51 protein-coding genes and 2 pseudogenes (2 of these 53 running past the window's edge) are annotated in these 56,536 nt (G+C 62.3%); 32 read left to right on the top strand and 21 right to left on the bottom strand.

What is annotated here, in order from left to right:
• Together ACF8GB_RS02090 and ACF8GB_RS02085 are read left to right on the top strand one after the other, a co-directional pair.
• Positions 1-1,817: the 3' portion of an EAL domain-containing protein gene (locus ACF8GB_RS02090; RefSeq protein ID WP_182139674.1), read on the top strand. It extends 640 nt beyond the left edge of the window; 1,817 of the gene's 2,457 nt are visible here — the last part of the coding sequence; the start codon falls outside the window, past its left edge; it ends in the stop codon at positions 1,815-1,817.
• Positions 1,818-1,851: 34 nt separating this feature from the next.
• Positions 1,852-2,637, top strand: coding sequence for a TenA family transcriptional regulator (locus ACF8GB_RS02085; protein ID WP_196185820.1), 786 nt, complete (start codon positions 1,852-1,854; stop codon positions 2,635-2,637).
• Between the two features lie 103 nt (positions 2,638-2,740).
• Here ACF8GB_RS02085 and ACF8GB_RS02080 read toward each other — a convergent pair whose 3' ends face one another.
• The 3 genes from ACF8GB_RS02080 to ubiG are packed head-to-tail and all read right to left on the bottom strand — an operon-like array spanning position 2,741 to position 4,880.
• The gene (locus ACF8GB_RS02080; protein WP_078478915.1) at positions 2,741-3,481 is read right to left on the bottom strand and encodes a YciK family oxidoreductase; all 741 of its coding nucleotides are present in this window, start codon (positions 3,479-3,481) and stop codon (positions 2,741-2,743) included.
• Between the two features lie 26 nt (positions 3,482-3,507).
• On the bottom strand, positions 3,508-4,179 hold the full coding sequence (gene mupP / locus ACF8GB_RS02075) for an N-acetylmuramic acid 6-phosphate phosphatase MupP (RefSeq protein WP_196136248.1): 672 nt from the start codon (positions 4,177-4,179) through the stop codon (positions 3,508-3,510).
• 2 nt (positions 4,180-4,181) lie between these two features.
• The gene (gene ubiG, locus ACF8GB_RS02070) at positions 4,182-4,880 is read right to left on the bottom strand and encodes a bifunctional 2-polyprenyl-6-hydroxyphenol methylase/3-demethylubiquinol 3-O-methyltransferase UbiG (protein WP_058605610.1); all 699 of its coding nucleotides are present in this window, start codon (positions 4,878-4,880) and stop codon (positions 4,182-4,184) included.
• Between the two features lie 357 nt (positions 4,881-5,237).
• Here ubiG and mtnA point away from each other — a divergent pair, with 357 nt between their 5' ends.
• From mtnA to ACF8GB_RS02025, 9 genes are all read left to right on the top strand, one after another.
• Complete coding sequence (gene mtnA / locus ACF8GB_RS02065; protein ID WP_392526483.1) at positions 5,238-6,314, top strand: S-methyl-5-thioribose-1-phosphate isomerase; 1,077 nt, start codon at positions 5,238-5,240, stop codon at positions 6,312-6,314.
• A 387-nt stretch (positions 6,315-6,701) separates the two neighbouring features.
• A complete protein-coding gene (gene gyrA / locus ACF8GB_RS02060; RefSeq protein ID WP_196125985.1) occupies positions 6,702-9,467 on the top strand; it encodes a DNA gyrase subunit A in 2,766 nt (921 codons plus the stop codon).
• A 136-nt stretch (positions 9,468-9,603) separates the two neighbouring features.
• Positions 9,604-10,689: a 3-phosphoserine/phosphohydroxythreonine transaminase gene (serC, locus tag ACF8GB_RS02055; protein ID WP_058637580.1), complete on the top strand. Its 1,086-nt coding sequence runs from the start codon at positions 9,604-9,606 to the stop codon at positions 10,687-10,689.
• Positions 10,689-11,783 carry a prephenate dehydratase gene (gene pheA / locus ACF8GB_RS02050; RefSeq protein ID WP_058605607.1) on the top strand — a complete coding sequence of 365 codons (1,095 nt, stop codon included), beginning with the start codon at positions 10,689-10,691 and terminating at the stop codon, positions 11,781-11,783. Before serC ends, pheA begins: the two co-directional genes overlap by 1 nt.
• Positions 11,784-11,860: 77 nt before the next feature.
• Positions 11,861-14,101 (top strand): bifunctional prephenate dehydrogenase/3-phosphoshikimate 1-carboxyvinyltransferase, encoded by a 2,241-nt coding sequence (locus ACF8GB_RS02045; protein WP_392526482.1) that lies wholly within the window; start codon positions 11,861-11,863, stop codon positions 14,099-14,101.
• A complete protein-coding gene (cmk, locus tag ACF8GB_RS02040; protein ID WP_023533778.1) occupies positions 14,098-14,784 on the top strand; it encodes a (d)CMP kinase in 687 nt (228 codons plus the stop codon). The genes ACF8GB_RS02045 and cmk overlap by 4 nt, the downstream gene beginning before the upstream one ends.
• Positions 14,785-14,908: 124 nt before the next feature.
• Positions 14,909-16,585: a 30S ribosomal protein S1 gene (gene rpsA / locus ACF8GB_RS02035; protein WP_392526481.1), complete on the top strand. Its 1,677-nt coding sequence runs from the start codon at positions 14,909-14,911 to the stop codon at positions 16,583-16,585.
• A gap of 153 nt (positions 16,586-16,738) precedes the next feature.
• Entirely contained in the window at positions 16,739-17,614 is an 876-nt protein-coding gene (locus ACF8GB_RS02030; RefSeq protein ID WP_058637583.1) for a carboxylate/amino acid/amine transporter, read from the top strand.
• A gap of 1 nt (position 17,615) precedes the next feature.
• Positions 17,616-18,551, top strand: a complete 936-nt coding sequence (locus ACF8GB_RS02025; RefSeq protein ID WP_196121850.1) for an AEC family transporter — start codon at positions 17,616-17,618, stop codon at positions 18,549-18,551.
• 128 nt (positions 18,552-18,679) lie between these two features.
• Here the strand turns inward: ACF8GB_RS02025 and ACF8GB_RS02020 are convergent, their stop codons facing one another.
• A complete protein-coding gene (locus ACF8GB_RS02020) occupies positions 18,680-19,678 on the bottom strand; it encodes a DUF2314 domain-containing protein (RefSeq protein WP_392526480.1) in 999 nt (332 codons plus the stop codon).
• Positions 19,679-19,789: 111 nt separating this feature from the next.
• A complete protein-coding gene (locus ACF8GB_RS02015) occupies positions 19,790-21,097 on the bottom strand; it encodes a mechanosensitive ion channel family protein (protein WP_392515604.1) in 1,308 nt (435 codons plus the stop codon).
• A gap of 140 nt (positions 21,098-21,237) precedes the next feature.
• Here ACF8GB_RS02015 and ACF8GB_RS02010 point away from each other — a divergent pair, with 140 nt between their 5' ends.
• A complete protein-coding gene (locus ACF8GB_RS02010) occupies positions 21,238-22,560 on the top strand; it encodes a DEAD/DEAH box helicase (protein ID WP_058605602.1) in 1,323 nt (440 codons plus the stop codon).
• 59 nt (positions 22,561-22,619) lie between these two features.
• On the opposite strand, the gene ACF8GB_RS02005 is transcribed toward ACF8GB_RS02010, so the two are convergent.
• Positions 22,620-22,892, bottom strand: a complete 273-nt coding sequence (locus ACF8GB_RS02005; RefSeq protein ID WP_058637590.1) for a hypothetical protein — start codon at positions 22,890-22,892, stop codon at positions 22,620-22,622.
• Between the two features lie 200 nt (positions 22,893-23,092).
• Here ACF8GB_RS02005 and ACF8GB_RS02000 point away from each other — a divergent pair, with 200 nt between their 5' ends.
• The 6 genes and pseudogenes from ACF8GB_RS02000 (at position 23,093) to ACF8GB_RS01975 (ending at position 27,457) form a co-directional block, all read left to right on the top strand.
• Entirely contained in the window at positions 23,093-23,500 is a 408-nt protein-coding gene (locus ACF8GB_RS02000; protein WP_392526479.1) for a transcriptional regulator, read from the top strand.
• Between the two features lie 95 nt (positions 23,501-23,595).
• On the top strand, positions 23,596-24,522 hold the full coding sequence (locus ACF8GB_RS01995) for a DMT family transporter (RefSeq protein ID WP_196185812.1): 927 nt from the start codon (positions 23,596-23,598) through the stop codon (positions 24,520-24,522).
• Positions 24,523-24,712: 190 nt separating this feature from the next.
• Positions 24,713-24,841 (top strand): PA1414 family protein, encoded by a 129-nt coding sequence (locus ACF8GB_RS01990; protein ID WP_023533827.1) that lies wholly within the window; start codon positions 24,713-24,715, stop codon positions 24,839-24,841.
• Positions 24,842-25,189: 348 nt separating this feature from the next.
• Positions 25,190-25,471 (top strand): annotated as a pseudogene (locus tag ACF8GB_RS01985) (PAS domain-containing protein); the annotation flags it as partial.
• Positions 25,472-25,780: 309 nt separating this feature from the next.
• Positions 25,781-26,755 (top strand): annotated as a pseudogene (locus tag ACF8GB_RS01980) (methyl-accepting chemotaxis protein); the annotation flags it as partial.
• A gap of 90 nt (positions 26,756-26,845) precedes the next feature.
• Entirely contained in the window at positions 26,846-27,457 is a 612-nt protein-coding gene (locus ACF8GB_RS01975) for a tRNA-uridine aminocarboxypropyltransferase (RefSeq protein ID WP_196125992.1), read from the top strand.
• Between the two features lie 17 nt (positions 27,458-27,474).
• Here the strand turns inward: ACF8GB_RS01975 and ACF8GB_RS01970 are convergent, their stop codons facing one another.
• From ACF8GB_RS01970 to ACF8GB_RS01960, 3 genes are all read right to left on the bottom strand, one after another.
• On the bottom strand, positions 27,475-28,836 hold the full coding sequence (locus tag ACF8GB_RS01970; RefSeq protein WP_058637595.1) for a TolC family outer membrane protein: 1,362 nt from the start codon (positions 28,834-28,836) through the stop codon (positions 27,475-27,477).
• Between the two features lie 310 nt (positions 28,837-29,146).
• Positions 29,147-29,512: a YbaN family protein gene (locus ACF8GB_RS01965; RefSeq protein ID WP_153010320.1), complete on the bottom strand. Its 366-nt coding sequence runs from the start codon at positions 29,510-29,512 to the stop codon at positions 29,147-29,149.
• 7 nt (positions 29,513-29,519) lie between these two features.
• Positions 29,520-30,107: a UPF0149 family protein gene (locus ACF8GB_RS01960; protein ID WP_027915890.1), complete on the bottom strand. Its 588-nt coding sequence runs from the start codon at positions 30,105-30,107 to the stop codon at positions 29,520-29,522.
• Positions 30,108-30,348: 241 nt separating this feature from the next.
• On the opposite strand from ACF8GB_RS01960, the gene recQ reads away from it, so the two are divergent.
• The 3 genes from recQ (at position 30,349) to ACF8GB_RS01945 (ending at position 33,389) form a co-directional block, all read left to right on the top strand.
• The gene (gene recQ / locus ACF8GB_RS01955; RefSeq protein ID WP_392526478.1) at positions 30,349-32,493 is read left to right on the top strand and encodes a DNA helicase RecQ; all 2,145 of its coding nucleotides are present in this window, start codon (positions 30,349-30,351) and stop codon (positions 32,491-32,493) included.
• A 151-nt stretch (positions 32,494-32,644) separates the two neighbouring features.
• The gene (locus ACF8GB_RS01950) at positions 32,645-33,082 is read left to right on the top strand and encodes a MarR family transcriptional regulator (RefSeq protein WP_058605594.1); all 438 of its coding nucleotides are present in this window, start codon (positions 32,645-32,647) and stop codon (positions 33,080-33,082) included.
• A 25-nt stretch (positions 33,083-33,107) separates the two neighbouring features.
• Positions 33,108-33,389 (top strand): SelT/SelW/SelH family protein, encoded by a 282-nt coding sequence (locus ACF8GB_RS01945; RefSeq protein WP_058637598.1) that lies wholly within the window; start codon positions 33,108-33,110, stop codon positions 33,387-33,389.
• 41 nt (positions 33,390-33,430) lie between these two features.
• Here ACF8GB_RS01945 and ACF8GB_RS01940 read toward each other — a convergent pair whose 3' ends face one another.
• Entirely contained in the window at positions 33,431-33,742 is a 312-nt protein-coding gene (locus ACF8GB_RS01940) for a DUF962 domain-containing protein (RefSeq protein ID WP_196121845.1), read from the bottom strand.
• A gap of 152 nt (positions 33,743-33,894) precedes the next feature.
• On the opposite strand from ACF8GB_RS01940, the gene ACF8GB_RS01935 reads away from it, so the two are divergent.
• Positions 33,895-34,956, top strand: a complete 1,062-nt coding sequence (locus ACF8GB_RS01935) for an AraC family transcriptional regulator (RefSeq protein ID WP_196121844.1) — start codon at positions 33,895-33,897, stop codon at positions 34,954-34,956.
• On the opposite strand, the gene ACF8GB_RS01930 is transcribed toward ACF8GB_RS01935, so the two are convergent.
• Positions 34,913-36,367: a TrkH family potassium uptake protein gene (locus tag ACF8GB_RS01930; protein WP_058605590.1), complete on the bottom strand. Its 1,455-nt coding sequence runs from the start codon at positions 36,365-36,367 to the stop codon at positions 34,913-34,915. The genes ACF8GB_RS01935 and ACF8GB_RS01930 overlap by 44 nt on opposite strands.
• A gap of 167 nt (positions 36,368-36,534) precedes the next feature.
• Between ACF8GB_RS01930 and ACF8GB_RS01925 the strand changes: the two genes are divergently transcribed.
• Positions 36,535-37,095, top strand: a complete 561-nt coding sequence (locus ACF8GB_RS01925) for a nitroreductase family protein (protein ID WP_058637600.1) — start codon at positions 36,535-36,537, stop codon at positions 37,093-37,095.
• 59 nt (positions 37,096-37,154) lie between these two features.
• Here ACF8GB_RS01925 and ACF8GB_RS01920 read toward each other — a convergent pair whose 3' ends face one another.
• From ACF8GB_RS01920 to ACF8GB_RS01900, 5 genes are all read right to left on the bottom strand, one after another.
• Positions 37,155-38,489, bottom strand: a complete 1,335-nt coding sequence (locus ACF8GB_RS01920; RefSeq protein ID WP_058637601.1) for a HAMP domain-containing sensor histidine kinase — start codon at positions 38,487-38,489, stop codon at positions 37,155-37,157.
• A 75-nt stretch (positions 38,490-38,564) separates the two neighbouring features.
• The gene (locus ACF8GB_RS01915) at positions 38,565-38,981 is read right to left on the bottom strand and encodes a Spy/CpxP family protein refolding chaperone (RefSeq protein WP_058637602.1); all 417 of its coding nucleotides are present in this window, start codon (positions 38,979-38,981) and stop codon (positions 38,565-38,567) included.
• A 135-nt stretch (positions 38,982-39,116) separates the two neighbouring features.
• Positions 39,117-39,794: a response regulator transcription factor gene (locus ACF8GB_RS01910; RefSeq protein WP_078478907.1), complete on the bottom strand. Its 678-nt coding sequence runs from the start codon at positions 39,792-39,794 to the stop codon at positions 39,117-39,119.
• A gap of 117 nt (positions 39,795-39,911) precedes the next feature.
• A complete protein-coding gene (locus ACF8GB_RS01905; protein ID WP_058605586.1) occupies positions 39,912-40,211 on the bottom strand; it encodes a YciI family protein in 300 nt (99 codons plus the stop codon).
• Between the two features lies 1 nt (position 40,212).
• On the bottom strand, positions 40,213-40,806 hold the full coding sequence (locus ACF8GB_RS01900; RefSeq protein ID WP_027915901.1) for a septation protein A: 594 nt from the start codon (positions 40,804-40,806) through the stop codon (positions 40,213-40,215).
• A 67-nt stretch (positions 40,807-40,873) separates the two neighbouring features.
• Between ACF8GB_RS01900 and ACF8GB_RS01895 the strand changes: the two genes are divergently transcribed.
• The 6 genes from ACF8GB_RS01895 (at position 40,874) to ACF8GB_RS01870 (ending at position 47,473) form a co-directional block, all read left to right on the top strand.
• A complete protein-coding gene (locus tag ACF8GB_RS01895) occupies positions 40,874-41,734 on the top strand; it encodes a PHP domain-containing protein (protein ID WP_392526477.1) in 861 nt (286 codons plus the stop codon).
• A gap of 13 nt (positions 41,735-41,747) precedes the next feature.
• The gene (locus tag ACF8GB_RS01890) at positions 41,748-42,377 is read left to right on the top strand and encodes an L-threonylcarbamoyladenylate synthase (protein ID WP_058605642.1); all 630 of its coding nucleotides are present in this window, start codon (positions 41,748-41,750) and stop codon (positions 42,375-42,377) included.
• Between the two features lie 116 nt (positions 42,378-42,493).
• Positions 42,494-43,219: a ScpA family protein gene (locus ACF8GB_RS01885; protein ID WP_181405494.1), complete on the top strand. Its 726-nt coding sequence runs from the start codon at positions 42,494-42,496 to the stop codon at positions 43,217-43,219.
• Positions 43,206-43,982: an SMC-Scp complex subunit ScpB gene (scpB, locus tag ACF8GB_RS01880; RefSeq protein ID WP_392526476.1), complete on the top strand. Its 777-nt coding sequence runs from the start codon at positions 43,206-43,208 to the stop codon at positions 43,980-43,982. The genes ACF8GB_RS01885 and scpB overlap by 14 nt, the downstream gene beginning before the upstream one ends.
• Before the next feature lie 193 nt (positions 43,983-44,175).
• Complete coding sequence (gene rluB, locus ACF8GB_RS01875) at positions 44,176-45,243, top strand: 23S rRNA pseudouridine(2605) synthase RluB (protein ID WP_392526475.1); 1,068 nt, start codon at positions 44,176-44,178, stop codon at positions 45,241-45,243.
• A gap of 811 nt (positions 45,244-46,054) precedes the next feature.
• Complete coding sequence (locus tag ACF8GB_RS01870) at positions 46,055-47,473, top strand: amino acid permease (RefSeq protein ID WP_058605640.1); 1,419 nt, start codon at positions 46,055-46,057, stop codon at positions 47,471-47,473.
• Between the two features lie 64 nt (positions 47,474-47,537).
• Here the strand turns inward: ACF8GB_RS01870 and ACF8GB_RS01865 are convergent, their stop codons facing one another.
• Positions 47,538-48,422: a LysR substrate-binding domain-containing protein gene (locus ACF8GB_RS01865; protein ID WP_058605582.1), complete on the bottom strand. Its 885-nt coding sequence runs from the start codon at positions 48,420-48,422 to the stop codon at positions 47,538-47,540.
• Positions 48,423-48,572: 150 nt separating this feature from the next.
• Between ACF8GB_RS01865 and ACF8GB_RS01860 the strand changes: the two genes are divergently transcribed.
• Entirely contained in the window at positions 48,573-51,593 is a 3,021-nt protein-coding gene (locus tag ACF8GB_RS01860) for an FAD-binding and (Fe-S)-binding domain-containing protein (protein ID WP_197844200.1), read from the top strand.
• Positions 51,594-51,681: 88 nt separating this feature from the next.
• Here the strand turns inward: ACF8GB_RS01860 and ACF8GB_RS01855 are convergent, their stop codons facing one another.
• The 3 genes from ACF8GB_RS01855 to phhA form a co-directional block, all read right to left on the bottom strand.
• Positions 51,682-51,810 (bottom strand): hypothetical protein, encoded by a 129-nt coding sequence (locus tag ACF8GB_RS01855; protein ID WP_256675167.1) that lies wholly within the window; start codon positions 51,808-51,810, stop codon positions 51,682-51,684.
• Positions 51,811-52,047: 237 nt separating this feature from the next.
• Positions 52,048-52,404 (bottom strand): 4a-hydroxytetrahydrobiopterin dehydratase, encoded by a 357-nt coding sequence (locus tag ACF8GB_RS01850; protein WP_023533765.1) that lies wholly within the window; start codon positions 52,402-52,404, stop codon positions 52,048-52,050.
• Between the two features lie 40 nt (positions 52,405-52,444).
• Complete coding sequence (phhA, locus tag ACF8GB_RS01845) at positions 52,445-53,233, bottom strand: phenylalanine 4-monooxygenase (RefSeq protein WP_326383833.1); 789 nt, start codon at positions 53,231-53,233, stop codon at positions 52,445-52,447.
• Positions 53,234-53,483: 250 nt separating this feature from the next.
• Between phhA and ACF8GB_RS01840 the strand changes: the two genes are divergently transcribed.
• Entirely contained in the window at positions 53,484-55,046 is a 1,563-nt protein-coding gene (locus ACF8GB_RS01840; RefSeq protein WP_392526474.1) for a sigma-54-dependent transcriptional regulator, read from the top strand.
• 104 nt (positions 55,047-55,150) lie between these two features.
• Here ACF8GB_RS01840 and ACF8GB_RS01835 read toward each other — a convergent pair whose 3' ends face one another.
• Entirely contained in the window at positions 55,151-55,405 is a 255-nt protein-coding gene (locus ACF8GB_RS01835; RefSeq protein ID WP_027915912.1) for a DUF2790 domain-containing protein, read from the bottom strand.
• Positions 55,406-55,788: 383 nt separating this feature from the next.
• Here ACF8GB_RS01835 and acs point away from each other — a divergent pair, with 383 nt between their 5' ends.
• Positions 55,789-56,536: the 5' end (the start) of an acetate--CoA ligase gene (gene acs / locus ACF8GB_RS01830; RefSeq protein ID WP_392526473.1), read on the top strand. The gene runs 1,214 nt beyond the window's last position; only the first 748 of its 1,962 coding nucleotides appear in the window; the start codon lies at positions 55,789-55,791; the stop codon falls past the right edge of the window.

Genomic DNA, 56,536 nt, shown 5'->3' with positions numbered 1-56,536 from the left:
CCGCGATGATCCTGATCACCATCGCCTGGCGGCGCTCCAGCAAACTGCTGGCCCAGCGCCAGGCGTTTGCCAACGCGCTGCAGGAGGAAAAAGAGCGGGCGCAGATCACCCTGCAGGCTATTGGTGATGCGGTGATCACCACGGATGTGGAGGGCTTGATCGGCTACATGAACCCGGCGGCCGAGCAACTGACCCACTGGCAGGCCGCCCAGGCGCTGGGCCTGCCGTTGTCTGCACTGTTCACCCTGGTGGACGAGCACGATGTGGACGAGGGCCGCAGCCTGGTGGAACAGGTGCTCAGTGGCAGTTTGAAAGGCGGTGCCGAACATGCGCGGCTGATTCAGCGCCTGGACGGCAGTACGGTGTCGATCAATCTGGTGGGCTCGTCCATCGTCAACGACGGGCAGGTCAATGGCATCGTGCTGGTGCTGCACGACATGACTCAGGAGCGCCAGTACATCGCCAACCTCTCCTGGCAGGCCACGCACGATGCACTGACCGGCCTGGCCAACCGTCGCGAGTTCGAATACCGACTGGAGCAGGCGCTCAATGCGCTGGCGCGCCAGCCTGGGCGGCATTCGCTGATGTTCCTGGACCTGGACCAGTTCAAGCTGGTCAACGATACCTGTGGGCATGCCGCCGGGGACGAGCTGCTTCGGCACATCTGCGCCGTGCTGCAATCGGGCCTGCGTGAAGGCGACACCCTGGCGCGGCTAGGGGGCGATGAGTTTGGCGTGCTGCTTGAGAACTGCCCGTCCGAGCAGGCGGAGCGGATTGCCGAGCAGCTACGCCAGACGGTCCAAAGCCTGCATTTCGTGTGGAAAGGGCGGCCGTTCGTGACCACCGTCAGCATCGGCCTGGTGCATATCGCCCAGGCCCCCGGCACCCTCGAGGCGTCGCTGCGGGCAGCAGACATGGCCTGCTACATGGCCAAGGAAAAGGGGCGCAACCGGGTGCAGGTGTACCACGCCGATGACAGCGAGCTGTCCATTCGTTTTGGCGAGATGGCCTGGATTCAGCGCTTGCACGTGGCCCTGGAAGAGAACAGGTTCTGTCTGTACGCCCAGGAAATCGCGCCGTTGAAGGCCTTCGAGGGGCCTGGCCACATCGAAATCCTGTTGCGCCTGCACGATGAAAGCGGGCGCACCATACTGCCCAATAGCTTCATCCCGGCCGCCGAGCGCTATGGGTTGATTACCGCGCTTGATCGCTGGGTAGTGCGCAACGTCTTCATCATCATCCGCCAATGCCTAGATGCCGGCCACCAGGGGCCGCTATCGACCTGCGCCATCAACTTGTCCGGTGCCAGCATCGGCGATGACAAGTTCCTCGAGTACCTGCAGCGCCTGTTCGCCGAATATGCTATTCCTCCGCGCATGATCTGCTTCGAGATCACCGAAACCAGCGCCATTGCCAACCTGGGCAGCGCCATCCGCTTCATCAATGAGCTAAAAGGCCTGGGTTGTCGTTTTTCACTGGATGATTTCTGTGCTGGCATGTCATCGTTCGCCTACCTCAAGCATCTGCCCGTCGACTTTCTCAAGATCGACGGCAGCTTCGTCAAGGACATGCTGGACGACCCGGTCAATCGGGCCATGGTCGAAGTCATCAACCATATCGGCCATGTCATGGGCAAGCGCACGATTGCAGAATTCGTGGAAACACCCATGATCGAGCAAGCGTTACAGGAAATTGGTGTCGATTATGCCCAGGGCTATCTGATCGAGCGGCCCCAGGTATTTACCTGTGACAGTCTGCATCGCCAACGGATTGCCGCCCGGCCTCTGTTGCAGCGGGCACCTGGCACGTTTCGTTAGTTAGCTGGAAATCACAAGGAACAAGGAGTAGACAGTGATTGATGCATTCGTTCGTATCGGGCCATTGATGGACCCGGCCAGTTACCCCAAGTGGGCCCAGCAACTGCTTGCCGATTGCCATGAGAGCAAGCAGCGGGTGGTTGACCATGAGGTGTATCGACGTCTGCGTGACGGCAAGTTGAAGCAAGCGACCATTCGCCAGTACCTGATCGGTGGCTGGCCGGTGGTGGAGCAGTTCTCGTTGTACATGGCCCATAACCTCACCAAAACCCGGTATGGCCGGCACCCAGGCGAGGACATGGCGCGGCGCTGGTTGATGCGCAATATCCGCGTGGAGCTCAACCATGCCGACTACTGGGTGAACTGGGCCCACGCCCACGGCATTCACCTGCACGACCTGCAGGCCCAGGATGTGCCGCCCGAGCTCAATGGCCTCAACGATTGGTGCTGGCGTGTATGTGCCACGGAAAACCTGGCCATTGCCATGGCCGCCACCAACTACGCCATCGAAGGGGCCACCGGGGAGTGGTCGGCGGTGGTGTGTTCCACCGACACCTACGCGATGGGCTTTCCGGAAGAGCAGCGCAAGCGGGCCATGAAGTGGCTGAAGATGCACGCGCAGTATGACGACACCCACCCGTGGGAGGCGCTGGAGATCATCTGTACGCTGGTAGGCGAGAACCCGAGCATGGCCTTGCGCACTGAGTTGCGCCGAGCCATCTGCAAGAGCTATGACTGCATGTACCTGTTCCTGGAGCGGTGCATGCAGCTTGAAGTCACCCAGCACGAGCGGGCGAGCCTGGCGTTGGCGGCGGGGTGATTGCGCGGCTGTCGTGATGCAGGCCCCGCCCATCGCTGGCACCTCGGCGATGGGCGGGGAGACGAGTGCACATGCACAACGCTGTGTCAGGTAGGCCAGCCCATCACTGGGCGTTGAATGCCTGCCCGTTCACATCCTTGCTGTCAGGCCCCATCAGGTAGAGGTAGACCGGCATGATTTCCTCAGGCAGCGGGTTGTCCTGAGGGTTCTCGCTCGGGTAGGCCTGCGCGCGCATGGCCGTACGCGTCGCGCCCGGGTTGATGCTGTTGGAGCGCACCGGCGCCACCCCTTCGAGCTCGTCTGCCAGGGTCTGCATCATGCCTTCGGTGGCGAACTTGGAGATGCCGTAGGCGCCCCAATAAGCGCGACCCTTGCGCCCGACACTGCTGCTGGTAAACACCACCGAAGCATCTTCGGACTGCTTGAGCAGCGGCAGCAGGGTGCTGGTGAGCATGAAGGTGGCATTGACGTTGATGTGCATGACGCGCATGAAGTTGTCGCCCGACAACTGCTCCATGGGCGTGCGTGGGCCGATGATCGAGGCGTTGTTGAGCAACCCGTCCAGGCGCCCGAACTGTTCCTCGATCATGACCGCCAGCTCGTCGTACTGATGGGCGAGGGCGGTTTCCAGGTTGAACGGGATCACCACAGGCTGGGGGTGCCCGGCCGCTTCGATCTCGTCATAAAGCGCATTGAGGTTCGCTTCGGTCTTGCCGAGCAGCAGCACCGTGGCGCCCAGGGCAGCGTAGGCCTTGGCCGCGGCGGCGCCGATGCCGCGCCCGGCACCGGTGACCAGGATGACCCGGCCTTTTAGCAGGTCGGGGCGGGCAGTGTATTCGAACATGTCAGATCCTTTGGCGTTAGCGGTGATCAGCAACCACAGAGGGCGCTGTCGATGACTTTACGCAGGTCCTGCGGGCTGTCCACCACCACATCGGCACCCCAGTTGTTGGGGTTGTCCTCGGGATGGATGTAGCCGAAGCGTACCGCTGCGGTGCGGGTGCCGGCATCGCGGCCGGATTCGATATCGCGCAGATCGTCACCGACGAACAGCACGCTGGCAGGGTCCAGCGCCAAGGTTTTGCAGGCCAGGATGAGCGGCTCGGGGTCGGGCTTGCTGTTCTTTACATGATCCGGGCAGATCAGCAAGGCCGACCGTTCAGCCAGCCCCAGGCGCTGCATGATCGGCTCGGCGAAGCGCACAGGCTTGTTGGTGACCACGCCCCACAACAGCTTGCCTCGCTCGATGTCCTCCAGCAGCTCGGCCATGCCGTCGAACAGGCGGGTATGCACGGCGCAGTCGCGCTGGTAGCGCTCCAGGAACTCCAGGCGCAAGGCTTCGAAACCTTCGGCCTGCGGGTCCATGGCGAAGGTGGCGGCCACCATGGCGCGCGCACCCCCGGAGATCACGCCCCGAATCAGCGCGTCGTCGACGGCCGGCAGGCCTCGATCGGTGAGCATGGCCTGGCAGATGGCGATGAAGTCGGGCGCCGTGTCCAGCAAGGTGCCGTCCATGTCGAAGAGTACCGCTCGCAGGCGCATGCTTATTCCTCGCGCAGGGTCTGGATCATGTAGTTGACGTCCACATCGCTGCTGAGCTTGTAGTGCTTGGTCAGCGGGTTGTAGGTCAGGCCGATGATGTCCTTGACCTCAAGGCCGGCGACGCGGCTCCAGGCACCCAGCTCGGAAGGGCGGATGAATTTCTTGAAGTCGTGGGTGCCGCGCGGGAGCATCTTGAGGATGTACTCGGCGCCGACGATGGCCAGCAGGTAGGCCTTGGGGTTGCGGTTGATGGTGGAGAAGAACACCTGGCCGCCTGGCTTGACCATGCGGTAGCAGGCGCGGATCACCGATGAGGGGTCAGGCACATGCTCGAGCATCTCAAGGCAGGTGACCACGTCGAAGGCACCTGGCATTTCTTCGGCCAGGGCCTCGGCCGTGACCTGACGGTATTCGACCTCCACACCCGATTCCAGCTGATGCAGGCGGGCGACGGCCAGGGGCGCCTCGCCCATGTCGATGCCGGTCACCGAAGCGCCGCGCAGGGCCATGGCTTCGCTGAGGATGCCGCCGCCGCAACCCACGTCCAGCACGTTCTTGCCAGCAAGGTGGGCGCGCTCGTCGATCCAGTTGACGCGCAGCGGGTTGATATCGTGCAGCGGCTTGAACTCGCTCTCGCGGTCCCACCAGCGGTGGGCCAGCGCTTCGAATTTTGCGATTTCAGCGCGGTCGACGTTGCTCATTGAACAGTCCTCAGAAACGTGGGAATCAGCTTCACGTGGCAAGCTGCAAGGTGCATGACATACAGACGGTGGCGTTGGCCCAAGCGTTCGCACGGCGTCAGGCTTGTCTTGTCAGACGCCATGAGCCTTTTGCCCGCAGAGCTTGCGGCAGCTTTCTGTGCGTGGCCTGGCAGGCCCACGCCAGAGAGCGGGCGTTGGTGGTGCTTCGGCCAGCGGCTCTGTGCCCAACCTTGCTTGTGCTGCCGGGTGTCTGCGGCGCGCAGCTTGCGCTCGAAAAGGCCGAAGTATACCCGAGCGCTCAGGGCGCCGGGTCGCTATAATCGCCGGCTTTTGATACGCGAACGACGGGGAGAGGTGATGCGCGAGCAACTTATGGCGGCCGAGAAGGTGACCGGAATCCGCTGGCAGGGCGGCGTTCTGCATCTGCTCGACCAGCGCCTGCTGCCATCCCAGGAGCACTGGCTAGCCTGCGACACGGTCGCGCAGGTGGCCACCGCCATTCGCGACATGGCCGTGCGTGGCGCATCGGCCATCGGTATCGTGGCGGCGTATGGGCTGGTCCTGGCCGCCGAGGAGCGCCTGGCCGAAGGGGGCGACTGGGAGATGGACCTCGAAGAGGATTTCTTGCTCCTGGCCGAGGCGCGCCCTACCGCGGCCAACCTGTTCTGGGCCCTGAACCGCATGCGCGAGCGCCTGCAACGCCTGCGTCCCGGCGAAGATGTGCTGGGTGCGCTGGAAGCCGAGGCGCTGGCCATTCACGAAAGCGATCGCGAGGCCAATCTGACCATGGCCCAGCACGGCACCGAGCTGATCCGCCGGCACCAGGGCAATGCCCAGACGCTGCTGACCTATGGCAATGCCGGGGCTTTGGCCAGCGGCGGTTTCGGAACGGCGCTGGGTGTGATTCGCGCAGGCTTTCTGGAAGGGATGGTGGAGCGGGTCTATGCCGGGGAAACTCGCCCGTGGCTGCAGGGTTCGCGGCTCACGGCCTGGGAGCTGGCCAACGAAGGCCTGCCGGTCACCCTGTGCGCCGATTCGGCCCTGGCGCACCTGATGAAGACCAAGGGCATCACTTGGGTCGTGGTCGGCGCTGATTGCATCGCTGCCAACGGAGATGTGGCCAGCAAGATCGGTACCTACCAACTGGCGGTCAGCGCCATGCACCATGGTGTGCGCTTCATGGTCGTGGCCCCGAGCAGCAGTATCGACCTGAACCTGGAAACGGGCGACGACATCCCGCTTGAAGAGCGCGAACCGGATGAACTGCTCGACTATGCCGGCACCCGGGTGGCGCCGCAGGTGGAGGTGTTCAATCCTGTCTTCGACGTGACCCCGGCGGACCTGATCGATGTGATCGTGACCGAGCGGGGCATCATCGAACGCCCGGATGCGGCCAAGCTGGCGCAGATGATGTGCCGCAAGCGTTTGCACTGAAGGGCGACACAGCAGTTGCGTTGCGCTCGACTGCCGGGCGTGACCCTCGGCAGGCGTTTTTCCATGCCTGGGCGCCCTGCCGGCACGCTGTCGAACGCGGGCCTGGTGGTGCTCGCGGCTTCCTTGCACCACGGCGCGGGCCCCTCGGCCTGGGCATGAATTCGCGGCCCGGCTGGCCGCTTGCCGCATCTCCCACTACCCCTGCCGTTGTGGTAATATCCGGCAGTTTCCAAGACCCCGCTGTGCGGCGGTCTTCATTGCGCAGATCCATGGCACAACTCATTGATTTGTCGTAAGTCGTCGCGGGCGAGTGCACTGCGGCGGCGAGCTTCGTTCGGCCCTTGATGGCGCTGCGAAGTTTCACCAGAAAAAGGAATCAGGCTTCTCATGGGCGAACTGGCCAAAGAAATCCTCCCGGTCAATATCGAAGACGAACTGAGACAGTCTTACCTCGACTACGCGATGAGCGTGATTGTCGGGCGAGCGCTGCCCGATGCGCGTGACGGCTTGAAGCCCGTGCATCGCCGCGTTCTCTTTGCGATGAGCGAACTGGGCAACGACTGGAACAAGCCGTACAAGAAATCCGCCCGTGTGGTCGGTGACGTGATCGGTAAGTACCACCCGCACGGCGACACTGCGGTCTACGACACCATCGTGCGTATGGCCCAGCCCTTCTCGCTGCGCTACCTGCTGGTCGACGGCCAGGGCAACTTCGGTTCGGTGGACGGCGACAACGCCGCGGCCATGCGATACACCGAAGTGCGCATGGCCAAGCTGGCGCATGAGCTGCTGGCCGACCTGCACAAGGAAACCGTCGACTGGGTGCCCAACTACGACGGCACCGAGCAGATCCCGGCGGTCATGCCGACGCGTATTCCCAACCTGCTGGTCAACGGTTCCAGCGGCATCGCCGTGGGCATGGCCACCAACATTCCGCCGCACAATCTGGGCGAAGTCATCGATGGCTGCCTGGCGCTGATCGATAACCCGGACGTCACCATCGATGAGCTGATGCAGCACATCCCCGGTCCTGACTTCCCTACCGCCGGCCTGATCAACGGCCGCCAGGGCATCATCGAGGCCTACCGCACCGGCCGTGGCCGCATCTACATGCGTGCCCGCTCCCAGATCGAAGACATCGACAAGGTGGGCGGTCGCCAGCAGATCGTCGTGACCGAGCTGCCGTACCAGTTGAACAAGGCGCGTCTGATCGAGAAGATCGCCGAACTGGTCAAAGAGAAGAAGATCGAGGGCATCACCGAGCTGCGCGACGAGTCCGACAAGGACGGCATGCGCATCGTCATCGAGCTGCGTCGCGGCGAGGTGCCGGAGGTGGTGCTCAACAACCTGTACTCGCAGACCCAGCTGCAGAGCGTGTTCGGCATCAACATCGTCGCCCTGGTCGATGGCCGTCCGCGCCTGCTCAACCTCAAGGACCTGCTCGAAGCCTTCGTGCGCCACCGCCGCGAAGTGGTTACCCGGCGCACCGTGTTCGAACTGCGCAAGGCGCGTGAGCGCGGCCACATCCTTGAAGGCCAGGCGGTTGCGCTGTCCAACATCGACCCGGTCATCGCGATGATCAAGGCCTCGCCCACGCCGTCCGAGGCCAAGGAAGCCCTGGTGTCCACCGCCTGGGAATCGAGTGCCGTGCAGGTCATGGTCGAACGTGCCGGCGCCGAGTCGTGCCGCCCGGCCGACCTGCCTGAACAGTATGGCCTGCGCGACGGCAAGTACTACCTCTCGCCAGAACAGGCTCAGGCCATCCTTGACCTGCGTCTGCACCGCCTAACTGGCCTGGAGCACGAGAAGCTGCTGGCCGAGTACCAGGAAATCCTGGAACAGATCGGTGAGCTGATCCGCATTCTCAACAGCGCCGAGCGCCTGATGGAAGTCATCCGCGAAGAGCTCGAAGCGATTCGCGCCGAGTACGGCGATGCCCGTCGCACCGAAATCCTCAATGCCAGCCACGACCTCAACTACGGCGACATGATCCCGGAAGAAGAGCGTGTGGTGACCATTTCCCATGGCGGGTATGCCAAGACCCAGCCATTGTCCGCCTACCAGGCCCAGCGCCGTGGCGGCAAGGGCAAGTCGGCCACCGGCGTGAAGGACGAGGACTACATCGAGCACCTGTTGGTGGCCAACAGCCACGCTACCCTGCTGCTGTTCTCAAGCAAGGGCAAGGTGTACTGGAAGAAGACCTACGAAATCCCCGAGGCGTCCCGCGCTGCCCGTGGTCGCCCGCTGGTCAACCTGCTGCCGCTGGAAGAGGGTGAGCGCATCACCGCCATGTTGCAGGTCGATCTTGAAGCCTTGCAGCAGAACGCCGACCTCGAAGAAGAACTCGAAGACGCCGATGACACCGTGCTCGAAGGCGAGCTGGTCGAAGTGGAGGAAGTGGACGAGGAAGAAGGCGACACCCCCGAGTGGGCGGCAGAGCCTACCGGCGCTTACATCTTCATGGCCACCGCCTCCGGCACCGTCAAGAAGACGCCGCTGGTCCAGTTCGCCCGTCCTCGCTCCAACGGCCTGATCGCCCTGAAGCTCAAGGAAGGCGACACCCTGATCGCGGCGGCCATCACCGATGGCGCCAAGGAAGTCATGATGTTCTCCGACGCCGGCAAGGTCATCCGCTTTGCCGAGAGCGTGGTGCGCGAAATGGGCCGTACCGCCCGTGGCGTGCGCGGCATGAAGCTGGGCAAGGGCCAGCAGATCATTTCGATGCTGATCCCGGAGTCCGGCGCGCAGATCCTTACCGCGTCCGAGCGTGGCTATGGCAAGCGTACCCCGCTGTCCAAGTTCCCGCGTCGCGGCCGTGGCGGCCAGGGCGTGATCGCCATGGGTACCAAGGGGCGCAACGGTTTGCTGATCGGCGCCATCCAGGTGCAGGAAGGTGAGGAAATCATGCTGATTTCCGATCAGGGCACATTGGTGCGTACCCGGGTCGGCGAGGTGTCCAGCCTGAGCCGTAACACCCAGGGTGTGACGCTGATCAAGCTGGCTTCCGACGAGACGCTGGTGGGCCTTGAGCGTATCCAGGAGCCGTCCGAGGAAGAGCTCGATGCGCTTATCGAGCTGGACGAGGAGGGCGTGGAGGCCCAGGCCCCTGACGAGCAAGATGCGGCGGGCGCCGAAGAGGCCCCGCAAGAGTAAGTGCGCTGAACCCGAACGGGGCGACCAAGGTCGCCCCGTTTGACTGATCAAGCCAGGCATTTGGCCTGCAAGGGCCCCAAGCAGGCCTGGGCCACCGAATTACGATGTTGTTCTATTTGGCAGAGCGAGAGTGGATGTGAGCAAACGAGCCTTTAACTTCTGCGCAGGCCCTGCCGCGCTTCCTGATGCCGTGCTGCAGCGCGCCCAGGCCGAGATGCTGGACTGGCACGGCAAGGGCCTGTCGGTCATGGAAATGAGCCACCGCAGCGACGACTACGTGGCCATCGCCGAGAAGGCCGAGCAGGACCTGCGTGACCTGCTGTCCATCCCCTCCAATTACAAGGTGCTGTTCCTGCAGGGCGGCGCCAGCCAGCAATTTGCCGAAATCCCGCTCAACCTGTTGCCAGAAGACGGCACCGCCGACTACATCGAGACCGGGATCTGGTCGAAAAAGGCCATCGAGGAAGCGCGCCGCTTCGGCAACGTCAACGTCGCTGCCAGCGCCAAGCCCTACGACTACCTGGCCATTCCTGGCCAGAACGAGTGGAACCTGACCGCCAACGCGGCTTACGTGCACTATGCGTCCAACGAGACCATCGGTGGCCTGCAGTTCGACTGGGTGCCACAGACCGGCGATGTGCCGCTGGTGGTGGACATGTCCTCCGACATTCTCTCGCGCCCCATCGACGTGTCGCAGTTCGGCCTGATCTACGCAGGTGCCCAGAAGAACATCGGCCCTAGCGGGCTGGTGGTGGTGATCGTGCGGGAAGACCTGCTGGGCCATGCCCGCAGCAGTTGCCCGACCATGCTCGATTACAAGGTCTCGGCAGACAATGGCTCGATGTACAACACGCCTGCGACTTACGCCTGGTACCTCTCAGGCCTGGTCTTCGAGTGGTTGAAGGAGCAGGGCGGCGTGGACGCCATGGAGCAGCGCAACCGTGCCAAGAAAGACTTGCTGTACGGGTTCATCGATGCCAGCGCGTTTTACAGCAACCCGATCAGCGTCAATGCCCGGTCGTGGATGAACGTCCCGTTCCGCCTGGCCGACGAACGCCTGGACAAGGCCTTCCTGGCCGGTGCCGACGCCCGTGGTTTGCTCAACCTCAAGGGCCACCGGTCGGTTGGAGGCATGCGTGCATCCATCTACAACGCCCTGGGCCTGGATGCGGTTGAAGCCCTGGTGGACTACATGGCTGAATTCGAGAAGGAGCACGGTTGATGTCCGAGCATGAACTGCAGGCGCTGCGTGTGCGCATCGACAGCCTCGACGAAAGGATTCTTGAGCTGATCAGCGAGCGTGCTCGCTGCGCTCAGGAAGTGGCCAAGGTCAAGACCGCGTCGCTGGCCGAGGGCGAGGCGCCGGTGTTCTACCGTCCCGAGCGCGAGGCTGCCGTGCTCAAGCGCGTGATGGAGCGCAACAAGGGGCCATTGGACAACGAGGAAATGGCGCGGCTGTTCCGCGAAATCATGTCCTCGTGCCTGGCACTGGAAGAGCCGCTCAAGATCGCTTACCTGGGCCCTGAAGGTACCTTCACCCAGGCCGCCGCCATGAAGCATTTCGGTCATGCCGTGGTCAGTCGTCCGATGGCGGCCATCGACGAGGTGTTCCGCGAAGTGGCAGCCGGGGCCGTGAACTTCGGCGTGGTGCCGGTGGAAAACTCCACCGAAGGCGCAGTCAGCCACACCCTCGACAGCTTCCTCGAGCACGACATGGTGATCTGTGGCGAAGTGGAGCTGCGTATTCACCACCACCTGCTGGTGGGCGAGAACACCAAGACCGACAGCATCAGTCGCATCTATTCCCATGCCCAGTCATTGGCACAGTGCCGCAAGTGGCTCGATGCCCATTACCCCAACGTCGAGCGTGTGGCGGTGTCGAGCAACGCCGAGGCTGCCAAGCGCGTCAAGGGTGAGTGGAACTCGGCGGCCATCGCAGGCGACATGGCGGCCAACCTGTACGGCCTGACCCGTCTTGCCGAGAAAATCGAGGACCGTCCGGACAACGCCACGCGATTCCTGATGATCGGCAACCAGGAAGTGCCGCCCACCGGGGACGACAAGACGTCGATCATCGTCTCGATGAGCAACAAGCCCGGTGCACTGCACGAGTTGTTGGTGCCGTTCCACCAGAATGGTATCGACCTGACCCGCATCGAGACCCGGCCTTCGCGCAGTGGCAAGTGGACCTATGTGTTCTTCATCGACTTCGTCGGCCATCACCGCGATCCGCTGATCAAGGCGGTGCTAGAGCAGATCAGCCAGGAGGCGGTGGCGCTGAAAGTGCTGGGGTCTTATCCGAAGGCGGTGCTTTGACGCGCAACCTTCCGGGTCGGTGCACGGCCCCGTAAGTCCTCATGGACTGCCTCGATTTTCGTACAGGGTTCATACCAGTGGTAAAAGCAGCAAACACCAAACCCGCCCCGATCATCGACCGCCTGGTGGTGGTCGGCCTCGGTCTGATCGGTGGCTCGTTCGCCAAAGGCCTGCGTGAAAGCGGCCTGTGCCGCGAAGTGGTCGGCGTCGACCTCGATGCGCCGTCGCGCAAGCAGGCCGTTGCCCTGGGCGTGGTCGACCGCTGCGAAGAGGACCTGGCCACGGCCTGCCTTGGCGCCGATGTGATCCAACTGGCCGTGCCAATTCTAGCCATGGAGAAAGTTCTGGCGCGCCTGGCCCGGCTCGATCTGGGTGAGGCCGTGATCACGGACGTTGGCAGTGCCAAGGGCAACGTCGTGCGCGAAGCGCGTTCGGTGCTTGGCGAGCGCTTGTCGCGTTTTGTGCCTGGCCACCCCATCGCTGGCTCCGAGCAGAGCGGGGTGGAGGCGTCCAACGCCAGCCTGTTCCGTCGGCACAAGGTCATCCTCACGCCGCTAGCCGAAACCGACCCTGCAGCGCTGGCCTTGGTCGATCGCCTGTGGCGTACGCTGGAGGCTGACGTTGAGCACATGCCGGTCGAGCGCCATGACGAAGTGCTGGCCGCGACCAGCCACTTGCCACACCTGCTGGCCTTCGGGCTGGTCGATTCGCTGGCCAAGCGCGATGAAAACCTGGACATCTTCCGGTACGCTGCGGGAGGTTTTCGCGATTTCACGAGAATCGCCGGTAGCGACCCGACCATGTGGCATGACATTTTTCTTGCCAACCGCGACGCTGTCCTGCGCACACTCGATACATATCGCAGTGATCTCGACGCCCTGCGCGACGCGATCGCTGAAGGGGACGGGCACCAGCTGCTGGGTGTTTTCACCCGCGCTCGGTTTGCCCGCGAGCATTTCAGTAAAATCCTGGCCCGCCGGGCCTATGTGGACGCTATGAACGCCAACGATCTGATTTTCCTGGCCCAACCCGGTGGCCGCCTGAATGGGCGAATCCGCGTACCGGGCGACAAGTCGATTTCCCATCGCTCGATCATGCTCGGCTCGCTGGCCGAAGGCACCACCGAGGTCGAGGGTTTTCTCGAAGGTGAAGATGCCCTGGCGACCTTGCAGGCTTTTCGCGACATGGGCGTGGTCATCGAAGGCCCTCATCAGGGTCGCGTGACCATCCATGGCGTCGGCCTGCATGGCCTTAAGCCGCCGCCTGGCCCGCTGTACGTGGGCAACTCCGGTACCTCGATGCGCCTGCTGTCGGGCCTGCTGGCCGGCCAGTCGTTCGACGTCACCATGACCGGCGACGCCTCGCTTTCCAAGCGTCCGATGAACCGAGTGGCCAACCCTCTGCGCGAAATGGGGGCTGTGGTCGAGACCGGTCCGGACGGCCGTCCGCCGCTGACCATCCGCGGCGGCAGCAAACTCAAGGCGCTGACCTACACCCTGCCGATGGCCAGTGCCCAGGTCAAATCCTGCCTGCTGCTGGCTGGCCTGTACGCCGAAGGCAAGACCACCGTCACCGAGCCTGCGCCGACCCGTGATCACACCGAGCGCATGCTGCGCGGCTTCGGCTATTCGGTCGAAACCAACGGCCCGGTCGCTTCGCTGCAAGCTGGCGGCAAGCTGACCGCGACTCGCATCGAAGTGCCAGCGGACATTTCGTCGGCAGCGTTCTTCCTGGTGGCGGCGTCCATTGCCGAGGGTTCGGAGCTGGTGCTCGAACATGTCGGCATCAACCCCACCCGTACCGGCGTCATCGACATCCTGCGCCTTATGGGTGGCGATATCACCCTGGAAAACCAGCGTGAAGTCGGTGGTGAGCCGGTGGCCGACCTGCGCGTGCGCGGTGCCAAGCTCAAGGGCATCGATATCCCTGAAGAGCTGGTGCCGCTGGCCATCGATGAGTTCCCCGTGCTGTTCGTTGCCGCTGCCTGCGCTGAAGGGCGTACCGTGCTGCGCGGTGCCGAAGAACTGCGGGTTAAAGAGTCCGACCGCATCCAGGTGATGGCCGACGGCTTGATCACCCTGGGCATCCAGTGTGAGCCCACCCCCGATGGCATCATCATCGACGGCGGGCAACTGGGCGGTGGTGAGGTGCACGGGCACGGTGACCACCGCATCGCCATGGCCTTCAGCGTCGCATCGCTGCGCGCTAGCGCGCCGATTCGTATCCATGACTGCGCCAACGTCGCCACCTCGTTCCCCAACTTCCTGTCACTGTGCGCTGAGGTTGGCATCCGCGTGGCCGAAGAGGGCAAGTCGTGAGCGCCTTGACGCCGGTCATCACCATTGATGGACCCAGTGGTTCCGGCAAAGGGACCGTGGCCGGTCTGATGGCACGCGAGCTGGGTTGGCGGCTGCTGGATTCGGGCGCGCTGTACCGTCTGCTGGCCTTCAATGCCAGCAACCACGGCGTGGACCTGACCAATGAGGAACTGCTGACCCAACTTGCCGCCCATCTGGATGTGCAATTCATTGCCGCCGAGCCCGGTAAACTGCAGCAGATCATTCTCGAGGGTGAGGATGTCAGCAACGTGATCCGCACCGAAACCGTCGGTGCCGGCGCTTCGATGGTCGCTTCGCTGCCTGCGGTGCGTGATGCACTGCTGGTGCGCCAGCGCGCCTTTCGCGAGGCGCCAGGCCTGATCGCCGACGGTCGTGACATGGGCACGGTGGTGTTTCCGGACGCGCCGCTGAAGGTGTTTCTGACCGCCAGTGCCGAGGAACGTGCCCGCCGCCGTTACCTTCAGTTGAAGGGCAAGGGTGAAGATGTTAGTCTGTCGAGTCTGCTGGATGAGATTCGTGCGCGTGACGAGCGCGACACCCAACGTGCAGTGGCCCCGCTAAAACCTGCGGCCGACGCCATTCAGTTGGACTCAACCGAGTTGTCCATCGAGCAGGTGTTGCAACGTATCAGGAGCGAGCTCGCCTTGCGCGATCTCCTCTGATAACCAGGAAGGCAGGCAGGGGCACCAGTCAACGTCCTGCCCGCTTTCCTTTATCTAAACGAAACCCACATTGTCTGGAATGTGGCGATGGGCGTCTGTTTCGCCCGAATCTACAGGAATTAAAATGAGCGAAAGCTTTGCAGAACTCTTTGAAGAAAGCCTGAAAACCCTCAATCTTCAGCCGGGTGCGATCATCACCGGTATCGTTGTCGACATCGACGGCGACTGGGTTACCGTACACGCTGGCCTGAAGTCCGAGGGCGTCATCCCGCTCGAGCAGTTCTACAACGAAGCTGGCGAGCTGACCATCAAGGTCGGTGACGAAGTGCACGTTGCGCTGGACGCGGTCGAAGACGGCTTTGGCGAAACCAAGCTGTCCCGTGAAAAAGCCAAGCGCGCCGAGTGCTGGATTGTTCTGGAAGCAGCTTTCGCCGCCGAAGAAGTGGTCAAGGGCGTTATCAACGGTAAGGTTAAGGGCGGCTTCACTGTCGACGTTAACGGCATCCGTGCGTTCCTGCCGGGCTCCCTGGTTGATGTCCGCCCAGTGCGCGACACCACCCACCTGGAAGGCAAAGAGCTGGAATTCAAGGTCATCAAGCTCGACCAGAAGCGCAACAACGTTGTCGTTTCCCGTCGCAGCGTGCTGGAAGCCGAGAACTCCGCCGAGCGCGAAGCCCTGCTGGAAACCCTGCAGGAAGGCCAGCAAGTCAAAGGTATCGTCAAGAACCTCACCGACTACGGCGCATTCGTGGACCTGGGCGGTATCGACGGCCTGCTGCACATCACCGACATGGCTTGGAAGCGTATCAAGCACCCATCGGAAATCGTTAACGTTGGCGACGAAGTCGACGTACGCGTTCTGAAGTTCGACCGCGAGCGCAACCGCGTTTCGCTGGGTCTGAAGCAGATGGGCGAAGATCCGTGGGTAGCTATCACTGCCCGTTACCCAGAAGGTACTCGCGTACAGGCTCGCGTAACCAACCTGACCGACTACGGCTGCTTCGCTGAGCTGGAAGAAGGCGTTGAAGGTCTGGTACACGTTTCTGAAATGGACTGGACCAACAAGAACATCCACCCGTCGAAAGTCGTTCAGGTTGGCGACGAAGTGGAAGTCATGGTTCTGGACATCGACGAAGAGCGTCGTCGTATCTCCCTGGGCATCAAGCAGTGCAAGTCCAACCCATGGGAAGACTTCTCCGGCCAGTTCAACAAGGGTGACAAGATCACCGGTACCATCAAGTCGATCACCGACTTCGGTATCTTCATCGGTCTGGACGGCGGCATCGACGGTCTGGTTCACCTATCCGACATCTCCTGGAACGAAACCGGCGAAGAAGCCGTACGTCGTTTCAAGAAGGGCGACGAGCTGGAAACCGTCATCCTGTCGGTCGATCCAGAGCGCGAGCGCATCTCCCTGGGCATCAAGCAGCTGGAAGACGATCCGTTCTCCAACTTCGTTGCTGTCAATGACAAGGGCGCTATCGTCAAGGGCATCGTGAAAGATGTTGACGCCAAAGGTGCCATCGTCACCCTGGCCGACGACATCGAAGCCACTCTGAAAGCTTCCGAAATCAGCCGTGACCGCGTTGAAGACGCGCGTAACGTTCTGAAGGAAGGCGAAGAGATCGAAGCCAAGATCATCAGCGTTGACCGCAAATCGCGTGTCATCAGCCTGTCGATCAAGTCCAAGGACGACGCTGAAGAGCGTGAAGCCATCCAGAGCCTGAAAAACGCTCCGGAAGCGGCTGCCGATACCACCATGGCTGCGCTGCTGCGCGAAGCAATGGCCAAGCAGAACTGAGTTCTGTTTGATCGGTAGAAAGGGCGACCCTCGGGTCGCCCTTTTTTATGGGCGTTATCTGCGCCTGCTTGGGGTGTGACCCTACGTTTTTCGTGGTTGAACTCGCTTGCCTCAACCCGCTAAGGTCCCGACCTTGATTTTCGAGAGACAACCATGGGCTATCTGATCATCGTCGCGCTTATCCAGGCGTTCTCTTTCAGCTTGATAGGCGAGTATCTGGCCGGTCACGTCGACAGTTATTTTGCCGTGCTTGCCCGCGTGGTGCTGGCGGGCTTGGTCTTTCTGCCGTTGACCCGATGGCGGCAAGTAGAACCGCGCTTTGTGCGCTCGATGCTGCTGATAGGCGCCTTGCAGTACGGCATCACCTACGTGTGCCTTTACTTGAGCTTTCGCGTGCTCAGCGTACCCGAGGTGTTGCTGTTCACCATTCTTACACCGCTGCACGTGACTCTGATCGAAGACGCCATGAATCGGCGGTTCAACCCATGGGCGCTGGTGGCAGCGCTGGTGGCTGTGGCCGGAGCTGCGGTGATTCGCTTCGACAGCATCAGTGGCGAATTTTTCATGGGCTTCCTGTTGCTGCAGTTGGCCAACTTCACGTATGCCGCGGGCCAAGTGTTGTATCGGCATCTAGTTGCCCGGTTCCCCAGCGACCTGCCGCACTATGCACGGTTTGGCTATTTCTACCTGGGGGCGCTGTTGGTGGTCCTACCGGCGTTCGTGTTGTTCGGCAACAGCGCACACCTGCCCAGCACCCCGGTGCAATGGGGCGTCTTGGTGTTTCTGGGGCTGTGCCCCACGGCGCTGGGCCTGTACTGGTGGAACAAGGGGGCTTGCCTGGTATCGGGTGGCACACTTGCCGTCATGAACAACCTGCACGTGCCGGTGGGGCTGCTGCTCAACCTGCTGATCTGGAATCAGCATGAACCGCTTGGACGGCTTCTGGCAGGCGGTGCCATTATTCTGGGATCTGTATGGCTAAGCCGTTTCAGTGGACGGGCACAAGCTCCGATGCCCGGCAAAGCCTGACATGCATACCGTTTTCGTGATTGTTGCACCGATCTTCGCCTTGATCATCGTCGGCTACCTGTGCCGCCGCACCAACAAATTGGGCGACAAGGCGGCGGCCGAAATCAACAAGATGGTGGTCTGGTTGTGCCTGCCGGCCTTGCTGTTCAAGGTCACCGCCACGGCCACCTGGGCCGAAATCTGGCACCCTGGGTTCATCGCCGCATTTGGCGCCGGGGCGCTGGGGATGTTTGCGATTACCCTGCTGTGGCGGCTGCGTGGCGGCCATGGATTAGTGGCGTCGAGCATCGATGGGCTGAGTGCCGGCTACGCCAATACCGGCTACATCGGCATTCCCTTGTGCCTGCTGCTGTTCGGTCAGCCTGGCTTGCAGCCAGCGCTGATTTCGTCGTTGATCGTGGTCTGCCTGGTATTTGCTCTGTCGCTGATGTTGATCGAGATCGGCTTGCAGGATGAGCCCGAGGTCGGCCGCGCCGTGGGCCTGGTGCTCAGGGCACTGGCCAAGAACCCGCTAGTCGTCGCGCCGCTGGCAGGTGCAGCGTGGGCCATGACCGGGCTGGGGCTGGCCGAACCGGTGATGCACTTGCTCGACATGCTCGCATTGGCCACCACGCCCTGTGCATTGGTGTCGCTCGGAGCATTTCTGGCAGAGAAACAGCCGCGCGCACAGGCCAGCCCCTGGCCGCTGGTAGTGTTGAAATTGGTCGGCCAGCCGGCGCTGACGTGGGTGCTGGCCTACAAGGTGTTTCACCTGCCCGAGATGTGGGCCGCCTCGGCCGTGCTGCTGGCCGCGCTGCCCACCGGTACTGGGCCGTTCATGCTGGCGGAGTACTACAACCGGGATGCGGGGTTGATATCCAGGACCATTCTCTGGTCAACGGTAGTCTCGCTGCTCACCTTGACGGCGCTGCTGTACATATTGGGGTATGCGCAGTGAATGAGCGATTCAAACGTTTACAGATTCGGGTCGCGTTCAGCAAGACGCTGGCCGGGCCCAGAACGCTGAGGTGAGGCGCTGGTCCAGAACGCCTCACCGACATCGCTACTGGACCGTCGGGCAGGCCGCTAGCGCGCCAGCAGCCAGATCATGACCACCACGATTACCACGCCAGCCACGAACACCCAGCGGGACCGGCTGTGTTCCCGTGGCTGCGTCTGGGCGTGTGGCCGGGTGTGCGTCTGCGCCTTGTCAGGTTCAGCGAATCGCGCCTGCTGGGCAGGGGCTTGCGGCGCTGCCAGCGGTGCCTCTTCCCCGCGCAACAGTCGCACCAGTCGCGGCCATCCTGCCTGCTCGGCCAATTGCAACGGCGTTTGCCCCAACGGGTTGAGCGCCGAGGTGTCGGCCCCGTGCTCAAGCAGAGCACTCACCACCGGGTAGTTGCCCGCCAACGTCTCGCGGTGCAGCAGCAACCAACCGCCCTCATCGGGATCGGTGACCATGGCAGGGTGTTGCACCAGTGCATCGTGCACCTGCGCCACCATGTTCACGGCCATGGGATGGTCAGCCTCTTCCAGCTGCTTGAGCGCTTGTGCGTCGGCCGGCGTATCCAGAGCCCGCGAGAGCAACACCTGGGATTGCCCTTTGGGCGCCGGTACGAGCGCCACGAAGCCGGGCTCAGCAAATTGCAGGCCCCAGGCCGCATCGTGTTCAGCACGTTCGGCTGCGGGCATCTCGCTGCGCATCGCATCGATGGTGAAGCCTCCATAGACCTCGCCGGCAGACACGTACATCCAGTCGGTGAGCGCCGAAAACGGCAGCGTCACCCGCTGCGATGCATCGAAGCCCGTGGCCCATTCCGGTTCGTTGAGCAGCATGCCGCTGATCGAGACGCCGTCGAACGCCACCTCGCTGAGCCACATGTTCTCCACGGTTGGCAGTTCCGGATCATCACCGTGGACCGGAAAAGCCATCTTCACGGCGGCCATGTCCAGGCCCTTGATAATCCGGCGTGCCTCCCAGGAAAGCTCGCGCCAGAAAAACTTGAACGTGGCCTGCGCATTGGCGATGGCGGTTTGAAGGGCAGGGCTGTTGTCGTCGGCCGGGTAGATGATTTGCTCGGTCATAGGGTACATCCGTGTGAGTGCGTGTTGATGACGAGGGGTATCAGGGTCATCAGACCGAAGAGCACGGGGCTGGTTCGAGGGGCTTGCGAGCCTTGAGCTCAGCCTCCCTGCTCAAGCCTCGCTCATTTCCTCAACCCGCCGCGACATCGGCGCCTGTACGGGCGCAACATGCCCGGCCAGGCCAACGCGCATATCGTTGCCACTGGGCTGCTGATACAAGCTCAACCCAAACTCCGGCAACACCGCCAGCAGGTAATCGAAAATATCCCCCTGAATGCGCTCGTACTCGGCCCACACCGTGGTGGTGGTGAAGCAGTAGATCTCCAGCGGCACGCCTTCTGCCGTGGTCTGCATCTGGCGGACCATGCAGGTCATGTTCGCGTGTACGTCCGGGTGGTTTCTCAGGTAGGCCAGTGCGAAGGCGCGGAAGGTGCCGATGTTGGTCAGCTTGCGCCGGTTGGCCGAGAGTTCCGCCACCGGCCCCAAGGCTTCGTTCCAGCTTTGCAGCTCCTGACGTTTGCCGGCCAGGTAGTCACCCAGCAGGCGTACCTGACTCAGGCTCTGCTCCTCTTCACGGGTCAGGAAACGGACCCCGGCCGCGTCGATGAACAGGCTGCGCTTGATGCGCCGGCCGCCTGATTGCTGCATGCCACGGTAGTTGCGGAACGATTCGCTCATCAGGCGCCAGGTGGGGATGGAGACGATGGTCTTGTCGAAGTTCTGCACCTTGACCGTGTGCAGGGTAATGTCCACCACATCGCCATCGGCGCCGACCTGGGGCATTTCGATCCAGTCGCCGACGTGCAGCATGTCGTTGCTGGTCAGCTGCACGCTGGCCACGAATGACAAGAGCGTGTCCTTGTACACCAACAGCAGCACGGCTGACATCGCGCCCAGGCCTGACAGCAGTAGCAACGGTGAACGGTCGATAAGGGTGGCGACGATAACGATGGCCGCAAAGATCCACAGCATCATCTTGGCCAGTTGCACATAGCCCTTGATGGAGCGTGTGCGGGCGTGCTCGGTGCGGGCATAGATGTCGAGCAGGGCATCGAGCAGGCACGACAGGGCCATGGTCATGAACAGCAGCGTGAAAGCCAACGCCAGGTTGCCCAGAAAGTGCTGGGCGGTGTCGGACAACTCTGGCACCAGCTTGAGCCCGAACTGCAGGACCAGCGACGGTGTGGTCTGCGCCAGGCGGTGGAAAACCTTGTTGTGCCGCAGGTCGTCGAGCCATTTCAGGGCAGGCTGGCGTGCCAGCAGGCGAGCGCCGTGCAGCACCAGAAAGCGCGCCAGGCGTCCTAGAATCAGCGATATCACCAGCAGTACGGCCAGGCCGATGGCGGCGTGCAGCATGGGGTGTTGGTCGAGGGTACCCCACAGGTCGAGGGAGTCGCGCCAGAAGCGTTGGATGTCCATGGGCTTGCTTACAGTCTTGTTGCCAAACGAGGCGTTATTAGAACGCGGATGGGCAGCCCCATGCCAAAAGAAATTCGGCTAAATCGCTAGAAAACGTTACCCTATGCAGCTGATTTCCGTACTTGCCTGAGGTTACCTCCGTGTTCTCCCAATTCGCCTTGCACGAACGCCTGCTCAAAGCCGTGGCCGAGCTTAACTTCGTCGAGCCTACCCCGGTGCAGGCCGCCGCCATTCCCCTGGCGCTGCAAGGGCGGGACCTGCGTGTCACCGCGCAGACCGGCAGTGGCAAGACGGCGGCGTTCGTTCTGCCGCTGCTCAATCGTCTGGTCGATCTGCGCGAGCGCCGTGTGGAGATTCGCGCGCTGATCCTGCTGCCCACCCGTGAGCTGGCACAGCAGACCCTCAAGCAGGTGCAGCTGTTCTCGCAGTTCACTTACATCAAGTCGGGCCTTGTGACCGGCGGCGAAGACTTCAAGGAACAGGCCGCCATGCTGCGCAAGGTGCCGGACGTGCTGATCGGCACGCCGGGCCGTTTGCTCGAGCAGCTCAACGCCGGCAACCTCGACCTGTCCCACGTCCAGGTGCTGATTCTGGACGAAGCCGACCGCATGCTCGACATGGGCTTTGCCGAGGACATGGAACGCCTGTGCAAGGAATGCGAAAACCGCGAGCAGACCCTGCTGTTCTCGGCCACTACCGGCGGCGCGGCGTTGCGCGACATGATCGGCAAGGTCCTGAAAGACCCTGAGCACCTGATGCTCAACAGCGTATCGCAGCTGGCCGAGGGCACCCGCCAGCAGATCATCACGGCCGACCATGACCAGCACAAAGAGCAGATCGTGCAATGGCTGCTGGCCAACGAAACCTTCGACAAGGCGATCATCTTCTCCAATACCCGCGCCATGGCTGACCGTATCTATGGCCACCTGGTCGCCAAGGACGTCAAGGCATTCGTGCTGCATGGCGAGAAGGACCAGAAAGACCGCAAGCTGGCCATCGAGCGCTTCAAGCAGGGCAGCTCCAAGGTGCTGGTCGCCACCGACGTGGCCGCGCGCGGCCTGGACATCGACGGCCTGGACTTGGTCATCAACTTCGACATGCCACGCAGCGGCGATGAATACGTGCACCGTGTGGGTCGTACCGGGCGCGCCGGGGGCGAAGGCCTGGCGATCTCGCTGATCACCCATAACGACTGGAACCTGATGTCCAGCATCGAGCGCTACCTCAAGCAGCAGTTCGAGCGCCGGGTCATCAAGGAAGTCAAAGGCACCTATAGCGGGCCCAAGAAAGTCAAGGCGTCTGGCAAAGCTGCCAGCACCAAAAAGAAGAAGACGGACAAGAAAGGTGGCGACAAGAAGGCCAGTGCCAAGCGCAAGCCTACGGCCAAGCCAAGGGCCAACGCACCGTTGACCAGCTCCGATGGGCTCGCACCGTTGAAGAAGCGCAAGCCGTCGGCCGAGTAAGGCCCGGTGCCTGTGCCAGGGCAGCGCTCAGCGCCGCCCTGGCAGTTACCGTCCTGGCGTCATCCTGCCTTTTTTTCGGCCGCTTTCAATTCCTTGATACGCGTGTCGATCAACTGACACTTGTCCGGCAAGTCCTTGCTGGCGGTGCCCAACTGCATGCCTTGCAGTTCCTCATTCATTTCCTTGGCCTTCGTCGGGTTCTGTTCGGTCAGTTGAGCCACCAGCCCAGCCAGTTCCTCGCGTTTTTGCGTCGCTTCTTCGGGCGTGCATGCCCAGGCGGGCAACGCGCTGAACAGTGTGACCAGGCATGTGATACGCAGCAGTGGTTTCATCCTTTGCTCCTCCGGCGTGGTTGATGGACGGTTGAGGCGCGGCGAGCCGATTGGTTCACGATCAGGGATAAGTGGCCAGGGTTCGGTGTGGCTTATTGCAGCTAAAGCACGTGACCTCCAGGCCATTTGCGTGGAACGTGCGCGGACTTGGAAGGTCCCAAGCCTGTGTACATCCTCGACGCACACCAGGAGGTAATCGCATGCGTACCATCTACAACTGGGACCTGATCGAACGCTTGTTGCATGAAGTGCAGAACGGCAGTGGGCAGAACTTCACACCCCGCCCTTATGCCGAAGCGCATGCCGCTGACCTGGCGGCCAAGGGTGAACCCGTCGGTGACCTGGATCGCCTCAAAACCCAAGCCTGCGAATACGAGAAGCTGCTTCTGGAGCGAGGCTATATTCAAAGCCGCCCGGAAGAGGAGGGTGGTAACGGCGAGAACTTCGTGCTGACCGAGCGAGGGTCGCGCCTGATGAGCCTGATCGACAGCAGCATTCCAGGCTTCGAACACCCGCGGCAAGTGCTGGATGATCAGGATGATGCGCTGGATGAAAGCACCTTTGAACACGTCTCGTCCAAGGCGCAGATTGCCGGTGGTGCCATTTAAAGCTGGCCAGCGAGGCATGCGTGAATTGATAATCCCGTGTCCCTTTTTTCAGGTGAATCACTGCGCATGCCTTTGCACCGTCTCGAGGTCCGCCGATGAGCGTGGCCCGCAAGAACCCCGATGCCTTTGCGTTTCAGGTCATGGTGGTGCTTTGCCTGATCTGGGGCAGCCAGCAGGTGCTGATCAAAACGGCCGCCGTGGACATTGCCCCAGTGATGCAGGCAACCCTGCGCAACTGCATCGCTGCGGTGCTGGTCGGGCTGATGATACTGTGGCGCGGCGACTGGAAACAGGTAGGGGGGACTTGGCGAGCAGGTGTGTTGGCGGGCGGATTGTTCGGACTCGAGTTTCTGTTCATCGCCGAAGGACTCAAGCTGACCACGGCCGCTCACATGTCGGTGTTCTTGTACACAGCGCCCATCTTCACCGCCCTTGGCCTTCATTTCATGCTGCCCAGCGAACGGCTGAGACTGTTGCAATGGCTAGGCATACTGCTGGCGTTCGCGGGCATTGCACTGGCCTTTGTGGGTGGGACCTCATGGGCCGAGATGGACGGGCGCACCTTGCTGGGGGATGCCTTTGGGGTACTCGCCGGCTTGGCATGGGGCGCGACCACGGTCGTAGTCAGGGGGTCGCGGCTTTCCGAGGCACCAGCAACCCTTACCCTGTTCTATCAGCTAGCGGTAGGTTTTGTCGGCTTACTGCTTATTGGGCTGATCACGGGGCAGGCCGGCGATGTGGTCATGACGCCGCTGGCGATTGGGAGCGTGTTGTTCCAAGGCGTAATCGTCTCGTTCATCAGTTACCTGACTTGGTTCTGGCTGCTGCGCAAGTACCTGGCATCGAACCTGGCTGTGTTTTCATTCATCACGCCCCTGTTCGGCGTCACCTTCGGAGTGTTGATCCTGGGCGAACCGCTGACCGTGAACTTCGTGCTTGGCGCTGTGCTGGTGCTCGTGGGCGTGGTTCTGGTAAGTGCCGAACCCTGGGTACGGCAGCAACTGCGCAAATGGGTCGGGTAAGGCCAGAACCTAGCAGTAACATAGGGAAACGATTGACGGTGCCAGGAAATCCCCCAAGCGGCTTGATCGGCGTCACAATCACCCCCATGTGTAAGATCAGACGTAGGCGTCAGCCCATACATGCGGCTATGATCTGTATAAGGCAACGCCAAACTGATTCGCCGATAGGCTTACCCGTAAAGGGGGCATTATGAATAAAGCACTGTACAACTGGCTCCACGACCTCGGGGTTGCCTTGGGTTTGATTCCGCCGCCCTTGCAGCCGGTGCCCATCCCGACTGATGAAAAGCAGCGCCCCCGTCAGCCACGCCGCCGCTGAGCGAGCAAAGGCCGCTCTACCTTTCGGGGCAGAGCGGCTTCTTTGTTCCAATTAGGCGTTTTTGTTCCTTGGCGCACCCGCTCTAGGGCTCTGGCTGTTCATAGCAGCCTTCGGCAGCACTGATCGAGCCCTGCTTCTCCCTCAGTGATATCCCCTTTTCGCCCACTCATCCCCGCCCTTTGCGACCTGTTTCAGCCTGCTGCGACACTGGCGTAAACATTGCGTTGATGTATTTCGTCAGGATGCAATAATTTCCTGCGGCTACGGCCTCCTATTTGAAAGCGCTCTGCTACATATCAACTTTGCGCCTACTTTTCTCCCATTTTCATCCTGCAAGGATCGCCGAAGATGCGCACGAACTTGCCCGTCACCGAGCATGAAAGAACCTTCCCCGGTGACCAGCGCCTGATCTCGACCACCGATCTCGATAGCCGAATCACCTACTGCAACGAAGCGTTCGTGGCCATCAGTGGCTTCACTTATGACGAACTGGTAGGTCAGCCCCACAATTTGGTACGTCATCCGGACATGCCCGCCGCGGTGTTTGGCCATATGTGGGACACCATCAAGCAGGGCAAGCCCTGGATGGGTATCGTCAAAAACCGAGCAAAGAACGGTGACTATTACTGGGTCAGTGCCTACGTCACACCCATCTACGAACAAGGCCGCGTCAGTGGTTACGAGTCAGTGCGTTCAGTGCCCAGCCGCGCGCAGATCGCCCGTGCCGAGCGCCTGTATGCCCGCCTGCGCAGTAACCGTGCGCCGTTGCCGTGGGTAGCACGTGTGGGCCAACGCCTGGGGACTGGCTGGCCGCTTGCCGCCGCCGGAGCGCTATCGGCGTTCGCCTACGCCAGCCTGCCGGCCTACGCTGCACTGGCGGTATTGATGACCAGCCTGCTGCTGGCCTGGTACGTCATCGAGCGCCAGCACAGCCAAGCCATACAGCGCACGTTGGCTGCACACCCCAGGGCCTTCACCAGCCCGCTGGTGGCGCTGACCTATAGCGCCAGCCCCGGGCTGCATGGGCAAATGGATCTGGCCATTCTGAGTGAAGAAGCGCGCTTGCAAACCGCCTTGACCCGGCTTGAGGATGCAGGCGTGGGGGTAAAGGACCGGGCTTCACAATCCTCTAAACTGTCAGACACACAGGCCTCGATGCTTGACCGTCAACGCAGTGAAACGGATCAGTCCGCCACTGCCATCGCCGAGATGGCGGCAACCATCCAGCAGGTCACGCAGAACGTCCAGAGCACGGCCCATGCCGCCGGCGACGCCGATCAATTGGCTCAGCGCGGCAGTGAGCTGGCCCAGCAGAGCCTGCATGCGATGGACAGCATGAGCGATGCGGTCAGTGATATTGGCCAGGCCGTCAACGCACTCGCCCAGCAGACCCAGTCCATCGGCAGCGTGGTCGATGTGATCACAGCCATTGCCGAGCAGACCAACCTGCTGGCACTTAACGCTGCCATCGAAGCGGCCCGTGCGGGAGAGCAGGGGCGGGGGTTTGCCGTGGTGGCCGACGAGGTCCGTTCGCTGGCCCAGCGCACCCGCACTTCGACCGAGGAAATTCATCAGATCATCGCCACCCTGCGCGCGGGCACCGAGCGGGCAGTGAGCTCCGCCGGCCACGGCGAGCGCATCGCGCGCGACAGCAGGCAAAGCGTTGAGGCCGTGCAGAACGCGCTGGTCGGCATCGCCCAGGCGGTCAGCAGGATCACAGGCATGAGCCAACAGATGGCTGCTGCTTCCGAACAGCAAAGCCATGTGGCTGAAGACATCAACCAGCAGATCACGCGCATCGCCCAGTTGTGCGACCAAAGCGCTGGGCAGGCACGGCAAGGCGCGCAGATCAGCCAGGACCTCGAACGCATGGCCGACTATCTCTACGGCCTGGCCGAGCGCTTCAATCGCTGATCGCCCACACCTGCGCGGGGCACGCTTTGGGCTGAAGGCGTGCCGGTTGATCTGCGGTTCTGTGGCACACTGCGCGGCCAAGGAGACCTCATGTCCAGACCCCGCTGCGAGCGCTGCCTGCGCCCCCTCGACCATTGCCTCTGCGCCTTGATACCTGCGATCGGCAGCAGGACCCGCGTGTTGCTGTTGCAGCACCCAAGCGAAGCGTCCCATGCGCTGAACACGGCTCGCCTGGCAGCGCTAGGCTTGATCAATGCGCAGCTGCACGTGGGTGAGGTATTCGACGACCTGGACCGATGGCTGGCAATGCCGGGTTACCGGCCAGTGGTGTTGTTTCCGGGCGAGGGGGCGCAAGCGCTCGGGCCTTACACGCAGACCGACGACACACCGTTGTTGCTGGTCGTGCCGGACGGTACCTGGCGCAAGGCGCGCAAGCTGATGTATCTCAATCCGCTGCTGGCGGCTCTGCCGAAGGTCACCTTGGGGAATGTGACGCCGTCACGCTATCGTCTGCGCAAGGCGCCCGAGGCAGGCGCGCTTTCGACCATCGAGGCGGTGGTGCAGGCCTTGAACGTGCTGGAGTACCCTGCCAGCTTCGACGCGGTGCTGGCGCCGTTCGAGGCCCTGATCGAAGGGCAGATCCAAGCCATGGGTGCCGGCACCTACGAGCGCAATCATCACAAGGATACAGGGGCGCCCTGAGCGACGCCCCGGTCTGGTCAGCGCATCTCGGGCAGATGAGCTTCAGTGCGCACTTCGGTGGCTGCGTAGGCGTCAGGCGGTAGCGAGATGCGCTGCTTGCTCAACAGCTCGCCCATGGTGGCCAGTACCCGGTAGCGGGAATAGGCTTCGGTGTAGCGCACCTCGGTGTAGCGACGGTCCGCGTTGTACAGCTCGTTCTCACTGTCGAGCACGTCCAGCAGGGTACGTTGGCCCAGACCGAACTGGTCCTGGTAGGCGGCGCGCACCCGTTTGGTGGTGTCGGCGTACTCGCGCGCGGTAGGCAGCTGCTTGCTGGCGTTGTTCAAGGCGTTCCAGGCCAGGCTCAGGTTTTCGGTCAGCTCGCGCAGTGCATTGTTGCGAATGTCCATGGCCTGGTTGATCTTGTGCGCGTCGGAGTTCAGGCGGGCCTTGTCGCTGCCGCCGCGGAACAGGTTGTAGTTCATCTCAACGCCTGCCTGCCAGTCGTTGTTGCTGTGGCCTTTTTCACCGCCGGTATTGTTGTTGGCACCGGTGGCCAGAATGGCATCAAAGCGCGGGTAGAAGGTCGACTTGGCAACCTTGTACTGCTCTTCGGCGGCGTTCACGTCCGCCTGGGCCGACTTGATGTAAGGGTTGTTCTGGCGCATGCCTTCGCGTGCTTCTTCCAGCGTTGCTGGCATTTGCACGGCGACCGCTTGCGGATCTTCCAGCTCATCCGGTACACGGCCCACGACACTGAAGAAGTTGGCTTCGGCATCGGCCAGGTCCACCTCGGCGGTATCGAGGTTGTTCTCCGCCAGGGCGCGACGAGCACGGGACTGGTCCAGGTCAGCTGTACTGCCGACACCCCGTTCGTTGCGCAGGCCGATCTGGTCGTTCACCCGCAGGTGGGCTTGCAGGTTGTTCTTGGCCAGGCTTACCAGTTCGCGGCGCTTGAGCACTTCCAGGTACACCTCGATGGCGCGCAAGGCAACGTCCTGAGCCACTGCCTGGGTGTAGTACGCACGGGAGGTGGAGACCGCTTGGGTGCGGCCCACTTCGCTGGAGGTGTTGAAGCCATCGAAGATCATCTGCCGCAGGCGCAGGTCGGCCTGGGAATAGTTGAGGGTTTCCTTGCCACGTCGTCCGTCAGTACCACGCGTGTTGGCGTTGTCCGAGCGCTGGCGACCGTAGCCCGCTACCAGGTCGACGGATGGGTAGTAGCCGCCGCGGGCGAACTTCACATCTTCATCGGCAGACAACTTGCTGTTGCGGTTCGAGCTGACCTGGGGGTGGTAGTCCACAGCGCTTTGGACAGCTTCGGTGATCGACATCGCCTGCACGTGGGCACTTGCCAGAGCCAACAGCAACGCACTGGTGATGGGGTTCAAAAGACGCATGGGTACCTCTCCCTGATCCTGGGTTTTCCTACAAATCGCCAAAAAAATGACTATATTCCGATGCCGTATAGTGTTGCAGGTTTTTAAGCCCACAGCTAAGTACATTCATTGAGATGAGTAAGAAGATTTATTCATATCAACGTGCCATGTTCGACATTAATTGTCTAACGCTGAGAAGGGGAGCTGCTGACTCAGATGCCATCAAGCGCTGTCGAGGGGGCGCAAAGTGGCGGCTGCAAGCAGTTCCAGAACGAATCTAGATAAAAGAATGGTGGGGTAGGCCAAATTGATATTTGGCGACAAATTATTGTCACTTAGGCGGTGTGTAGGTTTTTTGCCGAAGAATGTAGAACGTTACACCCACCGCACTGGCCAGCATGAACAACCGTGCCCAGGGAAACGGAACCAGATAGCAGGAAACGGCGATGCTCAACCACATCAGGCCTATGGCATAGGCCTTGGCTTTGAGGGGCATACCCTCGCCGCCTAGGTAGCCCCGGATCCAGGGCCCCAGGCGAGGGTGGTTGACCAACCAGTCGTGAAAGCGTGGCGAGCTGCGGGCAAAACACGCCGCTGCCAGCAGGAGAAACGGCGTGGTCGGCAGCACCGGCAGGAAGATGCCAACCACGCCCAGCGCCACGCTCAGCCAGCCGATGGCCAGCAGCAGGTAGCGCATGCCCGGCTTAGTGGTGACGGGGCTTGAGCAGGGCCGGTTTCTCTTCCGGGGCATGCAACAACAGGAACAGCGCGGTCAGGGCCTCGGGAATCTGCACGATCATGTCGTCCTGAAGGCTGGCGTTGCTGGCGATGTCGGCAAATTCAGGCTGCTCGTCGAACAGGCCCGAACCGACCATGATCGGCAGCAGCATTTCGCTCACTTCCTCTTCGGCGTTCTCGAACCAGGCTTCCTCGCGCAGGAAGACCCCTTCCATGAAGCCGATGCACCAGCCGCGCAGGTCGGAGTCGTCAGGGTCATCGCCCAGATCCAGGTCGCAGGGCAGCTCGAACTCGTCATCACTGGCCAACTGGCGCGCGATATGGCCTTTGAGTGCAACCAGCGTGGCCTCGATCTCGACGCGCTGGGCCTCGCTGGCGTAGTGCGGTTCTTCGGCGAACAAGGCGTCGATCCATTCGCGCTCGGGCACCTCTTCGGCGTTGATCGACAAGGCAGTGAGGTAGCCGTGGGCGGCGACATAGTCCAGCGCTTCTTCGTGCAGCTCGTCGGCGTCGAGGAAGGCTTGCAGGCGGGTCAGTTGCTCGGCGAAGGACATTACGGGGCTACCTTGGGAATAAACGATACCGAATTCTAGCACCTTGCAGCGTCAGCGGGGCAAAGACACGCCCATCGCAACGGTGCCAGTGCAGGGAGCGGGTGCGGTATACTTGGCGGTTTCCAGCCCAGGGCCCACCGTTGTCGGGCCCTTGGCAAAAACCGCTTACGCATTCGGCGTGTGCGGCGCGGGTTTTTCGTCCAGCCTGTAGCGGGGTGGTACGGCGTTTTTGGAGTTGCACATGCTCGAACAGGCTCAGCGCGTTCTCAAGGACATCTTCGGCTACGACAGCTTCCGAGGGCGCCAGGCAGCGATCATCGAATGCGTAGCCAATGGTGGCGATGCCCTGGTGCTGATGCCCACAGGTGGCGGCAAGTCGCTGTGTTTCCAGATACCGGGGTTGCTGCGCCCAGGCCTGACCGTGGTGGTGTCGCCGTTGATCGCACTGATGGACGACCAGGTCGCCACGCTCGATGAACTGGGTGTATCGGCCGCTGCGCTGAACTCCACGCTCAATGCCGAGCAACAACGGGAACTGGCTGGGCGCCTGCGCCGCGGCGAGGTGAAGATGCTCTACCTGGCGCCAGAGCGCCTGGTGCAACCGCGCATGCTCGATTTTCTGCGCGACCTGGACATTTCGCTGTTCGCCATCGACGAAGCCCACTGCGTGTCCCAGTGGGGCCACGATTTTCGCCCCGAATACTTGCAACTGGGCCAACTGGCCGAGCTGTTCCCGCATGTGCCACGCATTGCGCTCACCGCGACCGCAGACATGCGTACCCGGGAAGAAATCGTCCAGCGCCTGCACCTGCAGGGGGCCGAGCGCTTCCTCTCGAGCTTCGACCGGCCGAACATCTTCTACCGCATCGTCCCCAAGGAAGCGCCCCGCAAGCAGCTCATGGCGTTTCTGGGCGAACGCCGTGGGAACGCAGGCATCGTCTATTGCCTGTCGCGCAAGAAAGTCGACGAAACCGCTGCGTTTCTCTGCGACCAGGGCTTCCCCGCGCTGCCTTACCACGCCGGCCTGCCGGCTGAGACGCGCTCGGCCAACCAGCATCGGTTCCTCAACGAAGAAGGGCTGATCATGGTCGCGACCATCGCCTTTGGCATGGGCATCGACAAGCCCAACGTGCGTTTCGTCGCGCACCTGGACCTGCCAAAGTCGCTGGAAGCCTACTATCAGGAAACCGGTCGTGCCGGTCGTGACGGCCTGCCTTCGGACGCCTGGATGGCGTACGGCTTGCAGGACATGGTCATGCTCAAGCAGATGCTGCAGAACTCCGAGGGTGACGAGCGCCACAAGCGCATCGAGCAGCACAAGCTCGACGCAATGCTTGCCTTGTGCGAGGAGACACGCTGCCGACGCCAGGCCTTGCTGGCGTACTTCGATGAGACGCTGGAACAACCCTGCGGGCACTGCGACAACTGTGTCGACAACGTGCAGACGTGGGATGCCACCGAGCCCGCCCGCCAGGCATTGTCAGCAGTGTTTCGCACCGGCCAGCGCTATGGCGTGGGGCATCTGGTGGACGTGCTGCTGGGCAAAAGCACCGAGAAAGTGACTAATTTCGGTCATGACAAGCTGTCGGTGTTCGGCGTCGGCAAGGCGCTGGCCGAGGCCGACTGGCGCTCGCTGTTCCGCCAACTGGTAGCCCGTGGCCTGGTCGACATCGACCTGGAAGGCTACGGCGGCCTGCGCCTGTCGGACAGCTGCCGCCCGCTGCTGCGCGGCGAAGTCACGTTGCAACTGCGCCGTGACCTGAAACCGCAAACCGTAGCCAAGGCCTCGTCTTCTGGCGGCAGCCCGGCGAGCCAGTTGGTGCGTGCAGAAGAACGCGAATTGTGGGAAGCGCTGCGCACCTTGCGCCGCAAGCTTGCCGAAGAGCATCGTGTCCCGCCTTACGTCATCTTCCCGGACTCCACCCTGCTCGAGATGTTGCGCAGCCAGCCGGTGACCCTGAGCGACATGGCGCAGGTCAGCGGTGTCGGCGCCCGCAAGCTGGAACGCTACGGGCAGGCATTCCTGGAAGTGCTCAATGGCAGCGGCGGCACCCCCGAGGCGCCGAAGGTGGTACTGGACTTGCGTCATGAACTGGTCAGCCTGGCCCGCGCCGGCATGACGCCGGCGCAGATCGCCGGTCAGCTCGACTGCACTGAAAAGAACGTCTACAGCCTGCTGGCTGAGGCCTTGGGGCGTCAGGAGCTTAACCTCGAACAGGCGCTGGACCTGCCGGAAGATCTTCTGTCGGAGATCCAGGATGCCTTCCTCGACGGTGAAGGCGAATTGCCACCCGTTTCCACCATTGCGCCGTTGTTCGGATCGCGTGTGCCAGACGGCGTCCTGCACTGCGTGCGCGCCGCCTTGGCGGCTGAGTTCGAGCTGTGACAGTGCGCGCTACCGGCTCGGCCCGAGCGGTTTGCTGATCCGTGTCACGCCAGCGCACATTTACCCTGCAGCAGCGCATCCCGACGGCTTGCCTCGTCGGGCTGCGCATGATTAGCTGCCTAACAATTAGAACTGTTCGACGAGTCGCTTTATGCCCCTGACTGACAATCAACACCGCTTCGGCATGCAGCTTGCCCAGATGTCCCGTGGTTGGCGCGCCGAGCTTGATCGCCGTCTGGCCGGCCTCAACCTGTCACAGGCGCGGTGGCTGGTGCTGCTGCACCTGGCACGGTTCGAGGAAGCGCCCACCCAACGCGAACTGGCGCAGAGCGTCGGCGTGGAGGGCCCGACCCTGGCGCGGTTGCTCGATAGTCTCGAAGGGCAGGGGCTGGTGCGTCGCCAGGCCGTTGTCGAAGACCGGCGGGCCAAGAAGATCCTGCTGTGCCCCCCAGCCAAGCCCCTGATCGAGCAGATCGAGACCATCGCCAATCAGCTACGCATCGAGCTTTTCACAGGCGTCGATGAAGCGGACCTTGAGGTCTGCATGCGGGTCCATGCCAAGATTCTGAGCAACCTGGAAAAGCCCTGATCCACCGTTTGCGAGGCGCATCACCATGACCGAGCCAAAGCCTGAAGTCGTCATCACCTATTGCACCCAGTGCCAGTGGCTGCTGCGTGCCGGCTGGCTGGCCCAGGAGCTACTCAGTACGTTTGGCCAGGACCTGGGGCAGGTGGCCTTGCAGCCGGGTACCGGCGGCGTTTTTCGCATCACCTGCGATGGCGTGCAGGTGTGGGAGCGCAAAGCCGATGGCGGCTTCCCTGAAGCAAAAGTGCTCAAGCAACGCGTACGCGATCAGATCGATCCACAGCGCGACCTGGGTCACAACGACCGCTAACCGCCCCGGCCGTGTCGATATTGTAGGCCGGCGCCTTGGCGTCAGAGGCGCACCTTGCCCAGCAGCACGTCCCTGAACATCGCGAAGTCGCCTAGCAAGCTATAGAAGGGATAGGTGAAGGTCGCAGGCCGATTCTTCTCGAAAAAGTAATGCCCTACCCAGGCCAGGCCGTAGCCGACCACGGGCACCGCCAGCAGCAGCATCCACTCGCCGCTGCCGATGGCGTAGGCCAGCAGGGCAATGACCAGGCTGGTGCCCACGAAGTGCAGGCGGCGGCACGTGGGGTTGCTGTGTTCACCGAGGTAGTAGGGGTAGAACTCGGCGAAGGTTCGGAATTGCGCTGTGCGGTCCATGACACTGCTCCGGAAGATTGACTGGGAATGATAGACACGGCGTGGAGCCTGATTCGAGTCTAGAGTCACTGACGAGGCGTACCAGTGACAATAGGCGCCAATTGAGTATCCTTGGGGTTCACCGCAGGAGCGGTCAGCATAAGAAGCGTGCCATGAGCGAAAGAACCACCTCCGCCAGCTGGGCATCTGGAATCGTCAAGGCGCTGGAGCTCGAAGGGCTCGATTGCCAGGCCATGTTCAAGCAGCTGGGGCTGGATTTCACTGCTCTCGACGATCCGGATGCGCGCTTCCCGCAGGACGCCATGACCCGGCTCTGGCAACTGGCGGTGGAGCTATCAGGCAATGAAGCAATCGGCCTGAACATGGCGCGCGTGGTCAGGCCGGCATCCTTTCATGTGGTGGGCTACGCGCTGATGTCCAGCCGCACGCTGGCCGAAGGCTTCGCACGGCTGGTGCGCTATCAGCGCATCATCGCCGAGAGCTCTGACTTGAGCTTCATCCTCACCCCCGAAGGCTATTCGCTGATCCTGACCGTGCACGGCGACCACCTGCCGCCCACCCGGCACAGTGCCGAGGCGTCGCTGGCCTGCGCCCTGTCGCTGTGCAAATGGCTCAGCGGCCGGCCGGTCCAGCCGCGACGGGTGCTGATACAGGGGCCGCCGCCCAAGAACCTGGAACCCTACAAAGTGGCCTTTCATTCCCCACTGATCTTCAATGCGCCCCATGATGCCCTGGTGTTCGAGCGGGCTGACATGGAGGCGCCACTGCCCACAGCCAACGAAGCCATGGCCGTATTGCACGACCGGTTCGCCGGTGAATACCTGGCACGCTTCTCGGAGACCCGCGTGACCCACCGGGTGCGCCAGGTGCTGTGCCGCATCCTGCCCCAGGGCGAGCCCAAGCGTGAAACCCTGGCACAGGCGTTGCACCTGTCCCAGCGCACCTTGCAGCGCCGGTTGCAGGATGAGGGCACCAGCTTCCAGGCGTTGCTCGACGATACCCGACGCGAACTGGCCGAACAGTACTTGGCCCAGCCCAACATGACCCTGCTGGAAACCGCCTACCTGCTTGGCTTTGCCGACCCTAGCAACTTTTACCGGGCCTTTCGCCGTTGGTTTGGCGTCACGCCCAGCGAGTACCGGGCTCGCCTGGGCACCGATATCGACGGAGTCAGTGACGCCAGAAAGCCGGCATGCACAACACCAGCACGGTGATGATTTCCAGCCGGCCCAGCAGCATGCCGCCGGCCAGGATCCACTTGGCGGCGTCGGGCAGCTTGGCGTAGTTACCCGACGGCCCGATCACTTCGCCAAGGCCCGGGCCCACACCGGACACCGTCCCGGCCGCGCCGGTCAGGGCGGTCATCCAGTCGACCCCCAGCAATGACAGCAGCAACGCCATCACGCAGATGGTGATGGCGAAAAAGAAGGAAAACGTGAGGATCGAGCGTACGATTTCTTCGTCGAGGCGGTGCCCGTTGTACTTCTGCTTGATTACTGCCCGGGGGTGAATCAACTGGTTGAGGTTGGCCTTGAGCAGGATATAGGCCACCTGGAAGCGGAAGATCTTGATACCGCCGGCCGTCGAACCGGAACACCCGCCCACGAACCCCAGGTAGAAGAACAGCATCAACGAAAAGTTGCCCCACAGACTGTAGTCACCCAACGCAAAGCCTGTGGTGGTCACGACCGAGGTCACGTTCAGCGCGACGTGCCGCAAGGCATCGAGCCAGTGCAGGTTGGTGGTGTACCAGTACCAGGTGCCCAGGATCACCCAGGTCGCCACCAGCATGCCCAGCAAGCCCTGCACCTGTTGATCGCGGATCAGGGCCCCGCGGTTGCCGCGCAACGTGGCCACGTACAGGGTGAACGGCAGGCTGCCGAGGATCATCACCACCACGGCCACCCAGTGCACGGCGGGCATGTCCCACTTGGCCAGGGACTGGTCGGAAGTTGAAAAACCGCCGGTGGAAATCGCCGACATGGCATGGTTGATCGCATCGAACGGGCTCATGCCGGCCCACCAGAACGCCAGGGCACCGAAGATGGAAAAGCCGACATAGACCCCGACGATGGACTTGGCGACCATGTGCGAGCGCGGCATCACTTTCTCGGAGCGGTCCGAGGATTCGGTCTGGAACAGCCTCATGCCACCGATGCGCAGCAGGGGAAGAATGGCCACCGCCATGGCGATGAAGCCAATACCGCCCAGCCAGTGCAGCATCGAGCGCCACATCAGGATGCCGGGCGACATGCTGTCCAGGCCGCTGAGTACGGTAGCGCCGGTGGCGGTGATGCCCGACATGCTTTCGAAAAACGCATCGGTGTAGCTGATGTGCTGCGTAAGCAGAAAGGGCAGGGCAGCGAACACGCACACCACCACCCAGGAGCACACCGTCAGCAGGTACATGTCGCGTGGACGCAGGTGCACGTGTTCGGGCCTGCCGGGCACCACCAGCAGCAGGCCCGCCACGAAGGTGATCAGGCTCGACCAGAGAAAGGACGGCAGGTCGCGGGTGTGTTCGAAGATCACCAGGGTGGCCATGGGGACAGCCATGCCCACGGCGAGCGTGATGAGGAAGATGCCGATGATGAAACCAATGATCCTTAGGGTCGGCAACGCCATGTGTTCTGCTCGGGCTCGAAACGGAAGGGCGCCATTCTACCTGTGGGGCGCAAAGGCTCAAGGCCAAGCTGCATCTTCATGCTGCAGGCCCTGGATGAGGTCGTGCTTGCAGCCTGGCGTCGGCCCCTTGAGAATGGCCGCACATTCATGTTCCAGGAGGGTAGCCGATGGAGGCTCTCGACGCATTGCTCAACCGGGTTTCGGTCCCGCGCCTGACCGACCCTGCGCCCAACGATGCCCAGCGTGAGGCCTTGTTCCAGGCTGCGCTGCGCGCCCCGGACCACGGTCAACTACGCCCTTGGCGCTTTCTGACTATCGAAGGACCAGCACGCGAGCGGTTGGGTGAGCTGTTCGCCAGCGCAGTCCAAAAGCGCGGCGATGCCAGCGAGGCTGCGTTGAGCAAGGCCCGCGCCATGCCGCTACGCGCGCCCTTGCTGATCGTGGTCATTGCCCGGTTGCACAAGCAGCACCCCAAGGTCCCGGTGCTTGAGCAGCAACTGGCGGCAGGGTGCGCGGCCCACGGCATACTGATTGCCGCGCACGCCCAGGGCGTGGGTGCCGTATGGCGCACCGGGGACCTGGCCTTCGATGCCCATGTCCATGCAGGCCTGGGCTTGGCAGACAACGAGGAGCTGCTTGGCTTCCTGTATGTGGGTACGCCCTTGACCGAGCCTCGCACGGCGCCTGTGCTCGCCACTGCCGACTTCGTCAGCGCCTGGGGCGACTGACCCCCGCCGCGTTTGACCCAAGCCGTTGGCCATTGCGCAGACCTGCGCAGTGGCGTTAGTTAGCCGCCAGGCGCTTCCGCCACCGGCAGCTCCAGCGTCGCGACGAAACCGCCTTGTGGATGGTTGGCCAGTATCAGTCGGCCGCCATGGCGCTCTGCCGCCTTGCGTGCAATCGCCAGCCCAAGGCCGTGTCCCGGAGCTTGTTGTCCCGGCGCCCGGAAAAACGGCTCGCCCAGTTGAGCCAGGTGCGCAGCTGCCACGCCAGGGCCCCGGTCACGTACGCACACCCGAAGCATGTCGCCCTCGCGCCACGCGCTCAGCTCCACAGGTTGACCCGCCGGGGTAAAGCGCAGGGCATTGCGCAGCAGGTTGTCCACTGCACGCTCGATCAGGGTTGGCCAACCCTGCAGGGTCAACCCGGGTTGCGCTTCAAGGCGTACATCATGCTCAGGGGCCGTCAGTTGCGCGTCCTTGCGCACGCTGCCCAGCAGCGCGTTGAGATCGACCGTTTCGGCATGGGCTTGGTCGGCGTCCACGCGCGCCAAGGTCAAAATCTCACTGATCAGGTCTTCCAGGCGGTCGCATTCGCGGGTCAGGCGCGGCCACAAGGCCTGACGCTGCTCCGGCTCGGCCCGTTCGGCCAGGGCCAGGGCGATGCGCAGCCGGGCCAGTGGAGAACGCAGCTCGTGGGACACATCGCGCAGCAACTGGCGCTGGCTGGCGATGGTGCTCTGCAGGCGAGCGCCCATCTTGTTGAAATCCTTGGCCAGGACCCCGAATTCGTCGCGCCTGCCGGCCAGTTGCGCCAGGCTGTTCTGCTGGTAGGTACTCTGCCCCAGGTCGTGCACCGCGCCACGCAAGCGGCTCAGGGGGCGGGTGATGGACAGTGTCACGAACAGGCTGAACAAGGTCAGCACCACCAGGGCGATGCCCAGTGCGCTCAGCGGCCAGAGCAGGCTCTCGCGGTGCCAGGCATCGAGGGCGGGGTGGGGGATGCGGTAGATCAGCAGGTAGGACGCATTGCTCTGGGGGCTGGTGTATTCCTCGGTCAGGCGGCGCCACGGCAGGCGCCGGTCATCGTTGTGCTGCCTGGCTTCGAGTGCAGCCGCGCGCCGGGGAAAGGTGCCTGGCACCACAGCGTCGCCACTGTCGTCCAGCACTTGCACGTCGATCTTGTAGCGCGCCTTGCGCCTTTCGAGAAAATGCTGCGCTGCGCCGGGGCCTTCCTGCTCGTAGTGCCTGGCCCATTGGCTGGCTAGCGTGTTCAGCCCCGGATGACGGCTTAGAATCCAGGCGTCCTGGTTGAGCGTGTGCGCCAGCAGTATCGACAGCCCTGCTACCAGGGCGATGGCCAGCCAGAAGCTGGCCAGGATGCGCCAGAACAGTGAACGCACGTAGACCTCCCCAAACGATGAAAGCCCGCCGCGCGCCAGGCTAACCTGGGGCACGGCGGGCGCTGACACTGGAGCTTACTGGGACTTGCCGGCTTTTTCAGCTTTCCAGGCCTGGAACTCCTGCCACTCCGCCTTCTTGGCGGCGCGTTCTTTTTGCAGTTCGTCGAACTTCTTCTGCTGGTCTGGCTTGAGCAGGTTGCGGACCGCAGCGTCGGTCTTGTCGCGGCTAGCTTGCATCTCTTGCTTCATGGCTTTCTGGTCGGCCGCCGGCAGCTTGTCAAGGTAACGCTCCGTGATGTCGCGGCGCTGTTTCATCTGATCGCCCATCAGCTTGCCAATCTGGTCGCGCTGCTCGCGGCTCAGATCCAGCTCGTGGAATGCCGGGCCACCGCGATGGTGCGGGCCGTCATGGCGCGGGCCGCCGTCGGGCATGGCCATGGCAACGGTGGGCAGTGCGGCGGCGAACAGCAGGGCGGTAAGGGTCTTGCGCATGGTGTCTCTCCTGTCATGGGCCGGTGATCACCGGATGAGCACAGTCTAGGGAGATGATCGTCAAGCGCGGTCAGCGCACGGTAAAGGGAACGTAAAGGCAAGCTCCCTTCCCTGGCGTCAGCCTGGCGCAAGCGACTACAAGCAGTAGTAGTAGCCGCGGCTGCGCAGGGCGATGATGCGGGGTCGACCGTCGGCGTGAGGGCCGATCTTCTTGCGCAGATTGCTCACGTGCATATCCAGGCTGCGGTCGTAGAGCGTCAACCGCCGGCCAAGACCGATCTGCGCCAGCTCCTGTTTGTCCAGAGGCTCGCCCGGTTGGCGCAGCAATGCTTCGAGAATACGGCTTTCAGAGAGGGTCAGGGTCAGTTCGCGACCGTCGATGCTGGCCACCCCGCGGGCAGGGCTATAGACCAGGTCGCCCAGTTCCAGTTGGCTGGTGGCAGGGGCTGGATGGCTGCGGCGCAACACGGCGCGCAGGCGCGCGGTCAGCTCGCGCGGGTCGCACGGCTTGGCCAGGTAGTCGTCGGCGCCCAGTTCAAGGCCCAGGATACGGTCCAGCGGCTCGCCGCGGGCCGACAGCATCACCACGGGCAGGTCGGCATGCTCACTGCGCAGGCGCTTGAGCAGCTCAAGCCCGCTACCGTCGGGCAGCATCACATCCAGTACCACGGCCGATGGCGCACGGTCGGCCAAGGCCTGGCGTGCAGCCTGGCCATCGTGGCAGGCCCGCACGGTGAACCCTTCCTGGGTCAGCCAGCTGCTGAGCAGCTCGCACAGCTCCTGGTCGTCATCAATCAGTAACAGCTCGCTCATGACTCACTCAATTCAACCATTGACGGCGACGCGTTGGTCCGCCAGCCGCAAAGATACCCCAGTCTTGAGGTCTGCTGCCAACTGGCGATGCCGAGCACGCCTTCTAGGCGAGGTGTTTCAAGGCAGCACTTGCTTGAAGGGCTTGACCACGACCTGGTCGTAGACGCCTGCAGCGATGTACGGATCGGCATCGGCCCAGGCTTGGGCGGCGCTCAGGGAATCGAACTCGGCCACGATCAGGCTGCCGCTGAAGCCGGCCTGGCCTGGGTCGTTGCTGTCGATGGCCGGGTGTGGCCCGGCCAGTACCACGCGGCCTTGGGCCTTGAGCTGCTGGAGGCGCTCGATGTGGGCCGGGCGTGCAGCCAGGCGTTTTTCCAGGGAGTTGGCGACGTCGCTGGCAATGATGGCGTAGAGCATGTCAGTCCTTGGGTTTGGAGGCAGAGGAGGTATCTTGCAGATGGCGCGACAGGTACAGCCCTTGGGCCACCAGGAACAGCACGGTCATGCCCAGGCTGCCGAACACCTTGAAGTCGACCCAGAACGCCGGGAAGGTGAAGGCGACGAACAGGTTGGCGGCGCCGCAGAACAGGAAGAATGCGATCCAGGCGAGATTCAGGCGGGCCCAGATGGCATCGGGCAAGGTCAGCGCGTGGCCCATGATGCGCTTGATCAGTACCCGGTCGCCTATGAAGTGGCTACCGGCGAAGGCCAGGGCGAACAGCCAATTCACCACGGGCGCCTTCCACTTGAGGAAGGTTTCGCTGTGAAAGGCCAGAGTCAGGCCGCCAAACACCAGGCAGGCGACCAGCGTCAGCCACTGACCTTTCTCAAGCTTGCGCTGGCGCAGGAACAATGCGCCGTATACCACCAGCGAGCTGATGATCAGCATGGCAGTGGCACTGTAGATACCACCGAATTCGAAGCTGTGCCCGGCCAGCTCGACAGGCCGTGGATCCAATTTGTAGACGATGAAGAACAGCAGCAGCGGGATGAAATCGATGAATTGTTTCACAATGGCAGCCAGAACCGGGATGTGACGGCATAATAACAAACATCCAATCCAGCGAAAGCGCTACTCCATGAATGTTGATCTGCACTGTCACAGCACGGCCTCCGATGGCGCCTTGTCGCCTTCGGCCTTGGTCGCCCGGGCCTTCGAGCACGGGGTGCGTACGCTGGCGCTCACCGACCACGATACCCTCGAAGGCCTGGCCGAGGCCTGCCAAGCCTGCCGCGAGCACGGCATGCAATGGGTCAGCGGCGTCGAGCTGTCCTGCACCTGGGGCGGCGCAACCATTCATATACTCGGTTACAACTTTCCCGTGGACGCTCCGCCCTTGTTGGCAGCGATCGAGGCCCTGCACCGCGGCCGCTGGTTGCGTGCCGAGGAAATCGACAGGCGCCTGGCGGCCAAGGGCATGCCCGGGGCGCTGGAAGGTGCACGGCAAATCCAGCAGGCGCTCGGTGACAGTGGCAATGCCCCGGCCCGGCCACACTTTGCCGATTATCTGGTGCGTGCCGGCCACGTCAAAGACCGTGGCGAGGCCTTCCGCAAGTGGCTCGGCGCCGGCAAGCTCGGTGACGTCAAGCAGCATTGGCCATCACTGGAGGAAACCGTTGCCACCCTGCGCCAGTCCAATGCATGGGTGAGCCTGGCGCATCCCATGCATTACGAGCTGACGCGCAGCAAGCGCAGGCGCCTGATTGCCGACTATATTCAGGCAGGCGGGCAGGCGCTTGAAGTGGTCAATGGGATGATGCCGGCCGAGCAGGTGGGCACTTTGTCCATCCTCACCCGTGAGTTCGGGCTGCTGGCAAGTGCTGGCAGTGACTTCCATGGCCCCGGCACCTGGGGCGAAATCGGTGCCTATCGGCCTTTGCCCGAGGACCTGCCACCTGTGTGGCACCGTTTCAGCCATGAACAGCCATTGCCGGTTTGAACAGGACGACGATGTGAGCCAATTTTTCCAGATTCACCCGGAAAACCCACAGCCGCGGCTGATACGCCAGGCGGTCGAGATCATTCGCAAGGGTGGGGTCGTGGTCTACCCGACCGACTCGGCCTATGCACTGGGTTGCCAGATCGGTGACAAGTCAGCCATTGAACGGGTGCGCCGTTTGCGTGGGTTGGACAAGACCCACAACTTCACCCTGATGTGCTGCGACATGTCGCAGCTGGGCTTGTATGCCAAGGTCGATACCGGCACCTTCCGGCTGCTCAAGGCCCATGTGCCGGGGCCGTACACCTTCATTCTCAACGGCACCCGCGAAGTGCCGCGCCTGTTGTTGCATGAAAAACGCCGCACCATCGGCTTGCGCGTGCCTGACCATGCCATCACCCTTGCACTGCTTGCCGAGCTGGGTGAACCCTTGATGAGCGTGAGCCTGATCCTGCCTGGCGACGCCGAACCCATGACCGATCCCTACGAAATCCGCCAGCGCCTGGAACACCATGTCGACCTGGTGATCGATGGCGGCTACGGTGACCTCAAGGCGTCGACCATCATCGACCTGTCAGGCGAGGAGCCCGAGCTGATTCGAGAGGGCTGCGGCGACCCTACTCCGTTCTTGGTCAGCGCGTGACCTCCGAACCGTTAGCTCAGGCAGCGGCCGAGCTGCCAGGCCAGCTGCAGCTGGCGTTGGTCTACGGCGAGGCCGTGACCGAGCTGCCGCTGGACTTGTACATACCCCCCGATGCCCTGGAGGTCATTCTCGAAGCGTTTGAAGGGCCGCTGGACCTGCTGCTGTACCTGATTCGCAAGCAGAACATCGACATCCTCGATATCCCGGTGGCAGAAATCACGCGCCAGTACATGGGCTACGTCGAGTTGATGAAAACCGTGCGCCTTGAGCTGGCTGCCGAATATCTGGTGATGGCCGCCATGCTGGCTGAAATCAAGTCGCGCATGCTGCTGCCGCGCAGCGTCACGGTCGAGGAGGAGGAGGGCGACCCGCGCGCCGAGCTGATCCGACGCCTCCAGGAGTATGAACGCTTCAAGGCAGCCGCCGAGGGCCTGGACGGGTTGCCCAGGGTCGGTCGTGACCTGGTCGTGCCGTGCCTGGAGGCGCCCCAGGCAAAGGTACGTAAATTGTTGCCGCAGGTCAGCCTGCCGGAGCTGCTGGCATCCATGGCCGAAGTGATGCGCCGCAACGACCTGTTCGAAAGCCACCAGATCAGCCGAGAGACCCTTTCGACCCGAGAGCGCATGGGGCAGGTGCTGGAACGCTTGAAAGACGGAGGTTTCGTGGCCTTCATCGATCTGTTCGCTCCCGATGAAGGCAAGCTGGGGGTGGTGGTCACGTTCATGGCTGTGTTGGAACTGGTAAAGGAAAGCCTCGTCGAACTGGTGCAAAATGAAGCCTTTGCCGCCATCCATGTGCGGTTACGCCCTGCTCCTGCTGAAGACGCCCATGAACCTGAATGACCCCCGCGACCTGGCTCCGCTGATCGAAGCCTTCCTGCTGGCCTCTGGCAAGCCGCAATCGCTCGAACGCCTGTACGAGCTGTTCGAGGAGCCCGAGCGGCCCGAGCCGAAGGCATTCAAGCGCGCACTCGAGGTGCTGGGCAAGTCGTGCGCCGGTCGTGCGTTCGAGCTCAAGGAAGTGGCCAATGGTTATCGGCTGCAGATTCGCGAGGATTACGCCCCTTGGGTCGGCCGGCTGTGGGAAGAGCGCCCGCAGCGCTACTCCCGGGCGCTGCTCGAGACCCTGGCGCTGATCGCCTATCGCCAGCCCATCACCCGTGGCGAAATCGAGGACGTGCGTGGCGTGGCGGTCAACAGTAACATCGTCAAGACGTTGATCGAGCGCGAGTGGATACGCGTGGTGGGCCATCGGGAAGTGCCCGGGCGGCCGGCCCTGTTCGCCACGACCAAGGCGTTTCTGGATCATTTCAACCTCCGCAGCCTGGATGAGCTGCCAGCACTGGCCGAATTGCGCGAGATGGAGCCCGAGCCCGCGCTCGACCCGGACGACGCCCCGGTACCGGCGCACTTGCAGGCCCTGGCCGACGCCAGCCTGGGCGAGGACGAAGAGGCTGAACCGGTCAAGGACGAGACCAGCTTTCGCAGCCTGCTCGTGGAGCTCGACGCCATGGAGCAGGGCCTCAAGACCGATTTCGACGACGTGCTCCAGCACGACCCTGATGCCGAAGCATCGCTGGAGGGGGAGCAGAACGAGCAGGCCTGAACGCCGCAACGCCATCTGCTGTGGCCAGGGGCCTGGCCGCCGACCAGGGCCCGCCTGGCAGAAAGTCCTGGCAAGGGGTGTAAAAGCTTCTACCCTCCCATGCATTCATGCGGCGAACCACGTATGATGCGCGGCCTTTTGGCGCGTTCGTTGCCAGAAACCTGTTTTCATTCCTACACCGGGAGGTGCCCAGATGAGTGAGCAAGACCTGCAAGATACCCAGATCACCCCACCTGTTGGCGAGAAGCTGCAGAAAGTTCTCGCGCGCATTGGCGTGGGCTCGCGCCGTGACGTCGAGGCCTGGATCAGCCAGGGCCGCATCAAGGTCAACGGCGTTGCAGCCACCCTTGGCCAGCGCGTCGACCTGCATGACGCCATTGCTGTGGACGGCAAGCTGATCAAGCGTGAAGAGGCGGCCGAGGCGACGCGCCGGGTGATCATGTACAACAAGCCCGATGGCGAGATCTGCACCCGCGACGACCCGGAAGGTCGCCCGACCGTGTTCGATCGCCTGCCACGCCCCAAGGAAGGTCGCTGGATCAACATCGGCCGTCTGGACATCAACACCACCGGTCTGCTGCTGTTCACCACCGACGGTGAGCTGGCCAACCGCCTGATGCACCCGTCGTACGAAATGGACCGCGAATACGCCGTGCGCGTACGTGGGGAAGTGGACGACGAGATGCTCGATCGCCTGAAGGCGGGGGTCATGCTCGAGGACGGCCCGGCCAAGTTCACCGACATCCAGAAGGCACCAGGCGGCGAAGGCTTCAACCACTGGTACCACTGCGTGGTGATGGAAGGCCGTAACCGTGAGGTGCGTCGCCTGTGGGAGTCGCAGGGCATGGTGGTCAGCCGCCTGAAGCGTGTGCGCTTTGGCCCGGTTTTCCTCAACTCGGACTTGCCCATGGGCCGCTGGCGTGAAATGACCCAGGGTGAAATTGACATCCTGGCGGCCGAGGTGGGCTTGCAGCCCGTGGCGTTGCCGGCCATGAAGCTCAAGGCCAAGGACAAGATGGAGCGCCTGCAGCGCAAATCGTCCCGCCCCCTGGGCCGTGGTGAGCGCGTGCGTAGCCTGCGCCCAGCCCAGGACGGCGCAGCGGCCGGCGAGCGCCCAGCACGCCCGGCGCGCGAAGAGTCGCCGCGCAAAGGCAACCGTGGCAGCGCAGTGGCCGAGCGCCCAAGCGAAATGCGCAAGCGCCCGGCCAAGCCCGAGGGTGACAAGCCAGCTGGCCGTGGTCGCGGCAAGCCGCGCGGCTGAGGCATTCGGGGCCACTTGTCGGCCCTGGCCTGTGTACCGACGCTGAACACATTGGGGCTGCTGCGCAGCTCATTGCCGGCAAGCCGGCTTCTGCGCTAGGCGAGTAACTCGCGCTGAGCAGGAGTCAGTTGGCTGACGATGGGGCGCGAAGCGGCCCCAATGTGCAACCAGCTACCTGAACTGCGCTCCTGTCCAGATGCAACCCACTAGACGGTGCAATTCGCCTGCTCGCATGCAGCTCATGGACCGAGCGTAACCCATTGGGCGAAAAGCCATTTCGTTCGGTTGGCAACTTAGATTGCCAGCTTGTAAGGATTTTTTTACAAGCATCGGCCAATTCTTGCAGCAAACCAGAAAACTTCCTCGGGCGTAAAGAAAGCTTGCCGGAGCATGGGTGCTCGGTTGCGCCGTCGGTCACATCCCTGTCTTGCCTAAACCCCCGCCCCAGGGTGTTATAGCCCTCATTGCCCCGTGCAACAGCCCGCCGCAGAGCCGGTTGATAAAACAACAATTGGAGGCGCCATGTACGCCGATCACCTCGCCCACAAAGGCCATTACCTCAGGAACGCTGCGTTTTTTCCGCCGGAAACCACGCAACGCGTTGACGCCTGCGCGCTCGCAGGGTTATACAGTGCGCCGCGTTTTACCTGTGACCCCCTTGCGTACCGCGCACTCCTGACCCCGCCCGGTTGACTCGACCGCGCAGTTGCACCCTCAGGAAACAAGGTGACCACCTTGCCCATTCCGCTGCGCCACGAGCGCGGTGGGTCCGATTCCGTCACAGATAAAAACAATGCAGGTGACTTCGTTCATGAGTGGACACGACAAGCATTCAGGCGAGCTCAAGCGGGGCCTGAAGAACCGCCATATTCAGTTGATCGCCCTGGGGGGCGCCATCGGCACCGGCCTGTTCCTGGGGTCGGCAGGCGTGATGAAATCCGCCGGGCCTTCGATGATTCTGGGCTACGCGATCTGTGGCTTCATCGCTTTCATGATCATGCGCCAGTTGGGCGAAATGATCGTCGAGGAGCCCGTGGCCGGATCGTTCAGCCATTTCGCCCATACCTACTGGGGGGGCTTTGCCGGCTTCCTGTCGGGCTGGAACTGCTGGGTGCTGTACATCTTGGTGGGCATGTCCGAACTGTCCGCCGTGGGCAAGTACGTGCACTACTGGTGGCCGGAAATCCCTACCTGGGTGACAGCCGCTGCCTTCTTCGTGCTGATCAACGCCATCAACCTGATGAACGTGAAGTTCTTCGGCGAAGCCGAGTTCTGGTTTGCCATCATCAAGGTGGTGGCCATTGTCAGCATGATCGGCCTGGGTGCCTACCTGCTGACCAGCGGCAGTGGCGGACCTGACGCGACCGTGGCCAACCTGTGGTCGCACGGTGGCTTCTTCCCCCATGGAGTCAGTGGCCTGGTGATGGCCCTGGCGTTCATCATGTTCTCGTTCGGGGGGCTGGAGATGCTCGGCTTCACGGCCGCAGAAGCTGACAAGCCCAAGACCGTGATCCCCAAGGCCATCAACCAGGTCATCTACCGTATCCTGATCTTCTACGTCGGCGCCTTGGTGATCCTGTTGTCGCTCACGCCATGGGACACCTTGGTCGCCAGCATCGATGCCTCCGGCGGCAGCTACGGCAGCAGCCCGTTCGTGCAGGTGTTCTCGTTGCTGGGCAGCGATGTGGCCGCCAACCTGCTGAACTTCGTGGTCCTGACCGCGGCCTTGTCGGTGTACAACAGCGGCACCTACTGCAATGCCCGCATGTTGCTGGGCATGGCCGAGCAGGGCGATGCGCCGGCTGCCCTGGCCAAGGTCGACAAGCGTGGCGTACCGGTGCGTTCGATTTTGGTGTCGGCGGCTGTGACCCTGATCGCCGTGCTGCTCAACTACTTGATGCCTTCCAGCGCGCTGGAGCTGCTGATGTCGCTGGTCGTGGCCACCCTGGTGATCAACTGGGCCATGATCAGCTACTCGCACCTCAAGTTCCGCCAGCACCTCAACCGCACGGGCCAGAAACCCCTGTTCAAGGCGCTGTGGTACCCCTATGGCAACTATGTGGTGCTGGCGTTCGTGGTCCTGATCCTGGGCATCATGCTGCAGATTCCGGGTATCCAGGTTTCCGTCTACGCCATTCCGGTCTGGTTGCTCTGCATGTTCGTCGCTTATGTCATCAAGTCACGGCGCAAGGGCGTTGTCCCTGAGGCCATTGGCAGCACCGCCAAATAAGCCTCGTACAGCCGCATCCAAAACCCGAAGCGTTGACCGCTTCGGGTTTTTTCTTTTCTGCGTGTCAGATCTGTTCCAGCAGCCACGCCCTGAACGCCCGCAGCGAAGGTAGCGCCTCGTTACGCGGTGGATAGATCAGGTAATAACTGCGCTGACTGGCGAATGCCAGGCCTGGGCTGTACAGCGCTCCTTTGGCCAGCTCGTCTTCCACGAGCACGCGGGGCACCAGGCCCACCCCAATCCCCGCCTGCACGGCCTGAATCAGATGCGAGGTCAACTCGAAGCTGGGGCCCAGGCGCATGCTTCGGTGGGGCAGGCCGTGGTGCGAGAACCATTCACCCCAGGCATGGGGGTTGTTGGCCACGTTCAACAGCAACTGCTCGCTGATGCGAGTGGGGCTCCAGTGCGGTTGTTCGTTCGCGGCCTGCGCCGGGAGAATCACCAGCAGCTCCTCGGCATGCAGGCGATGGCTGATCAGCCCCGGCAGGTCACGGCTGGCCACGCCAATGGCGGCGTCGATCTCGCTGGTGTCGAAGTCGATGGCTTCGATCCGTGAATGCAAGTGCACGAGCATGCCAGGGTGCGCCTTGTAGAAGTCGTTCAGGCGCGGCAACAGCCATTTGGAGCCAAATGTGGGCAGGGTGGCCAGGCGCAGTGTGCCGACCCCGGACTGATAGGCCAGCGCCTGAAGGGTCGCGCCCCGAATGCGGCCCAGTGCTTCGCTGAGCTCGCGCTGGTACAGCCGGCCGACGTCCGTCAACCGTACCTGGCGACCCTCGCGGCGAAACAGGGTAAGGCCCAGTTGCTGTTCCAGCGCCTGAACCTGCCGGCTGACCGCGCTCTGGGTCAGCGACAGTTCAGTGGCGGCGCGGGTGTAGCTCTGGTGCCTGGCGGCCGCCTCGAAGGCCAGCAGCAGGGACATGGACGGGGTCAGGTGGCGGTAATTCATTCATGAAAGTCATCGATAGCGGCAGGATTATCCGTTTGCCCCTGGCGCAAAACTACAGGAACATTGCCACATACGTCACTGTTGCCGGCACCACCCATGCCGCCACGACATCTTTTCCGTGAATCAGCCCTATTCCGAGGCCGTCCTTCGATGATCGCCCAGCTACCTACCGTTGCCCCTGACGCCGACTACCCGGCATTTCTCCAAGCCCTGCGTGACAGCGGTTTCCGTGGCCAGATCAGCGCCGACTACGGTACCCGAACCGTCCTGGCCACCGACAACTCCATCTACCAGCGTCTGCCGCAGGCCGCGGTGTTCCCCCTGGACACCGATGACGTGGCGCGGGTCGCCACGCTGATGGGCGAGCCGCGTTTCCAGGCGATCAAACTGACCCCGCGCGGCGGCGGCACGGGTACCAATGGCCAGTCGTTGACCGATGGCGTGGTCGTGGACCTGTCGCGGCACATGAACGGCATTCTTGAAATCAATGCCGAGCAGCGTTGGGTGCGGGTGCAGGCGGGTGTGGTCAAGGACCAGCTCAACGCCGCCCTCAAACCCCATGGCTTGTTCTTCGCGCCTGAACTGTCCACGTCGAACCGGGCGACCGTGGGTGGCATGATCAACACCGACGCCAGCGGGCAGGGCAGTTGCACCTATGGCAAAACGCGCGACCATGTGCTTGAGCTGCACAGCATCCTGCTCGGGGGGGAACGCCTGCACAGCCTGCCGCTCGACGAAGAGGCGCTGCAGGCTGCGTGTACGGCGCCCGGTCGCGTGGGTCAGGTGTACCGCACGGCCCTGGATATCTGCGATACCCAGGCTGAACTCATCCGCACCACCTTTCCCCCGCTCAATCGCTGCCTGACCGGCTACGACCTGGCGCACCTGCGCGACGAGCAGGGCCGCTTCAACCTCAACAGTGTGCTGTGCGGCGCCGAGGGGTCGCTGGGGTATGTGGTCGAGGCCAAGCTCAACGTGCTGCCGATTCCCAAGTATGCCGTCCTGGTGAACGTACGGTACGCAAGCTTCATGGACGCGCTGCGCGATGCCAATGCCTTGATGGCGCAGCGGCCGCTGTCCATCGAGACCGTCGATTCCAAAGTGCTCGGGCTGGCGATGAAGGACATCGTCTGGCACAGCGTGGCCGAGTATTTCCCGGCCGACCCCGAGCGCCCCACGCTGGGCATCAACCTGGTCGAGTTCTGCGGTGATGACACCATCGAGGTCAACGCCAAGGTCCAGGCGTTTATCGATCACTTGCGCGCCGACACCAGCGTCGAGCGTCTCGGCCATACGCTGGCCGAGGGCGCTGAGGCGGTGACCCGCGTCTACGCCATGCGCAAGCGCTCGGTCGGCCTGCTGGGCAATGTCGAAGGCGAAGTGCGGCCGCAGCCCTTCGTCGAGGATACGGCGGTGCCACCGGAAAAACTCGCCGACTACATCGCCGAGTTCCGTGCCTTGCTCGACGGCTACGGGTTGGCGTACGGCATGTTCGGCCACGTCGATGCCGGCGTGCTGCACGTGCGCCCCGCGCTGGACATGAAGGACCCGGCTCAGGCGGCCTTGGTCAAGCCTGTCTCCGATGCGGTGGCTGCGTTGACCCGTCGCTACGGCGGTTTGTTGTGGGGCGAGCATGGCAAGGGCCTGCGTTCTGAGTACGTGCCCGAGTATTTTGGCGAGCTGTACCCGGCACTGCAGCGTCTCAAAGGCGCGTTCGACCCGCACAACCAGCTCAACCCCGGCAAGATCTGCACACCGCCCGGTGCCAGCGAGGGCCTGACCAAGGTCGATGGCGTGACCTTGCGTGGCGAGTTGGACCGCACCATCGATGAGCGGGTTTGGCAGGCCTATGGCAGCGCCGTGCATTGCAACGGCAACGGTGCCTGCTACAACTACGACCCGAACGACGCCATGTGCCCGTCGTGGAAGGCGACTCGTGAACGTCGGCACTCGCCCAAAGGGCGGGCTTCGCTCATGCGCGAGTGGTTGCGCCTGCAGGGTGATGCGGGCGTGGATGTATTGGAGGTGGCGCGCAAGCCGGTTTCATGGATCAAAGGGCTGCCTGCGCGGTTGCGCAACGAGCGGGCGCGGCGCCAGGGTCAGGCTGACTTTTCCCATGAAGTTTATGACGCAATGGCTGGCTGCCTGGCCTGCAAGTCCTGCGCAGGGCAGTGCCCGATCAAGGTCAACGTACCTGATTTTCGCTCGCGTTTTCTCGAGCTGTACCACACCCGGTACCAGCGCCCTCTGCGTGACTACTTGATCGGCTCGCTGGAGTTCACCATCCCCTATCTGGCCCATGCGCCTGGTCTGTACAACGCGGTGATGAGCTCGAAATGGGTCAGCCGCCTGCTGGCCGAGCAGGTAGGCATGGTCGATAGCCCGTTGATCAGCCGTTTCAACTTCCAGGCGACCCTGACACGCTGTGGCGTGGGCATGGCTACGGTGCCGGCGCTGCGCGAACTGACGCCTGCCCAGCGCGAGCGCAGCATCGTGCTGGTGCAAGATGCCTTCACCCGTTACTTCGAGACGCCGTTGCTGTCGGCATTCATCGACTTGGCGCATCGCCTGGGCCACAAGGTTTACTTGGCACCGTACAGTGCCAATGGCAAGCCACTGCATGTTCAGGGCTTTCTGGGTGCCTTCGCCAAGGCCGCCGTGCGCAATGCCGCCCAGCTCAAGGCGTTGGCTGACTGCGGCGTACCGTTGGTCGGGCTGGATCCGGCCATGACCCTCGTCTATCGCCAGGAATACCTGAAAGTGCCTGGGCTCGAGGGGTGCCCCACTGTGCTGTTGCCTCAGGAATGGCTGTTGGGCGCACTGCCCGAGCAAGCGGCAGGGTGCACGTCCACCTTCCGTCTGATGGCCCATTGCACCGAGAAGACCAACGCCCCTGCCAGTACCCGGCAGTGGGAGCAGGTGTTCGAACGCATTGGGCTCAAGCTGATCACCGAGGCCACCGGCTGCTGCGGCATGTCAGGTACCTATGGGCACGAGGCGCGTAATCAGCAGACCTCAAAGAACATCTTCGAACAGTCCTGGGCGCTGAAACTGGATAAGGAGGGGGAGCCATTGGCGACCGGTTATTCCTGCCGCAGCCAGGTCAAGCGCATGGCTGGGCGGCCGATGCGTCATCCATTGGAAGTGGTGTTGCAGTACGCCAGGGGCTGAAGGGAAACTTGCTCGACCGAGCGGTGTGAAAACGTGCTGAAACGCAAGGCGCCATATCAGCCGTTTTCACACAGCCAGTGCGCGCGGTCTAGTCCTGGTCGGCGCTGGTCTGATCGTCACCTTCCTGCTCGAGAGCAGGTGCCGAGTCAGCGTGGGCGGTAACGGTGGGCTCTTCTGGGTTCAGGCTTGGGAAGGGAAGATTCGGGATCTCATGCATCTCGTCGTTCCTCGCAAGTGTGAGTGAAAAGGCTGCGCCAGGCGCGTGTGAAGCTTCAAGAAGCTGGGGCAGGATACACAAGTCTGGATGACAGTTTGGCTTTTTTCCTACGCCCGGTTAGCCCAGCGGATCGATCAACTCAGGTCATGCCGCAGGCTCAAGGCTGTTCTGGCTGCATAAAAAGGCGTGACCGACGGCCACGCCCGTGTGAGCCCCGCGACTGAAGCCCTGGGCAGTTTACTTGCGCCCTTCGGCCGTCTCGGCCACTTTGTCGGTGCGTGCGCACATGATGAAGTCGTTACGGTGCAGGCCCTTGATCGAGTGGCTCCACCAGGTGACGGTCACCTTGCCCCACTCGGTCAGCAGTCCCGGGTGATGCCCTTCGGCCTCGGCAATTTCCCCGACGGCGTTGGTGAACGCCAGGGCATGCTTGAAATTCTTGAACAAGAATACGCGCTCAAGCTCCATGTGGCCGTCACGCACTTCGATGTTCCAGTCCGGAATTTCGCGAATCAGCTCGGCCAGCTCCTGCTCGCTGACTTTTGGTGCATCGGCGCGGCAGGCTTCGCAGTGGGCTTGGTTCAAGGCATTCATACGTTGTTATCCATGTGGCGTTGTGAGTGGCAAGCAGCGTTCAAGCGGCAGCCTTGGGTGGAAACTTTGGCGCGTGCAAGCCTAGCTGCTGGGCTTGCGCGACCATGCCCATGATGTCTTCGTGAGCAAGGTCGAACAGGCGCTTGAGCTGGGGCAGCACGAAGTACACCGGCTGCAGAATGTCGATCCGATAAGGGGTGCGCATGGCCTCGATGGGGTCGAAGGCCTGATGCTCGGGTTCGCCAGACAGGCTGTAGACCGTCTCCTTGGGCGAGGACAGAATGCCACCGCCGTAGATCTTGCGGCCGTTGGGTGTGTCCATCAGGCCGAATTCGATGGTCATCCAGTACAGGCGCGCCAGATAGACGCGCTGCTCCTTGGTGGCGGCCAGGCCCAGCTTGCCGTAGGTATGGGTGAATTCGGCAAACCAGGGGTTGGTCAGCAGCGGGCAGTGGCCGAAGATTTCGTGAAAGATGTCCGGTTCCTGGAGGTAGTCCAGTTCTTCGGGCGTGCGAATGAACGTTGCCACCGGGAAGCGCTTGCTGGCAAGCAGCTCGAAGAAGGTCTGGAACGGAATCAATGCCGGAACCCGTGCGACCTGCCAGCCGGTGGTTGCCCCCAGCACCTTGTTGATCTCACCTAGCTGCGGGATGCGGTCATGAGGCAGCTTCAACTGCTCGATACCGTCGAGGTATTCCTGACAGGCACGCCCTTCGATCACCTTCAGTTGGCGGGTGATCAACGTGTTCCACACGCCATGCTCCTGCTGCGGGTAATCGATGAACCCCTGCGCATCAGGCTCGCGTGCCACATAGTGGGTGTGCTTCATGGAGGTCTCCTGATCAGCTCTTGTCGTTATGTACAGGTAGGCATCAGAAATAACCCGTTAATGCACAGTGCACATCTACTCATGGAGGGGATAGGGCCCAGGCGGGCACGCTATTTTGTAAGGATAATTTTACAAAACCCCTGAATTGTCCCAACATCAAGCTCCTGCAATGATCATCAGCGGTCATTTCGTAAGAATTCCTTTACAAGTTTTCCGCTCAGGCGGGAAGTTTTTGCCAGGCGTATCCCTTATGCGTATCAAAGTGCACTGCCAGAACCGTATCGGGATTCTGCGCGACATCCTCAACCTGTTGGTCGACTACGGCATCAACGTCTTGCGGGGCGAAGTAGGGGGTGACCATGGCAACGCCATCTACCTGCATTGCCCGAACCTCATCAACCTCCAGTTCCAGGCCCTGCGCCCCAAGTTCGAGGCCATCACGGGCGTGTTCGGCGTCAAGCGCGTGGGGCTGATGCCCAGCGAGCGCCGGCACATGGAACTCAATGCGCTGCTTGGGGCGCTGGAGTTTCCCGTGCTCTCGATCGACATGGGTGGCAGCATCGTGGCGGCAAACCGGTCGGCGGCCCAATTGCTGGGGGTGCGGGTCGACGAAGTGCCCGGCCTGCCACTGGCTCGCTACGTGGACGACTTCGACTTGCCGGAACTGGTGCGCAGCAACAAGTCGCGTATCAACGGTCTGCGGGTACAGGTCAAGGGCCATGTGTTCCTGGCCGACATCGCGCCGTTGCAGTCCGAGCACGATGACAGCGAAGCGTTGGCTGGCGCCGTGCTCACCCTGCACCGCGCCGATCGCATCGGTGAACGTATCTACAATGTGCGCAAGCAGGAGTTGCGGGGGTTCGACAGCATTTTCCAGAGCTCACGCCTGATGGCTGCCGTTGTCCGTGAAGCAAGGCGAATGGCGCCGCTGGATGCGCCGCTGTTGATCGAAGGGGAGACCGGCACCGGCAAGGAGCTTCTGGCCAGGGCGTGCCACCTGGCGAGCCCGCGTGGGCAGTCGCCGCTGATGGCGCTCAACTGTGCCGGCTTGCCTGAGTCGATGGCCGAGACCGAGCTGTTCGGCTACGGGCCGGGCGCCTTCGAAGGTGCCCGCGCCGAAGGCAAGCTGGGGCTGCTGGAGCTGACAGCCGGCGGCACGCTGTTTCTCGATGGCGTGGCTGAAATGAGCCCGCGGCTTCAGGTGAAGTTGTTGCGGTTCTTGCAGGACGGATGTTTTCGCCGTGTGGGTAGCGACGAGGAGGTCTATCTGGATGTACGGGTGATCTGCGCCACGCAGGTGGACCTGTCCGAGCTCTGTGCCCGGGGCGAATTCCGCCAGGACTTGTACCACCGGCTCAACGTGCTGTCGTTGCACATTCCGCCCTTGCGCGAATGCATGGATGGTCTTGATGGGCTGGTGCAGTATTTTCTCGATCAGGCCAGTCGGCAGATCGGATGCGCCATGCCTCGCCTGGCGACAGGGGCGATGCAAAAGTTGGCCAGCTATGATTGGCCGGGTAACGTTCGGCAGTTGGAAAACGTGGTATTCCAGGCGGTGTCGTTATGTGAAAACGGTGTGGTCAAGAGTGAGCATGTGCGGTTACCCGATTATGGCGTGCGACAGCCGTTGGGGGATTTTTCACTGGACGGTGCATTGTCCGATATTGTCGGGCGTTTTGAAAAAGCTGTATTGGAAAGTTTGCTCAAGGAGTTTCCAAGCAGCCGAGCATTGGGCAAGCGCTTGGGCGTATCGCACACGACCATTGCCAATAAGTTAAAATATTATTCACTTGGAAAATCAGCAGGGCACTGATTGGACTGTACTCAGGGTAGTGTTCTGTCGCTTTTAACTTTCAGTATTACTTGTGTGCAGACGGCCGCGAAGGGGGTCATTCGGCCCCCTTGGTCGCCGCGCTGTCAGCCGTTGGAGCAGCCGTTGCCCATCACGCGGTATTCCAGCACGTGGGTGTGGCCCTGCGAGTCGGCATAGGTCATGCGAGCGGGCACTACGCCGCAGACATTGGGGATTTCACTCATGGAAATGACGTGGTCGATGTCCAGGTGTTGCGAGTAACTGTACTGTTCAACCGGTGCCTGTTCGGCGGCCTGGGCTTCGTCGGCCATGGCCGTCCCGCACAGACTGCCCAGCAGTACTACCATTAAAGCTTTCATGTTTTATCTGCCTATTTAAGGTCGTGACCGTGCGCGCCGTGCGTGAGGCACTACGACAACCGTTAAGGTATTGATCAAGTTTGCAGAGAAGTGACAGTTGCCTTCGTGGGGGCGGTTACAGGTTGTCAATCTTCTTGCCGTTGCTGGCGAGATCAATTCTAGAACTGTGACCCAGGGTGAAACAGTGGGGCTTTTGATAAAGTCTATTGGTGAAATTGGTAATAATCCACGGCCTGCACCTTGCAAGGCAGCACAATGCCCGCGCTTGAGCGGTTGCGACCCGATCGACTGGCAAATTACTACCAACGTCGAATGGCGGTTATCGCTCTGGTACAGTTACATCGGTCCCATACAAAAACAACTATTACACCGAGGTAAACACGATGAGTGCGGCTCCACTGTATCCCGTTCGTCCCGAGATCGCGGCCACTACCCTGACAGACGAGGCCACCTACAAGGCCATGTACCAGCAGTCGGTGATCAACCCGGACGGCTTCTGGCGTGAGCAGGCCCAGCGCATCGACTGGATCAAGCCCTTCACCAAGGTCAAGCAGACTTCCTTCGATGACCACCACGTGGACATCAAATGGTTTGCCGATGGCACTCTGAACGTTTCCTCCAACTGCCTGGACCGCCACCTGGAAGAGCGTGGCGATCAACTGGCCATTATCTGGGAAGGCGACGACCCCTCCGAGCACCGCAACATCACCTACCGCGAACTGCACGAGCAAGTGTGCAAGTTCGCCAACGCCTTGCGCGGGCAAGACGTGCACCGCGGCGATGTGGTCACCATCTACATGCCGATGATTCCCGAGGCTGTGGTCGCCATGCTGGCATGCGCCCGTATCGGTGCAATCCATTCGGTCGTATTCGGTGGGTTCTCGCCCGAGGCCCTGGCAGGGCGCATCATCGATTGCAAGTCCAAGGTGGTGATCACTGCTGACGAAGGCGTGCGCGGCGGTCGCCGTACACCGCTCAAGGCCAATGTCGACCTGGCACTGACCAACCCTGAAACCAGCAGCGTGCAGAAGATCATCGTCTGCAAGCGCACCGGCGGCGACATTGCCTGGCACCAGCACCGCGACATCTGGTACGAAGACCTGATGAAAGTGGCTTCCAGCCACTGCGCGC

Source organism: Pseudomonas sp. xss_4, assembly GCF_043104125.1.
Classification (GTDB): Bacteria; Pseudomonadota; Gammaproteobacteria; order Pseudomonadales; family Pseudomonadaceae; genus Aquipseudomonas; species Aquipseudomonas parafulva_B.
The sequence above is the reverse complement of the archived record's forward strand: the minus strand, read 5'-3'. Positions and strand labels throughout refer to the sequence as shown.

Excerpts from the sequence above, each read along its gene's own strand:
- ACF8GB_RS02080 (WP_078478915.1), bottom strand. The coding sequence starts at position 3,481 with ATGTTCGAATACACTGCCCGCCCCGACCTGCTAAAAGGCCGGGTCATC.
- mupP (WP_196136248.1), bottom strand. The coding sequence starts at position 4,179 with ATGCGCCTGCGAGCGGTACTCTTCGACATGGACGGCACCTTGCTGGAC.
- ubiG (WP_058605610.1), bottom strand. The coding sequence starts at position 4,880 with ATGAGCAACGTCGACCGCGCTGAAATCGCAAAATTCGAAGCGCTGGCC.
- mtnA (WP_392526483.1), top strand. The coding sequence starts at position 5,238 with ATGCGCGAGCAACTTATGGCGGCCGAGAAGGTGACCGGAATCCGCTGG.
- gyrA (WP_196125985.1), top strand. The coding sequence starts at position 6,702 with ATGGGCGAACTGGCCAAAGAAATCCTCCCGGTCAATATCGAAGACGAA.
- pheA (WP_058605607.1), top strand. The coding sequence starts at position 10,689 with ATGTCCGAGCATGAACTGCAGGCGCTGCGTGTGCGCATCGACAGCCTC.
- rpsA (WP_392526481.1), top strand. The coding sequence starts at position 14,909 with ATGAGCGAAAGCTTTGCAGAACTCTTTGAAGAAAGCCTGAAAACCCTC.
- ACF8GB_RS02030 (WP_058637583.1), top strand. The coding sequence starts at position 16,739 with ATGGGCTATCTGATCATCGTCGCGCTTATCCAGGCGTTCTCTTTCAGC.
- ACF8GB_RS02025 (WP_196121850.1), top strand. The coding sequence starts at position 17,616 with ATGCATACCGTTTTCGTGATTGTTGCACCGATCTTCGCCTTGATCATC.
- ACF8GB_RS02020 (WP_392526480.1), bottom strand. The coding sequence starts at position 19,678 with ATGACCGAGCAAATCATCTACCCGGCCGACGACAACAGCCCTGCCCTT.
- ACF8GB_RS02015 (WP_392515604.1), bottom strand. The coding sequence starts at position 21,097 with ATGGACATCCAACGCTTCTGGCGCGACTCCCTCGACCTGTGGGGTACC.
- ACF8GB_RS02005 (WP_058637590.1), bottom strand. The coding sequence starts at position 22,892 with ATGAAACCACTGCTGCGTATCACATGCCTGGTCACACTGTTCAGCGCG.
- ACF8GB_RS02000 (WP_392526479.1), top strand. The coding sequence starts at position 23,093 with ATGCGTACCATCTACAACTGGGACCTGATCGAACGCTTGTTGCATGAA.
- ACF8GB_RS01995 (WP_196185812.1), top strand. The coding sequence starts at position 23,596 with ATGAGCGTGGCCCGCAAGAACCCCGATGCCTTTGCGTTTCAGGTCATG.
- ACF8GB_RS01990 (WP_023533827.1), top strand. The coding sequence starts at position 24,713 with ATGAATAAAGCACTGTACAACTGGCTCCACGACCTCGGGGTTGCCTTG.
- ACF8GB_RS01975 (WP_196125992.1), top strand. The coding sequence starts at position 26,846 with ATGTCCAGACCCCGCTGCGAGCGCTGCCTGCGCCCCCTCGACCATTGC.
- ACF8GB_RS01970 (WP_058637595.1), bottom strand. The coding sequence starts at position 28,836 with ATGCGTCTTTTGAACCCCATCACCAGTGCGTTGCTGTTGGCTCTGGCA.
- ACF8GB_RS01965 (WP_153010320.1), bottom strand. The coding sequence starts at position 29,512 with ATGCGCTACCTGCTGCTGGCCATCGGCTGGCTGAGCGTGGCGCTGGGC.
- ACF8GB_RS01960 (WP_027915890.1), bottom strand. The coding sequence starts at position 30,107 with ATGTCCTTCGCCGAGCAACTGACCCGCCTGCAAGCCTTCCTCGACGCC.
- recQ (WP_392526478.1), top strand. The coding sequence starts at position 30,349 with ATGCTCGAACAGGCTCAGCGCGTTCTCAAGGACATCTTCGGCTACGAC.
- ACF8GB_RS01950 (WP_058605594.1), top strand. The coding sequence starts at position 32,645 with ATGCCCCTGACTGACAATCAACACCGCTTCGGCATGCAGCTTGCCCAG.
- ACF8GB_RS01945 (WP_058637598.1), top strand. The coding sequence starts at position 33,108 with ATGACCGAGCCAAAGCCTGAAGTCGTCATCACCTATTGCACCCAGTGC.
- ACF8GB_RS01940 (WP_196121845.1), bottom strand. The coding sequence starts at position 33,742 with ATGGACCGCACAGCGCAATTCCGAACCTTCGCCGAGTTCTACCCCTAC.
- ACF8GB_RS01935 (WP_196121844.1), top strand. The coding sequence starts at position 33,895 with ATGAGCGAAAGAACCACCTCCGCCAGCTGGGCATCTGGAATCGTCAAG.
- ACF8GB_RS01930 (WP_058605590.1), bottom strand. The coding sequence starts at position 36,367 with ATGGCGTTGCCGACCCTAAGGATCATTGGTTTCATCATCGGCATCTTC.
- ACF8GB_RS01925 (WP_058637600.1), top strand. The coding sequence starts at position 36,535 with ATGGAGGCTCTCGACGCATTGCTCAACCGGGTTTCGGTCCCGCGCCTG.
- ACF8GB_RS01915 (WP_058637602.1), bottom strand. The coding sequence starts at position 38,981 with ATGCGCAAGACCCTTACCGCCCTGCTGTTCGCCGCCGCACTGCCCACC.
- ACF8GB_RS01910 (WP_078478907.1), bottom strand. The coding sequence starts at position 39,794 with ATGAGCGAGCTGTTACTGATTGATGACGACCAGGAGCTGTGCGAGCTG.
- ACF8GB_RS01905 (WP_058605586.1), bottom strand. The coding sequence starts at position 40,211 with ATGCTCTACGCCATCATTGCCAGCGACGTCGCCAACTCCCTGGAAAAA.
- ACF8GB_RS01895 (WP_392526477.1), top strand. The coding sequence starts at position 40,874 with ATGAATGTTGATCTGCACTGTCACAGCACGGCCTCCGATGGCGCCTTG.
- scpB (WP_392526476.1), top strand. The coding sequence starts at position 43,206 with ATGAACCTGAATGACCCCCGCGACCTGGCTCCGCTGATCGAAGCCTTC.
- rluB (WP_392526475.1), top strand. The coding sequence starts at position 44,176 with ATGAGTGAGCAAGACCTGCAAGATACCCAGATCACCCCACCTGTTGGC.
- ACF8GB_RS01870 (WP_058605640.1), top strand. The coding sequence starts at position 46,055 with ATGAGTGGACACGACAAGCATTCAGGCGAGCTCAAGCGGGGCCTGAAG.
- ACF8GB_RS01865 (WP_058605582.1), bottom strand. The coding sequence starts at position 48,422 with ATGAATTACCGCCACCTGACCCCGTCCATGTCCCTGCTGCTGGCCTTC.
- ACF8GB_RS01860 (WP_197844200.1), top strand. The coding sequence starts at position 48,573 with ATGATCGCCCAGCTACCTACCGTTGCCCCTGACGCCGACTACCCGGCA.
- ACF8GB_RS01855 (WP_256675167.1), bottom strand. The coding sequence starts at position 51,810 with ATGCATGAGATCCCGAATCTTCCCTTCCCAAGCCTGAACCCAGAAGAG.
- ACF8GB_RS01850 (WP_023533765.1), bottom strand. The coding sequence starts at position 52,404 with ATGAATGCCTTGAACCAAGCCCACTGCGAAGCCTGCCGCGCCGATGCA.
- phhA (WP_326383833.1), bottom strand. The coding sequence starts at position 53,233 with ATGAAGCACACCCACTATGTGGCACGCGAGCCTGATGCGCAGGGGTTC.
- ACF8GB_RS01840 (WP_392526474.1), top strand. The coding sequence starts at position 53,484 with ATGCGTATCAAAGTGCACTGCCAGAACCGTATCGGGATTCTGCGCGAC.
- ACF8GB_RS01835 (WP_027915912.1), bottom strand. The coding sequence starts at position 55,405 with ATGAAAGCTTTAATGGTAGTACTGCTGGGCAGTCTGTGCGGGACGGCC.